52 protein-coding genes and 2 tRNA genes (1 of these 54 running past the window's edge) are annotated in these 56,474 nt (G+C 69.9%); 20 read left to right on the plus strand and 34 right to left on the minus strand.

Features of this window, described 5'->3' with window-relative positions; genetic code table 11:
• The 3 genes from C472_RS17780 to C472_RS07480 form a co-directional block, all read right to left on the minus strand.
• Positions 1-122 (minus strand): DUF444 family protein (locus tag C472_RS17780; protein WP_006629209.1); only part of this gene is annotated, 122 nt, incomplete at its 3' end.
• The gene (locus tag C472_RS07475; protein WP_006629210.1) at positions 113-2,554 is read right to left on the minus strand and encodes a serine protein kinase PrkA; all 2,442 of its coding nucleotides are present in this window, start codon (positions 2,552-2,554) and stop codon (positions 113-115) included. The genes C472_RS17780 and C472_RS07475, both read right to left, overlap by 10 nt.
• Position 2,555: 1 nt before the next feature.
• On the minus strand, positions 2,556-4,643 hold the full coding sequence (locus tag C472_RS07480; RefSeq protein ID WP_006629211.1) for a PrkA family serine protein kinase: 2,088 nt from the start codon (positions 4,641-4,643) through the stop codon (positions 2,556-2,558).
• 1,339 nt (positions 4,644-5,982) lie between these two features.
• On the opposite strand from C472_RS07480, the gene C472_RS07485 reads away from it, so the two are divergent.
• Positions 5,983-6,675 (plus strand): DUF1028 domain-containing protein, encoded by a 693-nt coding sequence (locus C472_RS07485; RefSeq protein WP_006629212.1) that lies wholly within the window; start codon positions 5,983-5,985, stop codon positions 6,673-6,675.
• Between the two features lie 47 nt (positions 6,676-6,722).
• Here the strand turns inward: C472_RS07485 and C472_RS07490 are convergent, their stop codons facing one another.
• Both C472_RS07490 and C472_RS07495 read right to left on the minus strand, forming a co-directional pair.
• The gene (locus C472_RS07490; RefSeq protein WP_006629213.1) at positions 6,723-7,577 is read right to left on the minus strand and encodes an endonuclease/exonuclease/phosphatase family protein; all 855 of its coding nucleotides are present in this window, start codon (positions 7,575-7,577) and stop codon (positions 6,723-6,725) included.
• A gap of 413 nt (positions 7,578-7,990) precedes the next feature.
• A complete protein-coding gene (locus tag C472_RS07495; RefSeq protein ID WP_006629214.1) occupies positions 7,991-8,473 on the minus strand; it encodes an RNA-binding protein in 483 nt (160 codons plus the stop codon).
• Between the two features lie 144 nt (positions 8,474-8,617).
• Between C472_RS07495 and C472_RS07500 the strand changes: the two genes are divergently transcribed.
• From C472_RS07500 to C472_RS07510, 3 genes are all read left to right on the plus strand, one after another.
• The gene (locus C472_RS07500) at positions 8,618-9,235 is read left to right on the plus strand and encodes a 2Fe-2S iron-sulfur cluster-binding protein (RefSeq protein WP_006629215.1); all 618 of its coding nucleotides are present in this window, start codon (positions 8,618-8,620) and stop codon (positions 9,233-9,235) included.
• A gap of 87 nt (positions 9,236-9,322) precedes the next feature.
• Positions 9,323-9,661, plus strand: a complete 339-nt coding sequence (locus C472_RS07505; protein ID WP_006629216.1) for a hypothetical protein — start codon at positions 9,323-9,325, stop codon at positions 9,659-9,661.
• Positions 9,662-9,826: 165 nt separating this feature from the next.
• Complete coding sequence (locus tag C472_RS07510; RefSeq protein WP_006629217.1) at positions 9,827-10,162, plus strand: NifU family protein; 336 nt, start codon at positions 9,827-9,829, stop codon at positions 10,160-10,162.
• A 56-nt stretch (positions 10,163-10,218) separates the two neighbouring features.
• Here the strand turns inward: C472_RS07510 and C472_RS07515 are convergent, their stop codons facing one another.
• From C472_RS07515 to C472_RS07525, 3 genes are all read right to left on the minus strand, one after another.
• Entirely contained in the window at positions 10,219-14,118 is a 3,900-nt protein-coding gene (locus C472_RS07515) for a glycoside hydrolase family 97 catalytic domain-containing protein (RefSeq protein WP_006629218.1), read from the minus strand.
• A gap of 161 nt (positions 14,119-14,279) precedes the next feature.
• On the minus strand, positions 14,280-15,800 hold the full coding sequence (locus C472_RS07520; RefSeq protein ID WP_049906426.1) for a DUF402 domain-containing protein: 1,521 nt from the start codon (positions 15,798-15,800) through the stop codon (positions 14,280-14,282).
• A gap of 2 nt (positions 15,801-15,802) precedes the next feature.
• A complete protein-coding gene (locus C472_RS07525; RefSeq protein WP_006629220.1) occupies positions 15,803-16,213 on the minus strand; it encodes a DUF7532 family protein in 411 nt (136 codons plus the stop codon).
• A gap of 596 nt (positions 16,214-16,809) precedes the next feature.
• Here C472_RS07525 and C472_RS07530 point away from each other — a divergent pair.
• Complete coding sequence (locus C472_RS07530) at positions 16,810-17,820, plus strand: PrsW family intramembrane metalloprotease (RefSeq protein ID WP_006629221.1); 1,011 nt, start codon at positions 16,810-16,812, stop codon at positions 17,818-17,820.
• 42 nt (positions 17,821-17,862) lie between these two features.
• Here the strand turns inward: C472_RS07530 and C472_RS07535 are convergent, their stop codons facing one another.
• The 4 genes from C472_RS07535 to C472_RS07550 all read right to left on the minus strand — a co-directional run bounded on the left by C472_RS07535 (position 17,863) and on the right by C472_RS07550 (position 21,294).
• Positions 17,863-18,840, minus strand: a complete 978-nt coding sequence (locus C472_RS07535; RefSeq protein ID WP_006629222.1) for an ROK family protein — start codon at positions 18,838-18,840, stop codon at positions 17,863-17,865.
• 91 nt (positions 18,841-18,931) lie between these two features.
• A complete protein-coding gene (locus C472_RS07540; protein WP_006629223.1) occupies positions 18,932-19,390 on the minus strand; it encodes a universal stress protein in 459 nt (152 codons plus the stop codon).
• 271 nt (positions 19,391-19,661) lie between these two features.
• Complete coding sequence (locus C472_RS07545; RefSeq protein ID WP_006629224.1) at positions 19,662-20,045, minus strand: DUF5611 family protein; 384 nt, start codon at positions 20,043-20,045, stop codon at positions 19,662-19,664.
• Between the two features lie 124 nt (positions 20,046-20,169).
• Complete coding sequence (locus C472_RS07550) at positions 20,170-21,294, minus strand: DUF7093 family protein (RefSeq protein ID WP_006629225.1); 1,125 nt, start codon at positions 21,292-21,294, stop codon at positions 20,170-20,172.
• A 197-nt stretch (positions 21,295-21,491) separates the two neighbouring features.
• Between C472_RS07550 and C472_RS07555 the strand changes: the two genes are divergently transcribed.
• Positions 21,492-21,806 (plus strand): 2Fe-2S iron-sulfur cluster-binding protein, encoded by a 315-nt coding sequence (locus tag C472_RS07555; RefSeq protein WP_006629226.1) that lies wholly within the window; start codon positions 21,492-21,494, stop codon positions 21,804-21,806.
• Positions 21,807-22,016: 210 nt separating this feature from the next.
• Here C472_RS07555 and C472_RS07560 read toward each other — a convergent pair whose 3' ends face one another.
• Positions 22,017-22,211 carry a cold-shock protein gene (locus C472_RS07560; protein WP_004599158.1) on the minus strand — a complete coding sequence of 65 codons (195 nt, stop codon included), beginning with the start codon at positions 22,209-22,211 and terminating at the stop codon, positions 22,017-22,019.
• 186 nt (positions 22,212-22,397) lie between these two features.
• Here C472_RS07560 and C472_RS07565 point away from each other — a divergent pair, with 186 nt between their 5' ends.
• Positions 22,398-22,988: a hypothetical protein gene (locus C472_RS07565; protein ID WP_006629227.1), complete on the plus strand. Its 591-nt coding sequence runs from the start codon at positions 22,398-22,400 to the stop codon at positions 22,986-22,988.
• Positions 22,989-23,034: 46 nt separating this feature from the next.
• Here the strand turns inward: C472_RS07565 and C472_RS07570 are convergent, their stop codons facing one another.
• Positions 23,035-24,021, minus strand: a complete 987-nt coding sequence (locus tag C472_RS07570) for a phosphotransferase family protein (protein WP_006629228.1) — start codon at positions 24,019-24,021, stop codon at positions 23,035-23,037.
• On the minus strand, positions 24,018-24,719 hold the full coding sequence (locus tag C472_RS07575; protein ID WP_006629229.1) for an HAD family hydrolase: 702 nt from the start codon (positions 24,717-24,719) through the stop codon (positions 24,018-24,020). Before C472_RS07575 ends, C472_RS07570 begins: the two co-directional genes overlap by 4 nt.
• A 60-nt stretch (positions 24,720-24,779) precedes the next feature.
• Here C472_RS07575 and C472_RS17495 point away from each other — a divergent pair, with 60 nt between their 5' ends.
• Both C472_RS17495 and C472_RS07580 read left to right on the plus strand, forming a co-directional pair.
• On the plus strand, positions 24,780-24,950 hold the full coding sequence (locus tag C472_RS17495; RefSeq protein WP_006629230.1) for a hypothetical protein: 171 nt from the start codon (positions 24,780-24,782) through the stop codon (positions 24,948-24,950).
• A gap of 80 nt (positions 24,951-25,030) precedes the next feature.
• Positions 25,031-25,324, plus strand: coding sequence for a zinc ribbon domain-containing protein (locus tag C472_RS07580; RefSeq protein ID WP_006629231.1), 294 nt, complete (start codon positions 25,031-25,033; stop codon positions 25,322-25,324).
• A 310-nt stretch (positions 25,325-25,634) separates the two neighbouring features.
• Here the strand turns inward: C472_RS07580 and C472_RS07585 are convergent.
• A tRNA-Phe gene (locus C472_RS07585) sits at positions 25,635-25,708 on the minus strand.
• A 205-nt stretch (positions 25,709-25,913) separates the two neighbouring features.
• Here C472_RS07585 and C472_RS07590 point away from each other — a divergent pair.
• The gene (locus C472_RS07590) at positions 25,914-26,540 is read left to right on the plus strand and encodes a beta-class carbonic anhydrase (protein WP_006629232.1); all 627 of its coding nucleotides are present in this window, start codon (positions 25,914-25,916) and stop codon (positions 26,538-26,540) included.
• A 158-nt stretch (positions 26,541-26,698) separates the two neighbouring features.
• Positions 26,699-27,877, plus strand: coding sequence for a DNA cytosine methyltransferase (locus C472_RS07595; RefSeq protein WP_006629233.1), 1,179 nt, complete (start codon positions 26,699-26,701; stop codon positions 27,875-27,877).
• A 55-nt stretch (positions 27,878-27,932) separates the two neighbouring features.
• On the opposite strand, the gene C472_RS16965 is transcribed toward C472_RS07595, so the two are convergent.
• From C472_RS16965 to C472_RS07630, 9 genes are all read right to left on the minus strand, one after another.
• Positions 27,933-29,084 carry a group I intron-associated PD-(D/E)XK endonuclease gene (locus C472_RS16965; RefSeq protein WP_152420617.1) on the minus strand — a complete coding sequence of 384 codons (1,152 nt, stop codon included), beginning with the start codon at positions 29,082-29,084 and terminating at the stop codon, positions 27,933-27,935.
• Positions 29,085-29,393: 309 nt separating this feature from the next.
• Positions 29,394-29,464 (minus strand) — tRNA-Pro (locus C472_RS07600).
• A gap of 47 nt (positions 29,465-29,511) precedes the next feature.
• The gene (locus tag C472_RS07605; RefSeq protein WP_006629234.1) at positions 29,512-31,566 is read right to left on the minus strand and encodes a DEAD/DEAH box helicase; all 2,055 of its coding nucleotides are present in this window, start codon (positions 31,564-31,566) and stop codon (positions 29,512-29,514) included.
• Positions 31,567-31,702: 136 nt separating this feature from the next.
• Complete coding sequence (locus C472_RS07610; RefSeq protein ID WP_006629235.1) at positions 31,703-32,233, minus strand: 50S ribosomal protein L16; 531 nt, start codon at positions 32,231-32,233, stop codon at positions 31,703-31,705.
• Positions 32,234-32,377: 144 nt separating this feature from the next.
• Positions 32,378-33,127: an endonuclease NucS gene (gene nucS, locus C472_RS07615; RefSeq protein WP_006629236.1), complete on the minus strand. Its 750-nt coding sequence runs from the start codon at positions 33,125-33,127 to the stop codon at positions 32,378-32,380.
• A 54-nt stretch (positions 33,128-33,181) separates the two neighbouring features.
• Complete coding sequence (locus tag C472_RS17505; RefSeq protein ID WP_006629237.1) at positions 33,182-33,331, minus strand: hypothetical protein; 150 nt, start codon at positions 33,329-33,331, stop codon at positions 33,182-33,184.
• Positions 33,332-33,421: 90 nt separating this feature from the next.
• Positions 33,422-34,711, minus strand: a complete 1,290-nt coding sequence (locus tag C472_RS07620; RefSeq protein ID WP_006629238.1) for an adenosylhomocysteinase — start codon at positions 34,709-34,711, stop codon at positions 33,422-33,424.
• Between the two features lie 109 nt (positions 34,712-34,820).
• A complete protein-coding gene (locus C472_RS07625) occupies positions 34,821-36,143 on the minus strand; it encodes a hypothetical protein (protein ID WP_006629239.1) in 1,323 nt (440 codons plus the stop codon).
• 667 nt (positions 36,144-36,810) lie between these two features.
• Positions 36,811-38,133, minus strand: coding sequence for an amidohydrolase (locus C472_RS07630; protein ID WP_006629240.1), 1,323 nt, complete (start codon positions 38,131-38,133; stop codon positions 36,811-36,813).
• 117 nt (positions 38,134-38,250) lie between these two features.
• On the opposite strand from C472_RS07630, the gene C472_RS07635 reads away from it, so the two are divergent.
• Both C472_RS07635 and C472_RS07640 read left to right on the plus strand, forming a co-directional pair.
• On the plus strand, positions 38,251-38,649 hold the full coding sequence (locus C472_RS07635) for a dihydroneopterin aldolase family protein (protein ID WP_006629241.1): 399 nt from the start codon (positions 38,251-38,253) through the stop codon (positions 38,647-38,649).
• Positions 38,650-38,718: 69 nt separating this feature from the next.
• Positions 38,719-39,216, plus strand: coding sequence for a hypothetical protein (locus C472_RS07640; protein ID WP_006629242.1), 498 nt, complete (start codon positions 38,719-38,721; stop codon positions 39,214-39,216).
• Between the two features lie 55 nt (positions 39,217-39,271).
• Here C472_RS07640 and C472_RS07645 read toward each other — a convergent pair whose 3' ends face one another.
• The 6 genes from C472_RS07645 to C472_RS07670 form a co-directional block, all read right to left on the minus strand.
• Positions 39,272-40,627 carry an ABC transporter ATP-binding protein gene (locus C472_RS07645; protein WP_006629243.1) on the minus strand — a complete coding sequence of 452 codons (1,356 nt, stop codon included), beginning with the start codon at positions 40,625-40,627 and terminating at the stop codon, positions 39,272-39,274.
• Positions 40,624-41,745 carry an ABC transporter ATP-binding protein gene (locus tag C472_RS07650; protein WP_006629244.1) on the minus strand — a complete coding sequence of 374 codons (1,122 nt, stop codon included), beginning with the start codon at positions 41,743-41,745 and terminating at the stop codon, positions 40,624-40,626. Before C472_RS07650 ends, C472_RS07645 begins: the two co-directional genes overlap by 4 nt.
• Before the next feature lies 1 nt (position 41,746).
• Positions 41,747-42,733, minus strand: coding sequence for an ABC transporter permease (locus C472_RS07655; RefSeq protein WP_006629245.1), 987 nt, complete (start codon positions 42,731-42,733; stop codon positions 41,747-41,749).
• The gene (locus C472_RS07660) at positions 42,733-43,728 is read right to left on the minus strand and encodes an ABC transporter permease (protein WP_275039742.1); all 996 of its coding nucleotides are present in this window, start codon (positions 43,726-43,728) and stop codon (positions 42,733-42,735) included. The genes C472_RS07655 and C472_RS07660 overlap by 1 nt, the downstream gene beginning before the upstream one ends.
• A gap of 221 nt (positions 43,729-43,949) precedes the next feature.
• Positions 43,950-45,563 (minus strand): ABC transporter substrate-binding protein, encoded by a 1,614-nt coding sequence (locus C472_RS07665; RefSeq protein ID WP_006629247.1) that lies wholly within the window; start codon positions 45,561-45,563, stop codon positions 43,950-43,952.
• 215 nt (positions 45,564-45,778) lie between these two features.
• Positions 45,779-47,431: a GTPBP1 family GTP-binding protein gene (locus C472_RS07670; protein WP_006629248.1), complete on the minus strand. Its 1,653-nt coding sequence runs from the start codon at positions 47,429-47,431 to the stop codon at positions 45,779-45,781.
• A gap of 177 nt (positions 47,432-47,608) precedes the next feature.
• On the opposite strand from C472_RS07670, the gene C472_RS07675 reads away from it, so the two are divergent.
• Positions 47,609-48,457: an HFX_2341 family transcriptional regulator domain-containing protein gene (locus C472_RS07675; RefSeq protein ID WP_006629249.1), complete on the plus strand. Its 849-nt coding sequence runs from the start codon at positions 47,609-47,611 to the stop codon at positions 48,455-48,457.
• Between the two features lie 439 nt (positions 48,458-48,896).
• On the opposite strand, the gene C472_RS07680 is transcribed toward C472_RS07675, so the two are convergent.
• On the minus strand, positions 48,897-49,898 hold the full coding sequence (locus C472_RS07680; protein WP_006629250.1) for a transcription initiation factor IIB: 1,002 nt from the start codon (positions 49,896-49,898) through the stop codon (positions 48,897-48,899).
• Positions 49,899-50,061: 163 nt separating this feature from the next.
• Here C472_RS07680 and C472_RS07685 point away from each other — a divergent pair, with 163 nt between their 5' ends.
• Positions 50,062-50,583 (plus strand): DUF7858 family protein, encoded by a 522-nt coding sequence (locus tag C472_RS07685; protein WP_006629251.1) that lies wholly within the window; start codon positions 50,062-50,064, stop codon positions 50,581-50,583.
• Between the two features lie 26 nt (positions 50,584-50,609).
• Here C472_RS07685 and C472_RS07690 read toward each other — a convergent pair whose 3' ends face one another.
• Together C472_RS07690 and C472_RS07695 are read right to left on the minus strand one after the other, a co-directional pair.
• Positions 50,610-51,455: a cell division inhibitor gene (locus C472_RS07690; RefSeq protein WP_006629252.1), complete on the minus strand. Its 846-nt coding sequence runs from the start codon at positions 51,453-51,455 to the stop codon at positions 50,610-50,612.
• Between the two features lie 84 nt (positions 51,456-51,539).
• Complete coding sequence (locus C472_RS07695) at positions 51,540-51,971, minus strand: HIT family protein (RefSeq protein WP_006629253.1); 432 nt, start codon at positions 51,969-51,971, stop codon at positions 51,540-51,542.
• Between the two features lie 151 nt (positions 51,972-52,122).
• Between C472_RS07695 and C472_RS07700 the strand changes: the two genes are divergently transcribed.
• The 5 genes from C472_RS07700 to C472_RS07720 all read left to right on the plus strand — a co-directional run.
• Positions 52,123-52,704 (plus strand): SHOCT domain-containing protein, encoded by a 582-nt coding sequence (locus tag C472_RS07700; RefSeq protein ID WP_006629254.1) that lies wholly within the window; start codon positions 52,123-52,125, stop codon positions 52,702-52,704.
• An 81-nt stretch (positions 52,705-52,785) separates the two neighbouring features.
• Positions 52,786-53,088, plus strand: a complete 303-nt coding sequence (locus tag C472_RS07705; RefSeq protein ID WP_006629255.1) for a DUF7091 family protein — start codon at positions 52,786-52,788, stop codon at positions 53,086-53,088.
• 118 nt (positions 53,089-53,206) lie between these two features.
• Positions 53,207-54,397, plus strand: coding sequence for a hypothetical protein (locus C472_RS07710; RefSeq protein WP_006629256.1), 1,191 nt, complete (start codon positions 53,207-53,209; stop codon positions 54,395-54,397).
• 90 nt (positions 54,398-54,487) lie between these two features.
• Positions 54,488-56,404, plus strand: coding sequence for an ABC transporter substrate-binding protein (locus C472_RS07715; protein WP_006629257.1), 1,917 nt, complete (start codon positions 54,488-54,490; stop codon positions 56,402-56,404).
• On the plus strand, positions 56,401-56,474 hold the 5' portion of the coding sequence (locus C472_RS07720; RefSeq protein ID WP_006629258.1) for a phosphatase PAP2 family protein. 790 nt of this gene lie beyond the right edge of the window; 74 of the gene's 864 nt are visible here — the first part of the coding sequence; it begins with the start codon at positions 56,401-56,403; its stop codon lies off the right edge, out of view. The genes C472_RS07715 and C472_RS07720 overlap by 4 nt, the downstream gene beginning before the upstream one ends.

Genomic DNA, 56,474 nt, shown 5'->3' on the forward strand with positions numbered 1-56,474 from the left:
GGGATCCGGATCCGGTCGGGGCCGGAGCCGCCGAGGTCGCCGTGACTGATGAACTCGGAGAGATCCTCGCGGCGCGTCTCACCGACCTCCCGGAACCGCTCGCGGTCCTCGGTCAGTCCCACGGACTCTCACCTCCGTTCGGACCGCCGTCGTCCTGCCTCTCGCCGCCGCCCGCCGCGTCGCCGACCTCGGCCCACTCCTCGCGCACGTCCTCCATCACGGCGCGGCTCGTCAGCTCCGCGGACGCGCGGCTGTAGCCGCGCTCGCACAGGCGGTCGATCGCTTCGGCCTTCACCCGCGCCGTCTCGGTGTCCTCGGGCGGGTCCGGCCACGCCGCCGGGTCGAGGTCGGGGAACCGGCGCTTCACGTCGGCGAGGTCGTTGGCGTCGATCACCGACTCCAGTTCGGGAACCTCCCCGAGATCGACCTCGTCGAGGTTGAACGCGTCGTCGCGGTTGCGCCACGCGTAGCGCGTGAGCCCGCGGATGACGCGCTCGCGCCGGAAGCGCTCGACGTCGCGGCCCGGCTCGGTCCCGCGGTAGTCGCCCTCGTCGAACCGTCCGAGCGCCTCCGTCTCGAACACCTTCATGACGAGCGGGTCCGGCGGCTCGTCGTCGCGGCCGCGCGCCGTCGGGTCCGCGTCGTCCCACGCGTACACGTGCTCGACGTACTCGGCGACCGTCTCGGCGGGGACGGTCTCCGCCGCGAGAATCGCGTCGATCACGTCCTCGCGCTGCCGCTCGCGAATCCGCGAGGCGACCGGCCCGCGCCGCCCCTCGAACTCCGCGGCCTCCGCCCGCGAGAAGACGGGGGCGTCGGCGAGGCCGTCGGCGAGCGCCGCGAGCACGTCCGTCGGCGTGACCACGCGCTCGACGGGGAGGTCGGGGTGGCTCCGGTCGGCGGTCGTCGCGAGCAGGTCGGCGATCGCGTCGCGGGCGTAGGTGACGGGGATCCCGTTGCGGCCGTCCCCCTCGGCGAGGTCGACGTCCGCGACGGTGACCGCGTCGTCGCCGCTCCGGACCTCGCCGGTCTCGTACAGCGTCGCGGTCTCGATCAGGTCGAGGTCGCCGGGCAGGTCGTCGGCGTCGAGCCGCGTGACGACCGCGTACAGCGCCGCCGCCCCGACCGCGTGGGGGGCGATCTCGCGCTCGACGACGCTCCCGTCGGACTCCCGGACCTCGACCGTCAGCGGGGCCGCGCCCGGGTCGTCGCCGTCGGCGTTCGGGCCGCTCGCGCCGGGATGGGCACCGCTCGCGCGCGACCCCGCGCCGCTCTCGACGCCGCCTCCGGCTCCGTTCCCCTCGACGCCGCCGACCGCCGTCGCGCCGGCGATCTCGCGGCGGAGCAGCCGCGCCTCCAGCCGGCGGTTCGTGAGGTACCGGAACTCGTGCTTCGAGAGCCGACGTTTCAGCGCCTTCAGCGGGTCGGCGTCGCCCCGCTCGGCGTGCCGGTCGAGCTCCGCGTCGAGGTCGGGGTTCGAGATGACGATCAGCTGGGTATCTAAGTCCATCCCGATCCCCTTGTCCAGTTTCACCCGGCGCTCGTCCGGGACGTTGAGCAGCCGCCGGAGCAGGTCCGGGTGCTGGCTCGCGTCCTCGACGACGGTGGCGACCCCGTTCCCCTGCGAGAGCACGCCGTCGTAGCTGAACGCCTGCGGGTTCTTCCGGCCGCGCGAGTCGAGCTCCCGCAGCATCCCGCCCATCCACGAGCCGACGAGCCGCTCTTTCGCCGTCCCGTCGTCCTCGGCGTGGAGGACGCCGATCCCGCGCCCAACGTCGACGACGTAGCTCGTCACGCGCAGGTGGTCGCGGTCGGTGATCGCCGAGAAGAGGTCGCGCCGCTCTCGCTCCCGGTAGGCGGACTCGAGGTGGTCGTACGCCTCGCGGCTGAACGGGTCGAGGTCCACGTCGGCGGCGATCGGGTAGGCGTCGGCGTCGACCGCGTCGGCGATCGACTCCCGGACGGACTCGGGGAACACCGACAGGGGATGCGTCTGGACCGGACTGCGGTACCACTCGCCCGCGTCGCCGCCGTCGCCGTACGACAGCGACGCCGAGCCGGTCCCGCCCCCGGCCCCACTCCCCGCGCCCCCGACGTTCCACTCGACGGTGTACCGCCGGCCGGCGTCGGTCTTCGAGAACGCGCGGAGCCCGTTGACCAGGCACCGCTTGAACTCCGACTTTCCGGTCGCCGTGGGGCCGTCGATCCAGACTATCGTCTCGTCGTTCCCCCGCCCGGCGGCGGCCGCGCGGAGGTCGTCGACGAACGCGTTGAGCGCGCGGGTGTTGCCCAACACGGCGTGTTCGCCGTCGTTCGCCGGGTCGTCGAAGAAGCGGTAGCGGTCGAGCGTCTCGCCGCGCTCGCGGACCTCCCGGGTGCCGTACGCCTCGACGGCCGCGAGGAGGTACCCCGCCCCGGAGGCGGCCGCGGTCGGGTGTTCCAACACGCGGTCGACGTACGATTCGAGGCTCATCGGCGGGTCGTACGCCCCGCGGAGCCGCTCGTCGGCCGCGGCGACGAACGACTCGCCGTCGGATCGGGTGCGGTCGCTCATCTCAGTCCCCGCCGTCCTCGATCTCCGAGCGCGCGACCGCCGCGCCCGCGTACTCCAGCACCTCGGCCGCGCCGTCCTCGGAGTAGCCGCGGTCGACCAAGGCGTCGACCCACGCGCTCCGGTCCTCGTCGTCGAGGTCGGTCGCGGACACCAGCGCGGAGAAGTTGATGTTGTGCTTCTTGTCCTCCCACAGCTTCCGTTCGAGGGCGCGCCGGAGCCGGTCGTTCTCCTGCGGGTCGAAGCCGCGCCCCTCACGGGCGCGCCGGGAGACCCAGTTCGACACCTCCTGTCTGAAGTCGTCCTTGCGGTCGGAGGGGACGTCGAGCTGCTCCTCGACCGCGCGCAGGAACGTCTCGTCCGGCTCGCTCTCTCTCCCGGTCAGCTCGTCGTCGACGGTGTCGTCGTCGATGTACGCCATCACGTGGTCCATGTACTTCTCGCCCTGTCGCCGGAGCTCGTCGACGTCGTACGCTAACGCGTGCCGCACGTCTTCGATTGCGCGCTCGCGGTACTCCTCGCGGACCCGGTCGAGCAGCCGCTCGTAGCGGTCGAGGTCGTCGGCCGCGATCGAGCCGTGCCCGCCGAGGTTCGCCTCGAAGTGGTCGAAGACGGACAGCGGCGAGAGGTGGCTGCGCTCGCGGTGCGTCGCGTCCATGATCGCCTCGGCGATCTCGTCGCCGACGAACCGCGCCGAGATCCCGTCCATCCCCTCGCCGATGTCGGCGGACTCGGCGGCGTCTTCGCGGAGCTTCCGCCCGTCGATCTCCTCGTCTTCGAGTTCGCCGTTGTACACCTTCGCCTTCTCGACGAGCGTCACCGTCTCGTCGGTCGGCTCTTCGAGGCGAGTGAGCACGCCGAAGAGGCCGGCCATCTCCAGCGCGTGCGGCTCGACGTGGACGTTGGGCACGTCGGCGTTGGCGAGCATCTTCTCGTAGATCCGCGCCTCCGACTCGTACTCCAGCACGTACGGGTAGTCGATCCGCTTGGTGCGGTCGTTGAACGCTTCCATCTTCTCGTCGCCCGTCTTCTCGCGGTACTCCGGCATGTTCGTCCGGCCGACGATCACCTGATCGATGTCGATCCGGGGGTTGTTCTTCGGCTTGATCGTCGACTCCTGAGAGGCGTGGAGGAAGTCGTAGAGGAACTCCCGCTGGAGTTTCAACAGCTCCTCGCCGGAGAACAGCCCACGATTAGCGTTGCAGAACGCGCCGGCGTAGTCGAACGCGCGCGGGTCGGACTCGCCGTAGACGGCGAGTTTCGCGTAGTTGACGTCGCCGGTCAGCTCCGTCTCGTCCTGGTTCTTCTTGTCCTTCGGCTCGAACGTCTCGATGCACTCGCGGCGGTTCTCGTCGGCGACCAGCCGGACGACCTCGACGTGCTCGTCGAGGACGCGTTCGAGGTCGTCGTCGTAGTGCGCGAGCAGTTCGTTCAGGTAGAACTCCGAGGCCGGGTCCGGGTGCTGGTCGTTCCGCAGCGTGTAGGGCGCGTCGAGCCGCTCGTTGAGGTCGTCGATGACGTCCTGTCGCTGCTCTTTCGGGAGCAGTACGAGCGGGTCTTGGCTCATCGGCGACCGGACCGTGTCGTCGTCGGGGTCCTGGTCGTCGATCACCGAACAGAGGTCGACCCAGCGGAAGGTGTACATCCGGCCCGCGTCCTCGCGGGTGTACGCCTCGAAGTAGCGGCGCACGAGGTAATCGAAGTGCGACTTCCCGGAGCCGACCGGCCCGAGCAGGAGCTTGATCCGCTTTTCGGGACCGAGCCCGCGAGCGCCGGACTTCACCTTGTTGACGAACTCGTGGATCGCCTCGTGGACCTCGCGGCCGTAGAAGACGTTCTCGCCGTCGTGAAGCGGGTCCTCGGCGGCGAGCGCGTACTCGACGACGCCGCGCTCGTCGTCGTAGTGGGTCCCGTAGTGGTCGAACATGTCCGCGACGCGCTGGTGGGCGTTCCGCGCGATCCGCGGGTCGTCGTACAGCGCGTCGAGGTACCAGTCGAACGATCGCGCCGCTCTGAGGTCGTCGGGGACCTCCGTCCGGTACTCCTCGCTGAGCCGTTCGAGCGTGTGTCGTTCCGCGGTGGTGTCTGCCATCGTATCACGTTCGCTCGGAGGTCCGGGCGGCGTCTCCGGCCGACGCGGCCGACAGAGCGGTCGCTCTCCGTGCGCGTGTCAACAACTCGTCGAGCCGCGAGCAGCGCGTCGTCGGCGTGTGCGTCGGTCCGGTGGTCGCCTCGCCCGTATCCGAGGCTATATATGTGGGAGGGATTGACACGGATAAGTATATCGCCAGTTGACATCCGACACGATTCGGTCGCTCCCGTCGCTGTCGTCGGATCCACCCCGATCGGTGACGGTCCGTTGACCGGATTTATGTAAGGTTCGTGAGATCGACGGCGGGGGTGGCCGGCCGTCCCCCCGGAACGGCCCGCGCGCGTCGCCCGGAGGATTTGTATCTGGGCGGATCGTCGTCATCGTCGTTAGTGTCGCCGCTCACAGCCGGCGCACACTTCCAACCTGCGTCACACCGAACATGGTGTACTTAAAATCGAACTGTAGGAGTTCTACAAATCCACATTTGTTGGTATAACTGTGATGAGAGAATTAACACCGAGGATCCGATAAACCCGAATTTGTACGTAAGAGCGGATTTACTGCGATATTCAAAATGTTTGAGACCTCGGAAATGGCAGCGACGGGGTGACTATCCCAAAAAAAGAAGTTTTGCGACTGGAATCTCGTCGATGATGATGGAGAGTTGGTTAACGAACACGCCGCGTTCGACGACAGCGCCGACGGCGCACTGACAGTCAAGCCGATTGAATACTCGGATCGAAAGTCTAAACGGAGTATATTGATCAATCCACTCGTGATTTGATCAAGATCGATCAATAAATTTGTTATCAAAACCTATAGAGAAAAACTCGGCAATTCGCAACTTACAAGCGTAGAGAGTCCATTTAAAAAAATGCGCTTCCTACTCGCGTGGCCAGTACAGGCCACGCTAGCTATACCACCAAGCAGCTGCTTTGTTACAGCTGCGTGACGAGCAGGTAGAGGAGCATAGCCGCTCCGCTACTCAGCTCGATCTTGACCTTCAGGCTGATAGTTCTCAGGGACCAGCAACGCGCTTCCTACCCGCGTGGCTTCGATCCCGTTTTATAATATGACGAGTCACTTGGATAAGTATATCGGCGGTTGACATCCGACACGACCCGATCGCCGCCGCCGCCGTCGCCGGATCCGCCCCGATCGCTGACGGTCCGTCGGCCGGGTTTATTCGAGGTTCGTGAGATCGACGGCGGGGGTGGCCGCCCGCCCCGCCGGAACGGCTCGCGCGCGCCGCCGTTCGCGGGACGAGGACCGTCTTGGTGAAACCGGAACCATCGGCCCCGGAACCCACCCTTTTGCGGGTCGCCGCCGCAGTACGGGTGTGACGTTCAGCATCTGCGTTCGCGAGCGGTACACCGACGAGGACGGCGACGACCAGATCCGGTTCGGCGTGGCGGTGACCACCCGACTGCCGGGCGTGGGCACGCTCTGCCCGTTCGCGTCGTCGGACGGGGCAGTGGCGACCCAGTCGCTCGTCAACGTCGAACTGGGGTGGAAGGGGATCGAGTACCTCGGCGACGGGCTCGCGGTCGACGACGCCCTACGGGCACTCTTAAACGCCGACGAGGGGAGCGCCGAGCGCCAGCTCCACGGCGTCGACGCCGACGGGACGTTCGCCTTCTCCGGCGACGAGTGTAACGACTGGTACGGGCACCTGGAGGGGGAAAACTACACCGTGGCGGGCAACCTCCTGACCGGCGAGGACGTGATCGAGGACACCGCCGCCGCCTACGAGTCGGACGCGCACGGCGACGCGCCGCTCGCCGAGCGCCTGATCGACGCCCTCGCCGCGGGCCACGCCGCGGGCGGCGACAAGCGCGAGGACCTCGAGGTCCAGTCCGCGGCGCTGATCGTCGAGAACACCGAGGCGGAGGCCGACGACCCGTACTACAACGACCTCCGCGTCGACGCGAGCGAGACGCCCGTTGCCGACCTCCGCGAGACGTACGAGACGGCCAAGCGCGGCTACGAGACTATCCTGGAGAAGTACGCCGAAGAAGGGGACGACGAGTGATCGGCGAAGGCGACGAGTAGTCGTCGGCGGAGGACGGGCGGAGCGGCCTACAGCGACAGCCGCGCGAGGATCGGCAGGTGGTCGGAGGGGTATCGCCCCCGGTCGTCTCGGTCCGCGAGCGTGGCAAACGCCTCGACCGATAGCTCCGGCGAGACGAGCGCGTGGTCGATCCGCCGGCCGTCGATCAGCCGAGCGAAGTCGGTGAGGCTCGTTTCCGGGCCGTGACGGAGGTCGGCGGCCGCCGCCGCGTCGCGGAGGGTGAGCGCGTCCTCGTCGGCCGGCTCCGCGGTGTCTTCGTTGTCGCCGTCGTCGCCCACGAGGATCCGATGCGGCTCGGAGCCCGGCGTACAGTTGAGGTCGCCGACGAGGACGACCGGGACCGCTTCGTCGGATTCCGTTTCGCTCGCGGTCGCTCTCTCCGGGAGCCGGTCGCGGAGCAGTCGCGCGGACTCGCGCCGCGCGCGGGCGCTCACGTGGTCGAAGTGCGTGTTGACGACGAGGAGCGCGTCGCCGCCGTCGGGATCCGTCGCCGCGCGCTCGACCCGCGCCCACGTCGCGATCCGCGGGTAGGACGCGTCCCAGCCGGTCGAGGGCTCGGCGGGCGTCTCGGAGAGCCAGAACGTGTCGCTCTCGGTGACCTCCCAGCGGTCGCTCCGGACCGCGACGGGACAGCCCTCCCCCTCGCCGTCCGCCTCCCGGCCGCGTCCGACGAACTCGTACCCCGGGAGCCGCTCGCGGAGGTCCCGGCGCTGGCCCGGGAGCGGCTCTTGGAAGGCGGCGATGTCGGGCCGGTGGAAGCGGACCAGTCGCCCGACCGCGTCGCGGCGGTCGTGCCAAGCGTCGTGGTGGTCGCCGCGGTTGGCGTAGCGGACGTTGTAGCTCAGCACCCGAATCGCGGTCATTACGTCGTGCGTCGCGGGCGAGGCGATTAAAAGACGCGGAGCGTGTACGGAACCGTGGTCAACGTCTCGGTCGATCGACTGTGCGTGCTCGCTTATAAACTGCTGATCGACACGGACACCGCCTCGCGACTGCCCCTTCGAGTCCCGCCCGCAGCAGCACCGCACCTCACGCCTCCCCAGCCTCGTCGGCCGCGTCCGTCGGGCTCCCTTCGGTCGCCCCCGTCGCGGCCGACTCCAGCGGGGGACCGGAAGGTCCCTCTGGCAGCCGGCGCGTAGCGCCGGCGACCTCGCGCGGCGCTACTCGCGGCCGCCTTCGGCGGCCGCTCGCAGGCGCGCGCCACCGCACAGTGTGTTCAGTTATAAGTAATCGTCGCCGTCGCTCGCGGCGGTTAAAAACGGAGTAGCCCGCCCGCTCAGACGGAGAACTCGTAGAGGTCGTCGCCGACGTGGTGGATCGACTCGACGACCTTGCCGCTGTCGCCGACCATCTCGTCGCCGTCGACCAGCGCGCGGCCGACGGCCAGCACCTTCCCGTGGGTCTCCTCGGCGACGACGACGAGGTCGCTCTCGCGGATCTCCGGGTCGGCCTCGACGATGCCCGGCCGCATCACGTCCGCGCCGTCGGAGACGAACGAGATAGCGCCGGCGTCGACGGTGACGACCCCCGTCTCCGGGTCGAAGTCGTTCGCGCCGCGGACGGTGAGGAACGGCTCGTCGTCGTCGACGTAGAACACCGCCGGATCGCCGTCGACCAAGACGAGTTCGTAGCCGGCGTCGACGAACTCGACGAACTCGAACGTGTCGCCGTCGATGTCGACCCCGAGGTGGTCGGCGACCGCCTCGCGGATCGCCGTGATCTCGTCGCTCCGGAGGTGGTGCCGGGATTTCACTTCCATGAGCGCCTCGTCGGCCGCTCGGCCGATAAATGGACCGCTCCGCGGCCCCCCGCCGGGGCGACCGCCCGCTTCGCCCCGCGAAACCGGTCTCGCACCGTTGGACCGATCAAAACGGCCTTAAACCACCTCTCCTTATCGGCTCGTATGCTTGGCCCACTGGCGATCGTGGCGATCACGAGGATCGTGAGCCTGCCCGCGATCGCGCTCGCGACGGTCGCGACGCTGCTCATCGTCCTCATCACCTCGGTGAAGGGGACGGGGTGGGAACCCACGACCGACATCTCCGAGGAAGTGCTCGAACACCGCGCGTCCGCGGTCCCGGAGACGGAGTTCCCGGAACCCGGCAACCGCGCGGTCGGCGGCGGCGGTGGCGGCGCGGGCGCGATCCCCGCCGGCGGCGACGGCGAGGAGGGCGAACTCGAAGAGGGCGGCACCGTCAGCTCCGGCCCCGGCGACATCCCCGAAGACGAGGTCGAGTACTTCGAGGTCGAGTTCGTCAAGCAGGGCGAGACGGTCGAACTGTCGAACGACCAGCCCATCCTCGAACAGGGCGAAGACGAGGGGTGGGACCTCCCGTACGCCTGCCGGCAGGGACAGTGCGTCTCCTGTGCCGGGCAGATCGCGGACGGTCCCTCCGAGGACTTCGTCGAACACGACAACCAGCAGATGCTCGAGGAGGCCGAGATCGACGACGGCTACACGCTCACCTGCGTCGCGTACCCCCGCGACTCCTTCAGCATCGAGACCGGCGAAGCGCCGTAGCTCCTCAGCGCTCCGCACTCCCGTACTCGTTTCCCGGCCCGCGCCCGCTCGCGACACCCTTTTTCGCGTCTCGCACCAACCGATCGCATGACCCTCACTACGGCGCTCGTCGCCGGCGGCGGCGGCGTCGCCGTCGCCCTGATCGCCGCGGCCGTCTATCGCGACGCCGTCCGCGTCGGCGTCGACCTCGGGACGCCGGCGCTGTGGGCCGCGCTCGTCGTCCTCACCGGCGGCGCGAGCGTCGTCACGGCGATCCTCGTCCCCGACGCGCCCCTGCCCGGCGTCCTCGTGTTGACCGCGTTCGGCCCGCTCCTGTACCTGCTCGAACGCGACGACTCGATGCGCGGCGGCGACGCCGCCGACCCGACGCGGCTCCCGAGCCAGTCGGAGGAATCGCCAGAGAGAGGCGACGATCGCGACCGATAGCGGCCTCGTGCCCGTTGCGACGGTCGCGACCGCCGCGGCCGCCGCGACCGCTCGCGGCCCGTCCGGGCGCGTTCCCGTCTCATCGACGATGACACAGTTCCTTTCCTTCTCGATCGCGGCTCCTAAACCGCAACTTTCCATACCGTCGGGGGCGAAGGAGTGACAATGAGCGACGAGAGCGACGAGAGCCTCGCGGACCGGGTCGAGCGGTGGATGGTCGGACAGATGCCGATCATCCAGATGCACGGCGGCACGAGCGTCGTGCGCGAGGCGGACCCCGACACCGGCGAGGTCGTCGTCGAACTCGGCGGCACCTGCTCCGGCTGCGGCATCTCGAACATCACCGCCGACAACATCCGCCGCGACCTGATCATGGACTTCGATGAGGTCGACGACGTGACGGTGCGGACCGCCTCCTCCGGCGACAACGGCGCGTCCACCGTCGAGGGCGGCCGCGGCGGCGAACTCAAACACGAGACCGAGTCCGCGAACCACTTCTGAGCGCCGCGGGCCGACCCCGCACCCACTCGTCCGCTCCCGGACCTCCTCTTTATTCCCTACAGCGGCGTGAACGGCAGCGACGCCAGCGAGTCGGGGCCGTAGTCGAGCGCGTCCGCCTGCGAGACGCCGTCGGGCGTGATCAGGTCGATGACGCGTGGCGCGTTGTCCGCCGCGCCCTCGCGGGCACCGCCGAAGACGAAGTCCCCGGCGTCGACCGCCACCGCCCGCAGACCGCCGCGGTCCTCCGAGCCGACGACCGGTAGCACCTCCCACTCGGAGAGGTCGCCCCCGACCGCCGACTTCGGTATCGAGACGACCGCCGTGTCCGCGTCGAAACTGGCGAACACCTCCGGCGTGCCGAGATTCGCTCCGTCGGCGTCGGTGATCCCCCTCCCGAAGCCGCTCGCGTCGACCCGGTACTGCCACGGATCGTCGAACTCGGCTGCCAGTCCGAGGTCGTCGAGCGGTTCCGCCCGCCCGCCGTCCGCCTCGGGATCGCGCAGGTACGCGAGGAAGTAGTGCGGCGAGAAGTCGCCGCCGAACGTGTCGTACAGGTTCTCGACCTCGAACGCGAACCGGTACTCCTCGTCCGTCTCAAGCACGCGGAACGAGCGCAGGTCGAAGGCACCTTCCCGAAACGCGCCGTTCGTCGGGTAGACGTACTCGCCGGGCCCGTCGTCGTCGCCTCGCGGGTCGGTGAACTCGCTGACCACGTCGCCGGGGGCGACCGTCACGCTCCCGGACGCCAGTTCCGTCCCGCCGTCGGCCTCGCGGACCGTCACGTCGAACGTCCCGATCCGCGAGATGCTGAAGCCGAGGTCGACCGTTTCCCCGTCGGCGTTCGGCGGGAGCCGGACGTTATCGAGCGCGGCGACCTCGCCGTCGACGAGAATCTCGACGGTGGTCCCGCCGACGAAGGCGGCGTCGTTGGAGCCGGTCCCCGTGACGAACGACTCACCGAGGTCGGCCTCGTCGGCGATCGACACGGCGATCGACTGCTCCGGCCGCTCGTACTCGGGGAGCCGGTTGATCCCGCGCCCCCGAGCCGGGCGCAGCCTGACCGCGGTGCCCCCGCTCGGAGCCAGCGACGCCAGTAGGGTCGACCCCGGCGCGACGACCGCCTCGTCGATGCGGACCCCGGTCGGGTCGGCGTCGACGCCAGCGCCGAGCGCGTCGGAGTAGATCTCGGCGACGTACTTCGGACCGTTTCGACCGTTGCCGTTGCCGTTTCCACGGCCGTTGCCGTTCTCGTTTCCGCGTCCGTTGCCGTTGCCGTTTCCACGGCCGTTGCCGTTCCCGCCGCTCTTGGACTTCCCGTTCCCTCGCCCCGGCGTGTCGCCCGAACTGCCGGGCGTGTCGCCCGAACTGCCGGGCGCGAGGAAGTCGAGGGGCACGTCGACCGCGCGGCCGTTTCCGTCGGTCATGACGCCGAGGAACCACTCGTCGCCGTGGCGGCGGGCGATCGCGAGGTACTCGCCGATCGCGGAGCCGACGACGCGGGTCTCGTCCCAGCCCGCGGCCGGGACCGACTCGATGAACCCGAACTCCGCTTCGGCGTCGAAGTTCTCGTTTTCGGGCTCGTACCCCTCGTACTCGGCCGGAATCGGCGACGGTTCGCCGACCTCGGTGACCGCGACCGCGTTGAGGTTGAACCCGCCCACGTCGCCGACGAACCCGTCGTCGCCGTCGTCGTACGCCAGTTCGATCGCGACCTCGTTGTCGCCGGCCGCCAGTTCGACCTCGGTCGTGAACACCCGCCAGTCGTCCCAGTAGTCGGTGAACGGCGGCTCGATCGTCCGCGTCTCATCGTTGACGCGCAGCGTGGCCCGCGGCCCGCCGGCGTCGATCACGCGGCCGGCGTTCTCCTCGCCGTCGCTCGCGTACCGGAGGTGGAGGTCGTAGCTCCCGGCCGCGGGAACGTCGCGGACCTCATAGGCGACCGACGACCCGCTCGGCGCGCGGTTGGGGTCGACGGCGACGAAGTTGGTGCCGAAGGCGTCGCGCCACGAGTCGTCGGTGACCAGCCCGTCGCGGTCGCCGGCGGCGGCGTGGAGCCCCTCGCCCACCTCGAACGTCTCGTCGACGTACCCCTCGATCCGGTCGGCCGCCATCTGGAGGCCGCTGAGGTACGTCGGGTACATCGCGAGCTGTTTCGCCCGCGTCGTCTGGACTTGGTCGCCTCTGTCGTCGCCGAAGGTGAGGTCGAAGATGCCCGGCTGGAAGCTCACGGGGCCGGCGAGGTTCCGCGTGAACGGGAGCGTGACGTGGTGGTCGCGGCCGACGTTCGAGCCGAGCTGGCCGAACCCGTCGTACTCCTGCGCCTTCACGACCTCGCGGTTCGCCACGTTCGGGTAGGTGCGGATCTCGCCGGTCGGCTTGATCCCCTCGTGGATCTCCAGCAGCTGGCGGTTCGCGGCCGCCTCGCGGATCACCAGCCGGTGGTGGTTCACCGCGAGCTGGTTGTGCTGGTTGTGGGTCGGCTCTGCGCCGTCGCCGTCGATGCCGAGGCCCGGGTCCGAGACGTAGCCGTTCTTGATCGAGTTGATCCCCGTCTCGTCGTAGCCCGCGAAGACGTCCTCGTCGAGGATCGCGGACTCGTACCCCGGGAGGTTCCCCGCGGTCTCGTTGTGGATCGTCATCTCCACCGGGTCGGTGAGCCCGGCACCGAAGTCGGTCACCTCGCGCACGTCGAAGTCCGGGGAGGAGTCGTCGACGCCGAAGCCGAAGCCGCTCCCGTCCCCCGGGTAGGTGTCCCAGCCCTCGTTCCACCCCTCGACGAGGACGCCGTCGATCCCGTTTTCGCTCGCGAAGCGCATGTACCGCTTCATCCGCTCGGTGCGAGCGCCGTGGACGTAGGCCGCGGGGTTCCCGCCCCCGCCCGCGACCTCGTCGTCGGTCTTGTACTCCCAGTTCGCCTGCCCCGCGATCATCGTCCACCAGATTCCGACGTACTTGCGGGGCTCGATCCAGTCGGTGTCCGGCTCACCGCCCGCTCCCGCCGGGAGCGCCTCCTCGTCGAGCGGGTCGGAGAGCAGCGGGACCAACTGCGACTCGATCAACTCGCCCGGGCGGTCGGCGACCTGGATCGTTCGCCACGGCGTCGCCGCCGGCGGCTCCAGCGACGCCTTGCTCCCCTCCGGCAGCGGCGTGAGTTCGGTCGCGAACGCGGTCCCGCCGCCGTCGTCGCGCGGCGCGAGCGTCGCGGCCGCGTAGTCGTCGAGGTTCGCCTCGTGGACGCTGAGGTACGCGTCGCCGGCGTCGACCGTGAGCGGCGTGTGCGCGCCGCGCCGCATCGGCGTGCCCGTCGGCCGCCGGTCCTCGCTCCCGCCGGGAATCTCCGAGAGCGGCGTCTCCGCGTACTCCTGTTCGAACCGCGGGTTCGTCACCCTGTTTTCGATCCACCACGCGGTGTAGTCGTCCGCGAAGTCGACGCCGGTGTTCTCAGAAACGACCACCGCCCGCCCCTGATTGCTCGCGAACCCCTCGCCGAGGACGACTCGGAGGCCGACCCCGTCGTCGAAGACGCGGACCTGAAGCGTCGCCGTCCGGCCGCCGTCTCCGTCGTCGTCGGCCGCCGCGTCCGTGAGGCCGACGCTGAGGGCGTTGTACTCGGCGGCGACCTCGTCGGTCGCGCCCCACACCGGCTCCCACGCCTCGGTCGAGACCGCTCGGATCGTTCCCGTCACCGCCACGGGGCCGGCCTCGCCGGCGGCGCTCGCTCCGAACGCCGCCTGATTGCCGAAGTCGAACCCGAGCGTCGACGGCTCCACGTAGGTCGTCCCGTCGCGCGCGACCTCGTAGGTCGGGACCCCGTCGCCGACGTCGACCGTGACCGCGATCGACCCGTCCGGCGACGCGATCGTCTGAACCGGGTCGTCCGCGTCGTTGGCTACCCGCGCGGCGTCGTCGGCCGCCACGGTCCCGGAGTACCCGGCCGCGGCCACCAGCGCCCCCACGCTCCCCAGGAACCCCCGTCGCGTCGTCCCATCGAACGTTTGCTGTGATCGTTTCTCACGCATTCCGTCCGCACCGTGTATACGATGAACAATAATGCTATTGTAACGGAACGAAGTGATTGAATTGCGAAACGACCGAGTCGATCGGTCGCCGCCCCCGCCTACAAGGCGTTCCCCAGCGCCGACGCGACGCTCCGCGCCTTCTCGGCCAGCGGCTCGGGGACCGCCCCGGCCGCGACCGCCTCGTCGAGTTCGTCGTCGTCGACGCGCTCGACGGTCCCGTCGGGGCGTTTCACCACGTCGACGTGGAGGTCCACGTAGCGGGCCGCGCCCGGGAACACCTCCACCGGCGTGCAGACGTTGACGTAGGTCCCGCGGACGGTCCCGTCGCGGCCGCGATAGGTCGTCGGGTACCACCAGCGGCCCTCCTTCAGGCTCGTCTCGGCCACGTCGCCCGCCTCGCGGTCGACGCCGAGGCCGTCGTAGGTCCCGCCGCCGGTCATCTCCCGTTCGACGGTCACGCCCCCGTCGGCGTCGACGTCGGTGACCGTCCCCTCGCCGAGGGTGATCAGCCGGCCGTCCGGCTTCCCGTGGTCGATCCGGAGCGCGTCGCCCTCGCGCGGACCGAAGGCGTCGCTCACGACCGCGAACGGGAACGCGGCGTCGGGGTCGGGGTCACAGAGCGCCTCCGCGAGGTCGACGCCGGCCGAGGCGTCCGACGACCCCGCCTTCACGCGGTGGTGTCCCGGCATCGTCGCGGTCGCGGTCCGGCGCGCGTCGTCGAGCCCGAACCGGCTCTCGCGGCCGAACCAGACCCAGACGCCGGCGTTCGGCGCGGCGGTCGGCGCGTCGCGGAGCCGGGACCGGCCGTCGAGCACCCCGAGGGCGGACCCGCCCGCGGGACCGTCCGCGTCGCCGTCGTCGATCACTCCGCTCCCCTCGCCGTCGCCGCTCGCCGCGCGCAGCGCTTCCGCGGCCTCGACCGCGTCGTCGAGCCCGGCGGTCAGCGCCTCCGTGTCGGCGTCGACGGCCGGCGGCCGCCACACCGCCCGCCAGCCCGCCGGCGGTTCGAGGCCGAGCAGGTCGAGCATCCCCGACAGCTCCCGGGCGGCCTCCTCGTTCCGCACGTCGACCCGCGTTCCCGACCCCGGTTCGAGCGCGACGAGGCCGCCGCCGACCCGCAGCTCCCCAGACAGCTCGGGGCGGCGGTCGGTCCACGGCGCGGCCGACTCCCGCACCTGAACGCGCACGGGGTCGCCCGTCTCCACGCGGGCGTCGACGTCGCCGTACGGCAGGTACCCCTCGGGGGTTCCCGCGGGCGAGCCGGCTCCCTCACCCTCGTCGCCGACGCGGAGCCGGACCACCGCGCCGCCGCCGAGCGTCTCCGTCACCTCGCCGTCGAGGACGGTCCCGGGCGGGGTCGGGTCCGGCCACGCGAGCGCGTCGCGGCCGACGTCCGTCAGCAGGTCCCGGACCGCCTCGACCGCGTCCCGGTCGCCGCTCGCGCCGACGCCCTGTCGGTCCGCGCTCGTCTCGATCCGGACGTCCGGCGGCTCGGTCCCGAACGCGGCGTCGAACCGCCGGCGGATCGGCGGCGAGGCGTCGACCACCTCGTGTCCGGCGTCGAGCAGGCGCGCCGTGAGCGCCGTGGCGTAGATGCCGCGGACCCGGACCCGCGACATCGTCACAGCGCCCCGCGCTCGCGCGCGAAGCGGACTCGGTCGTTCACCGTGTCGCCGAGCGTCAGTTCCACGACGACGGGCTCGGCGTCGGCCGACTCCTCGCCCGTTCCGGCCTCTCGGAGGATCCGACCGCCCTCGACCGGGACGCCCCAGCCGTCGAGCGAGAGGTAGCCGCGGAGGTCGCTCCCGTGGGTGAACAGGTCGACCTCGGCGGTCGGGTGTTCCTGGACCGTCGCCGCGCCGTGGGCCATCTCCATGTCCGAGTAGTAGGGGCCGTCGGGCGCGAAGAAGTCGGTCAGCGCCTCGGCGTCCGCCGCGACCAACTCCGCGACGCGGTCCGAGGCGTCGGCGATCGCGTCCGCGTCCAGCCCGGCCTCGCGGAGGGCCCGCTGGGTCCGCTGGTCGAAGTGCATACCCCGGCGTTCGGGTGCCGCGGTTTCAACTCTGTCGGCTCCGTTGGAATCCCCTTCCGGGAAATAACAGGCTGTGAAACGACCGATCGATGGCAACTGCTTATAACCCGGAGCTTTCGTGTTTGGTGTTGGTGGGATAAATGGGATCGGCGCTGGCGCGGTGAACACGTCCGAAGCCCCAGCCGCGAGGCGGTCAGACGCTCGCTGCGCGCCTCACTCGGTCGCTGTCGCTCCCTCGTTCGGTGCTTACGTCGCCTCTGACCGCCTCGCGGCTGCCCCTTCGATTCCCGCCCCGCACCGCAACCGCACCTCACGCCTCCCCAGCCTCGTCGCTCACTCCGTTCGCGACTCCCTCGCGCGGCGCTCCTCACGCCCTTAAAAGGGCGCTCGGAGGCGCGCGCCACCGCACCGCAGATCGGTTGTCCGTCTCTCTGTATTGACCGACAGCAAGTCCCCCATATCACGTGTTGAAGAGTTCAACGGAGCCACTCTGTCGTCTCACTCGGGATCTACAGATCCGTCCGGCAGCCTCGTGTCTCCGGCGTTCGGCCGGCCCGCGCCCACCGGTTAAGTCACCGGGGGACAAACCGGCACGCATGCCAGCAGACGAGGACCCGATCGCGTCCCGGGCCGACGACGACCGCGACCTCTACGACGTCGCGACCTGGGAAGAGCGGACGTCCCTCGACGGGCTGTCGGTCGCGCTGTACTGGCTGCTCACCCGCTCGGCCAAGGCCGGCCTCCTCCTCGTCGCGCTCCTGATCCTCCTCGCGATCCTCGGCTCGTTCGGGCTGGGACTGCTCTTCGACCCCGCGATCGCGGTCCTCCTCGGCCTCTCCGTGGTCCCCGCGCTCGGCCTGGCGGCGTACGTGTACGTCTCCGACGTCACGACCGCCGAGCCGCTGTCGCTGCTCGTCGCCACGTTCCTGTTGTCGATCCTCACCGCGACGTTCGCGGCGGTGCTGAACGACGTCCTCCAGCCGTACTTCCGGCCGTTCGGCTTCCTCGGACTCGTGCTCTTCTTCTTCGTCGTCGTCGGGCCGGTCGAGGAGTCGGTGAAGCTGCTCGCCGTGCGGCTGTACGCGTACACCGACGCCCGGTTCGACGCCGTCATCGACGGGGCCGTCTACGGTGCCATCGCCGGTCTCGGCTTCGTCGTCATCGAGAACCTCGTGTACATCGCCCAGAACGTCGAGATATCGGAGCTGACGGTCGGCGTCGCGGCGCTCGGAGCCGGCGACGGCATCGCGGCGCTCCGGGCGCTCGCGGGGCCGGGCCACGTGATCTACTCGGGGTTCGCGGGCTACTACCTCGGATTGGCGAAGTTCAACCCCGGGAACCGCGGCCCCATCGTCGTCAAGGGGCTCGTGCTTGCGGCGGCGATCCACGGCCTGTACAACACCCTCGTCGGGCCGGTGACGGCCGTCGCCTCGGGGCTGTTCGGCGTCCCGCAGGTGCTCGCGCTGTTCGGGTTCGTCCTCGTCTTTCAGGGCGCGTTCGGCTACGTCCTCCTCCGGAAGATCCGCCGGTACCGCGACACCTTCCTCGAGACGCGCGACGCGGTCGACCCCGACGTCGAGCCGGAGCTGGACGAGTTCGAACAGTAGCGCCGGCGGCCGTCGGCCGCAGCCGGTCCCGCTTTCCCGCCGTCAGGGCGGACTCTCGACCCGCGAGCGGTCGCCCGTCCCGTCCGTCAGCGCGCTCGCGAGGGCCCCCTTCACGACCACCTCGTCGCCGAGACCGGTGAGCCGCACCTCCGGCACGTTGATGAACACCATCTCCGGGAGCTTCTCGCGGATCGGATCGAGGACGCGGTCGGGATTGTTGAGCGCCACCGCGCCGCCGACGCTCACGACCAGCGGCGCGTACGCGTGGATGACGTTGGCGATGCCCATGGCGTTCCAGTGGGCGACCTGATCGATCACGTGGTCTGCGAAGGTGTCCTCGCCCGCCGCCTCGAACACGTCGACCGCGGAGAAGTCGGGGTCCTCGACCGGGAGGCTCGTCTCGATCGGGTCCTCTTCGTACAGTTCGCGGGCGTACTCCGGGATGTTGTTGCCCGAGCAGTACCCCTCCCAGTGGCCGTCGAGCCCGCACCCGCAGGTCATGAACCCGTGCGGGTCGACGGTCATGTGCCCGACCTCGCCGGCGTTGCCGTCCCACCCCGAGAGCACGTTGCCGTCGACGGCGACCCCCGCGCCGATCCCCGAGGAGATGGTGAGATACACCATGTCGTCGGGGTTGCGCTCGGAGTGGAACCGCTCGCCGATGACGCCCGCGATGGTGTCGTTGTGGAGGTACACCTCGTCGGTGTCGAGCAGCCGGCCGACCGGGCCGACGAGCGGGATCCGCTCGACGGTGTCCGGGAGGTTCGCCGGTCCCTGGACGACCCCCTCCGCCAGGTCGAGCGGGCCGATCGAGCCGACGCCGGCCGCGACGGCCTCGCTCGGCGCGATCCCCGCCTCCGTACAGGCCTGCCGGATCACCTCCAGAACGGCCTCCGTGACGGCGATGCCGTTCGGCCCCCGCGGGGTGCCCCGCGACGCGGAACCGAGGATCGCCGCGGTCTCGTCGCCGACGACCGCCCGGACGTTCGTCGCCCCGAGATCGACGCCCACGTAGTACATCGGGTGTAAGCGCGGACCCGTCTCACTTAAGCGGGGCGCTTCGGGCGGTCGACCGGGCGCGAAAAAACCGACCCGTCACCGCGGAATCGCCTTACGACGCGGTCTCGTGAACGAACGTTACCGGGCACGGGGCCGACAGCATGACCTCCTGCGCGACGCTGCCGAAGACGGCCTTCCCGGTCGGGGAGCGCCGTCGTCCGCCGACGACGACGCGGTCGGCGTCGAGGCTGTCGGCGGTCTCGACGACCTCGTCCGCGAGGTCCCCGACCGCGCCCCGGACCGAGTGCCGGACGCCCGCCTCCGAGAGCGCCTTCGAGAGCGCGCGGGTGGTCGAGTGTCGCTCCGCGACGGCGTCGGGCGTCGAGCCCTCGGTCCCCCGTTCGACGCCGAGCTTCTCCCGGATCCCGTCGAACTCCGACCCGTCGAACACGTGGGTCAACACGACCTCGGCGTCCGCCGGCTCCGCGACCGCGATTATCTCGTTCGCGAGCCGTTTCGCGCGCTCCTCGTCCTCGGTACCGACCGCCAGTACGACCGTCTCAATGCTCATACACGCCCTTCGCTCCCGTGTAACTTAACCGTAGCGGGTTTTAACTCAAATCTGAATGAATATTTAGTCGATCGACCCTGACAGTCCGGGCGTCGCCGACCCCCTCGTCTCCGACCGGCTCCGGTCGGGCGGACGCGTCGCTGTCGGAGCGAAGTTCCGCCTCGGCGGTCGGCCGTCGGCACGACCCCCGAAACCGATCGGTAGTCGGGAGCGTCAGAAACCGGGCGGTAGCGAGGCGTGAGAAGGCGTCCGGTAGACCTGCGCGAGCCGTTCAGTAGTCGGGGGCGTCGTCCTCGACCTCGCGCTTCAGCGAGTCGCGGCGGGACTTCGCGTCGCGACCGGTCGCTTCCAGCAGGAACTCGTTTTTCGCGTCGACGGCGTCCGCGGCGGCGTCGGCGTTCCCCTCGGCGATGACCTCCTCCGCGGGCCGCTCCTCGAAGTGGACCGCCAGCTTGTCCTTCTTGCTCCCGTACTCGGCGGCTCCAGCGACGATCCGCTCGAACACCGGGTTGTCGGGGTCCTCGACGACGTACAGTTCGTGGCCGTCGTACTCCTCGGTGCCGGTGACCTCGCCGAAGTACTCCTCGATGGACCCCTTCAGGTCCGGCATTCGGTCGTCCAGATGCTCGCCGCGGCGCATCTTGTACTGCTTCATGCCGCGACCGTTCGACAGGCCGGCGTAAACCAGTTTCGTCACGGCCGCTCGCCGGGCTCGGCCGCCGACGCGCCCTTTGTATTCCGACCGCGGCGTCGGGTGTCGCCGCTCGACCGCCGCCCCGCTACCGCGGGCGCTCGTCGACGTACCCGCGCTTACACTCGGGGCAGATGTCGCCCGCGCGCATGGAGCTCCCGTCCGCGGCCCGGACCATGCCGCACTCCGGGCAGTAGTACTCCGTCGGTTCGTCCTCGCCGGCGGTCTCCAGATTCGGGCTCTCGCCGCGGGTGATCCCGGTTCCGCCCTCGCCGTCGGCGTCGAACGAGACCCCCTCCGCGTCGTCGGGGGCCTCGACGTACTCCGTCTCCGCGGACTCGGCGTCCCGCTCCGCCGTTGCCTCCGGCGTGAGTCCGCCGCCGAACTCCACGTCGGCCTCGCCACCCTCGCCGACCTCCGCGCTGAACCCCTCGTCTTCGCCCCCGTGGTCCGGCCAGGCGGTCCGGTCGTCGCCCTCGGCGTCCCCCTCGTCGACCGACGGCCACGCGCCCCGCTCTCGGTCGTCGGGCGACTCCTCCTCCCCGTCGAGGATCACGCCGTCGTCGGTCTCCGCGTCCGCGTCGCCGCCCGACGCGGCCTCCGGATCGGCGTCGACCGCCGCCGAGCCGCCGGCTGCCGGGCTGTCGCCCGCGTCTAGAAGCTCCGCCTCCTCGTCCGCCGGGTCCGGTCCCCGCGACGGCCTCGGATCGTCGGCGGCGTCCGACCGGCCGGGCGCGCCCGCGTCGACGGCTCCCGGTTCCGCACCGGTCTCGGCCGACTCGGTCTCCCCGTCGCCGGACGGTTCCTCGTCGAGGATCACCGCGTCGTCGCTCCCGGCCCCCGGCTCCTCGTCGAGCGTGATCCCGTCGCCGCCGCTCGCGCCGCCCGCGCCGACGCCGTCTGCGTCGGCCTCCGGGGCGTCGCTCCCGCCCGGCGTCGCCGACGGTCCGCCCGCGGTCCCGCGGTCGGTTCCGCCCGATGGGCCGGCCCCGCTCGTCGGGTCGGTACCGCCGGCCGCGTTCGCGGCTGCCTCGTCGGCCAACTGCTCCATCGTCGTCACCTCGGTATTCTCGCTGACGATCTGCGTCTCGCCGCAGCGAGCGCAGGTCTTCACCTCCTTGACGGTCGTGACGACCTCGTCGCCGTCCTCCTCGCGTTCCCGCCGGAGTTCGGGTTCGCCGAAGTCGTGTCCGAGCAGACACCTGAGTCCCATTGTGCCACCCTGCGGTGCCGAGGGTAAAAAACGCCCCGTCGGCGTCCGACGCTCGGCACACGACCGTTTCGGGGGGTTGCGGACCGTTCCGAGGCGACGCGGCCGGCCCCCGACGGTTCGATCGCCGCACCCCGGGACACGGTTTGCGTCCCCGGGACACAGGCTCTTTTGTGGATCGCCGCTGTACCGTGACCCACATGCCTACCGTATCCTACCAGGGCGAGGAGATCGAATGCGAAAAGGGCGCGAACCTACGCGACGTGCTCAAGGAGGCCGGGCTCTCGGTGTACAACGGGAAGATGGAGCAGCTCAACTGCCGCGGTGCGGGGTCGTGCGGCTCCTGTGCGGTTCAGGTCGAGGGCGAGGTCAGCGAGCCGAGCAAGAAGGAGCGCGCCCGTCTCTGGCTCCCGCCGCACCACCCGAACCACGACGTTCGCCTCGCCTGTCAGACCACGGTCGAGGGCGACGTCGAGGTGACGAAGGGGCGCGGCCTCTTCGGCCAGCACATCTGAACGCGCGGAGCGGCCGCTCGACGGACTCTCGATCCGTCTGTGAGGACTCTCACTTGTCACGAACGACGCACGCGCGACGAGCGGCGCGCTGGTCGGGAATAAAATACGGCCGCGGCGGACGCGAGCCCGCGACGCGGACGAAAACGCTTGGTACCGTGTGTCAGAGTCGCGTTCGGCGTCAGCCGGACCGACCCACCTTCTCGGATCGGCTTACTGCCGAACGACGTTGGTCGCGCGGGGGCCCTTCTCGGAGGACTCGATGTCGAACTCGAGCTCCTGGCCCTCTTCGAGGTCCGGGCCGCCGACGTCTTCCATGTGGAAGAACACGTCGTCGTCCGCGTCGTCAGTCTCAATAAATCCGTAGCCGCCAGTGTCGTTGAAGAAATCAACCTTTCCGGTCGCCATTGCGAATGGAGAAAGGCCCCCTTCGGGGATAAGGATTGCGAGTGTACAGTTACCACGCGTCTCTGTGAACGTTCGTATTGCCGAAACCCGAATAGATCGGAGTACAACTGACCGTATGACGGATTATGCGGACTCTCCCGGCCGATGTCTCGCCGTCTCCGCCGGAACCCTTCGACGCCGAGGTTTATGAGTCCGGCCGTGAAAGGGTCGCGCGTGTCACACGCACGCAGCGCCGACGGCCCCGCGCTCGCCCTCCGCGAGAACGGTCCCGCCCTGCTGGTCCCCGCGGCGTGGGGCGTCGCCGCGGGGGCGCTCCTCGGCGTCGTCTCCGGGCACGCCCTGTTCGTCGCGCACGTCGTCATGAGCGTCCTGCTCGTCGGTTTCGTCGCCGCCTCGTGGCGCGACATGGCGACCGGCGTCCTCCGCGCGTGGAAGCTGGTGATCCTCGCCGGAGCGCCGGTCACGCTCGCGGGCGTCGCCGGCTTCCTCGCGCTCGACGGGACCGTCCCGGCGCTCGCGGCCCTCGTTCCGGCGGACGCGGCGCTCGCCGTCGCCTTCTACGGCTGGATGCTGCTGCCCGCCCCCGCGTTCGTCTACACGGGCCTCCGCGACTCGGCGAGCCCGCGAGCGCTCATCCACCACGCCGCGGCCGCGTGCTCCGTCGCCGGGGCCGGCGTCGCCGCGCTCGCGGCCTCCGCGACCGGCACCGTCGCCGGGATCGCGCTCGTCGGCGTCGGCCAGACCGCGGGGATCCTCACGGCGACCGCGCTGTACTGACGGGAATATTCCGGCCGTTCCGTACCCGCCCTTCCGGACCGACTCCTCACGCTCCCGTTCCGTCCAGCGCTCGCCGGAGCGCGCGACGGTGGAACGCCACCGCCTCGCCGCGGTCGACCGGTGGATACCGCGGGTTCGTCACCACGCCACCGCTGTCGACGGCGGCGCTCGCGACGGCGGCCGCGCGGTGCGCGCGCCCGACCGGCGGCAGCGGGGCGACCGACTCGTAGCCGTCCCGAAACGCCCGACGGAGCGGGTCGGTCTCGGCCGCCGGCACGTACCAGTCGACCACGAGGTGTTCCGCCTTGGCGACGGAGACGCCTGGCGGCGCGGCGAGCGGTGCCTCCCAGTCGAGGACGGCCGTCACCGCCCCGTCCGCGACGAGCGCGTTCCCGGGCCGGTAGTCCCACGGGAACAGTCGCGGCGCGGCGTCGGTCTCGGTCGCCTCCCGGAGCGCGTCGTCGAGCGCGCCGCGGAGGTCGTCGAACTCGGCCGGGAGCCGAGCCGCGTGTCGCTCGCCGAACCGCCGGAGCCACTCCGCGGCGTCGGTCGGATCCCGGACGGACAGCCGGGAGTCGCGTCCGCGCCCCGCTTCCGTCTCCGCCTCACCGCGCTCCGCAGCCGCGAGCCGGCCGCACTCGGAGAACCGGAACGCCTCGTGGACCTCGGCGAGGTACCGGCCGAACGCCCGCGCTATCGATCGCTGGTCCCCCCGATCGAGGTCCACGAACGCCTCGTGGAGGTCCCGCCCCTCGACGAGCGGCGTGACCATCCATCCCGTCCCGTCGACGACGCCGTCGCCGAGGGGTCGGGGGACGGGAACGCCCGTCCGCTCGCCGACCGCCGCCAGCAGCGCCGCCTCGGTCCGGATCGCCTCCGGCGTCGCGGAGCGCTGAACGACGACCGGGTCGGTCGCGTCGAACCGGACCACCTCCGTCCGCTTCCGGTTCCCCCGCCCCAGCGGCTCGACGCTCGTCGGCGTCGCTCCCGGTCGGGTCTCGGCGAGGGCGCGCTCGCGGACCGCGTCGCTCACGCGTCGGCCCCCGACTCGGCCCCGGAGTCGCACGTCAGCAACGCCGCCAGTTCGTCCAGCGAGTCGAGGACGTAGTCCGGTCCGTACGGGGTCGCCGCCTCGTCGGGGTCCGCCCGCAGCCACGCCGACCGGAGGCCGGCGTTGTGCGCGCCGGCCACGTCGTACGACAGCGAGTTCCCGACGTACAGCGTCTCCCCCGGATCGACCGACAGGGCGGCGGTCAGGCGGTCGAACGGCTCGACGTGGGGCTTCCGGCGCGGCAGGTCGCCCGCGTACACGATCGCGTCGACTCGGTCGGCGAGCCCGAGCGCCTCGACCTTCGACCGCTGCCGCCGCTCGGGACCGTTCGTGAGGATCCCGACGGGCCCCGCCGCCGCCGCGGCCGACAGCGCGTCGACCGCGCCCGGGAGGTACGCGACGCGCGAGTCGTCCGCGACCGTCTCGAACGCCTCGGCGAGCGCGACCGGGTCGACGTCGCGGTCGTACCGGGCCGCCAGCCGCGCGAACCCCGCGCCGAGGTAGCCGACGCGGTCGTCCGGGTCCGGCGCGCCGTCGAGCAGCGGCCACAGTTCGTCCGGCTCCCCGAACGGCTCGACGCCGGCCGCCTCGAACGCCCGCCGGTACAGGTCGTTCACGTCGTGGTCGTGGCGGCACAGCGTGTCGTCGAGGTCGAACGCGACCGCCGCGAACCGGCTCATACGGGATCGAACGCCCCGCGCGGCGAAGTCCGTTTCGGCGACGCGCCCGTACCCCCGACGATGGCCGACCCCGAGAACACCCACGACTGCGAGACCTGCGGCGCGACGGTCGCCGTCGCGGACGCCCGCCGCTCCGAGCCGTTCGGCGATCTCGACCCCGAAACGTGGCAGACGCTGAACTGTCCGCACTGCGGCGACCGGCTCGCGACCGTCCTCGTCGGCGACGAGTGAGTCGCGGCCGTCCGCCCGGCGACGCCCGCGGTCCGTGGTGACACCCCACAGTATCTATGCGTCCGGCACGTAGCACCATCATGGTCGATTTCGGCACCGTCTACCTGGTCGCGACCGGCGCGGCGCTGCTCCTCGCGCTCGGCGTCGGCCTCCGGGTCCTCGTCGGGATCTTCCGGGACGGCCGCGAGCGCAGCCGCAAGCGCCGCGAGGGGGAGATCGACCGGTACACCGAGGACCCCGTCTACGACCGCGACCCGCCGGATCCGGGAGCGGACGGCGGGACGCGGTCGACCTGTCCGCAGTGCGGCGCGGAGAACGAGTCGGAGTTCACCTACTGTCAGGAGTGCGCCGCGCCGCTCGGTCCGAATCGGTGAACGGCGTCGTTTCTGCGACCGCTCGCTACGCTCGCGGGCTCAGAATATGCCGCCTCCCCGATTTGAACGCCGGAAGACGTCGCTGCGCTCGTCTTCTGAGCCCCCGCTCGCTGCGCTCGCGGGGACGGGGGACAGCTCGATCTTCAGTCGGAACTCTCGAATCTAAACCGTGCCAAAAAGCCATGCCGCCTCCCCGATTTGAACTCGCCGAGACGGTCGGCCTCGCTCCGCTCGGCCGCTGCGACCCGTCTGCTCAAATCGGGTCGGCGTCGTTTCTGCGACCGCTCGCTACGCTCACGGTCTTAGAATATGCCGCCTCCCCGATTTGAACGGGGGACAGCTCGATCTTCAGTCGAGTGCTCTCCCAGTCTGAGCTAAGGCGGCTCGCACTCGCACCAACGCCGATTCGAGACAAAAGGATTTCGAAAGGCCGCGGGCGGATCCCCCCGTCCCGCTCGCGTCGCTCGAATCCGGCTCGCGCGCCCCGGACCGCTCCCCGGAATCGGACGATATCGCCGCCGATCCGGGGCGACGGCGCGGATCGTGGTTTCCGCAACGATCCCGTCTCTCGCGCCCCTCCGATCCGTCGATGGCGTCTCACGACCACAACCACGACAATCACGACCACGATCACGACACGCATCACGAGCACCTCGAGGCCGCCGTCGACGACCGCGACGACTGGGCGCGCCGCCGCCGGAAGGGGATCCCCACGGACGAGAACCTCCTCGTCGTCGCCTGTATGGACGAGCGCATCCCGATCGAGGAGGCGCTCGACATCGACCTCGGCGACGCGCAGGTGTTCCGGAACGCCGGCGGCAAGGTGACCGACGACGTGATCCGCTCGGCCGCGCTCACGACGAACTTCTTCGACACCGACGAGATCGTCGTGATCAACCACACCGACTGCGGCATGATGAGCGCCCCCGACGAGGCGATCCGCGACGGGCTCGCGGCGCAGGCCGGCGACCTCGACGACGCCGACCTGGATCCCTCGCTGCCCGAACTCACCATCGGCGACGCCGACCTGCTCGACTGGGTGAAGATGACCGACGACATCGACGCGGCCTGCGCCGCACAGGTCGAGTACCTCCGCGAGTCCGCGTTCATCCCGGACGACACCACCGTCTCCGGCTACGTCTACGAGGTCGAGTCCGGCGAACTCCGCCGCCCCGACGAGCGGATCGCCGAGGCGATCAGCGAGCGACGGGCCTGATCGCCCGACTCGGACGCCCCGATCCCCCGGCCCGGCGCGCCGGTCGGCCGACGAGACGACCCCGACGCCGCACCGCCCGAGGTGTGACGTTTTTATGCGCCCGCGGCGAACCGAGTCACAGATGGACCGAGTACGCGCGCCCGCGTTCGAGCGGGGTGATGTCGGTGGGCGCTGACGGCGATTCTCCCGCCGGATCCGACGCCGCGAGCGACGACGCCGCGCCCGTCGTCGCCGGCTTCTTCTCCGGCTGTGGCGGGCTCGATCTGGGCTTCGAACGGGCCGGCTTCGACGTCGCCCTCGGGAGCGACCAGTGGGAGCCGGCCGCCGAGACCTACCGCCGGAACTTCTCCGACGTGGGGTTCGTCGAGGAGGACGTCCGCGAGCTCGACGCCGCGGCGATCCGCGAGTCCGTCGAGCGCGCCGGCTACGACCCCGGCGGCGTTGACGTGGTGATCGGCGGTCCGCCGTGTCAGGGGTTCAGCCGGCTCAACAACGAGCAGATCGAGCTCGACGAGATGGAGAAGGACCGCCGGAACACGCTGTTCGAGGAGTTCCTCCGCGTCGTCTCCGTTCTCGAACCGCAGCTCGTCTTGATGGAGAACGTCCGCGACCTGATCAACCGCCAGACCAGCGACGACCGGTACGTGAAAGACCTCATCGTCGACGAGTTCGCGGCCCACGGCTACAAGTGCGAGTACCGGGTGCTTGAGGCCGAACAGTACGGCGTCCCCCAGAAGCGCCGCCGGATCTTCTTCATGGGCACCGACCGCGACGTGCCGATCCGGTTCCCCGAGCCGACGACGCCGGAGGGGAGCTGGCGCACCGCCGGCGAGGCGCTCGCGGACGCGAGCGACGACCTCCCGAACATGACGTACGCGAACACCGGCGAGAAGACGCTCGAACGCATCCGCCACGTCCCGCCGGGCGGCTACTACCGCGATCTGCCGGACCGGCTGAAGACGAAGAAGTACCGCTGCGACTGCGAGGACACCGACACCTGTCCCCACGAGCCGGAGATCGTCAAGCGCTACGGCACGTACCTCCGCCGGCTCCACCCCGAGGAGCCGTCGCTGACCGTGAGCACCAACGTCTTCATCCACCCGCACGAGGACCGCTATCTCACCCCCCGCGAGATGGCGCGGCTCCAGACGTTCCCCGACGAGTTCGCCTTCGAGGGGACGAAGACCGACGTGCTGAAACAGATCGGCAACGCGGTCCCGGTCCGACTGGGCGAGGAACTGGCCACCCAGATCCGGGAGTACTTCCCCGAGGTCCGCGACGCGCCCCCCGCCGACCCGGACGTCTACGAGCAGCAGTCGCTGACTGACTTGGCCTGAGATCGTATTTCACTATACGTGTGGGCGACCAGCGATGTGTAGCTCGTTTATCTAGTTACTGTGGTGGCCATCTCTTTTCAAATAAGAAATCATCTGCGTAATTTATTCGAGGACTGTTCTTTTTCGGAGGCTCTACCCTCAATGATATTGATTCGTTGAACGCATCGTCTGGTATGAGATACGTATCTATCTCCTCTGGATGCCCGATTACGTAGAAGTCAGCCGTCTCCGTGACGGTAAATCGTAATAAACCCCCTTCGAGCCAAGCGGACTCAACTCGGAGACAGAATTCGTTGTTTTCTCCCTCAACGATAATTGTTCGTCCATCGTCACAGTCTGCTTGTACCGATGGTGTGTATCTATCCGACTCTACCATCTTGACCGCCTTCGATGCTAGCGGGATTGAATCGGGCGTCTCTGAGGGATTCACGACCGGCGGCCAATTGTTCTCGAACGCATAATCGTCTGCTAGCTTTGCTCTTGACGGGTCCTCGCAACTCTCTTTTCTCCGAAGTGAGACCGATTCGTCAAACTCCGCTCCGTGGACCGAAAAGACCTCATCGAGTGATTCGCAGTGAAGCAAATAGTAGTCCGCTGTAGACTCTAAGCTACTTCTGATCCGGTTATCAACTTGCCAAGCCCTCTCGATACCGATCTTGGTAACATCTCCAGTTCTGTCTTCTACAAAGACTGCTCTTCGTCCTTCGTCCTCTGAATTGACGTATACTGGTACGTCCTCTTGGCGAAGCATCTCAATGACCTTCGACTCAATCGTATCTGAGCCGTTTCCAGCCACTACCGGCCATTGCTCTTCTAGTTGGTACTCTTCAGCCCAGTTGACCTGTCTCGTCTCCTTGTCGGCTGGCTCCACTCGCAGATACATTGATGTCCCTACCTCAGAACTGGGCACCAAATACGTCTGATCTGTATCGTAGCAATAGACGACAAAACAATCGATATCCTCTCCGTATTCCTTATAGGTGTGGCCCGAACCGTTTGTGTGCTGGCTCAGCCCGTTGAATCGGATCGTCCCGTTTTTTAACCGACCAGTTTTGATTTGCGCTCTTAACAGGTCTCCCTCGGGTTGTTCGATAATGACATCGTATCGCTCGTTGTCTCCAACAGGCGTGGAGACGCTAATTTCTCGCCTCTTTAATTCCGTAATGACAATCTGCTCGGTTAAATCACCGCGTCGGTGCGATTCCATAACTACTGTCTTTTGCTATATCTTGTATTAATAACATTTGTATATTCGCAAACTACGTGACGATTACAGTATATAAATACTCGTTCGCTTCTTGTGGAACGTATGGCCCGTACTCGCGCCCCGCTCACCAAGACTGAGAGGAATCACCTTCGCTCAGAAGACGCCAATTCACAACGATATCAGGCGATTTCGGGGATTCGAAGCCGTATCAATGACGAACTGACTACCGATATCGACACTCTTCGAGAACACCATCCGGAGCTATCCGAGGAACTGCGCGAAACTGTCTGTGACGATGTGAAATGAATATGGGGCCGCTGAGAGTCGAACTCAGGTCCACTGCACCCAAGGCAGCGAGGATACCACTACCCCACGGCCCCGCACCCCTACCTACCCCGAAGAGGCGCTAAAGGGTTTCGTTGCGATGTCACTCCTCGTCGTCGCGCCGTTCGAGGTCGGCGACGATGTCGTACGGGTCCGTCCCCTTCCTGACCGAGTCGAGGATGAAGAACGCCTCGTCGGGCGCGAGGAAGTGCCTGGTGACCCCCCGACCCAGCGGCGTCGGCTCGAAGCCGTCGATGAAGTTCCACTCCAGCAGCTTCCCGAGCGCGTGTTTCGTCGGGATCTCGCCGATCATCCGGTCGTTGAGTCGCTTGGCCTTCTTGCCGGCCACGACGACGTTCGCGAGCGTCTCCTCGGCGGCCGCGGTCTCGTCGTAGTGGGTCGCCACGTCCTCCATCTCGCCTTTCAGCAGGGTGAACGCGACCTCGTCCTCCGTCCGGTCCATCGAGCCGTGGTAGACGCCGTCGGGCTCGACGAGGAGGTAGACGCGGCCGCGGTCGTGGTAGTCCGGCCGCCCGGCGCGCCCGAGCATCTGGGAGAACTCCTGGACGGAGAGCCACTCGATCCCCATCGCCAGCGAGTCGAAGATCACCTGCGAGGCGGGGAAGTCGACCCCGGCCGCCAGCGCCGCGGTGGTGACGACCGCCGAGAGGTCCTGGTTCCCGAACTGGCGCTCGACCTTCTTCCGGCGGCCGTAGTCGAGCCCGGCGTGGTACGGCGCGGAGTCGTACCGGAGCTTGCGGCTGATCTCGTGACAGCGCCGCCGCGAGTTCGTGAAGATGATCGTCTGCCCGCGGTACCCCTTCGACGACTTCGTGTCGAACTCGCGTTTCACCAGCTTGTCGGCGATCTGCGCCTTCTCGCGGCTGTCGGCGAAGGTGACGTGTCGCTCGATGGGAACGGGGCGCTCCTCGTACTCGATGAGCGTCGCCCGGAGCTGCTTCGCGAGCCACTCGGGGTTCCCGACGGTCGCCGAGAGGTAGACGAACTGGGTCCCGTCGTAGCCCGAGTGCGTCTCCATCCGGTTCTCGCTGTAGTACTTCAGCCGGGAGATGAGCCCGTCGAGCCGGTGGCCGCGCTCGCCCTCCTTCAGTGTGTGGACCTCGTCGATGACGACCGTCCCCACGTCGCCGAGGTCCTTCCCGGTCCGGAGCGCGTGGTCGATCCCCTCGTAGGTGCCGACGATCACGTCGGCGTGCGGGTCGAACCGGTTGCCGTCGTCGTTCACCCGCGAGGAGCCGACCCGGATGGAGACGTCGAGCAGGTCGCCGTAGCGGTCCTCGAAGTCCTCGTGCTTCTGGTTGGCGAGCGCGACGAGCGGGACCAGAAAGAGGAGCTTCCCGTCCCCCTTCAGCGCGCGGTCGATCCCGGTCAGCTCCCCGACGAGCGTCTTCCCCGTCGCGGTCGCCGACACGACCAACTGGTCGCCGCCGTCGAGCAGGCCGTTCCGCACGGAGAGGCTCTGGACGGGGAGCAGCTCCTCGAACCGCCCCTGAAGCTTCGCGGACAGGTCCGGGTGGAGGTCAAGGTCCTCGGTCCGCACGGGACTCACGTCGTCGACGTTCGCGGAGACCTCGTCGTACTTCGTGAGGTCGGGGTCGAGTCCGCCCTGAAGCAGGCTCACGATCCGGTCTAAGTCGCCGGACTCGTACAGCAGCTCCTCGAGGCGCTCCTCGGCCGCGCCCGTGAACTCGCCCTTGTAGGACAGCTCCCGCTCCAACTCCCGCCGGGCGCAGTCCCGGCAGATCAGCTCGCCGTTGTGTTCGACCGCGTCCTCGCTCGTGATCGGGCCGTACCGCCCGTCGCTCGCGCACCGCCGGCAGGTCCGCACGGTGAGCGAGTCCAGCTGGTAGCCGTCGAGCATCGCCTCCAGCCGCTTCCGGTTCTCGGGGGCGGTCTGCTCGGAGATCCGGATGCGGTCGGCCGCCCGCGCGAGGTCGACGAACTCGTCCGGCTGGCGGGGATGGTCCTCGCCGTCGCGGATCACCCGGAACTTCCCCGGGCGCGGGCCGGCGGACGTATCCTTGAGTTCGAGCCGCCCGCGGAGGACCCGACTCCCGTCGCGGTTCGCGACGACGGTGTAGTCGCTCCGCGACTCGTGGAGGAACAGCGTCTCGACCTCGGCCAACTGCTGTGACACTGCCGTTCGGTACGCGAGCGAGGTATTTCAGGAGTTCGGCTCGGGGGTCGCGGTCGCGGCGCGCCCGCGAGGACAGCAGCTACGCGGAACGGTCGCACGGAGAAGAACCCGCCTCACGGACGGGGGCGTCGCGTCGTTACGAGACGAGCAGCTTCTCGCCGCGGTCGACCGTGATCCGGCACGGCGGCGAGAGCTTGTTGTACGCGCGGCGGAACGCCTCCTTCACGACGGCGGCCTGCTCGACGTCGCAGTACGCCGTGAAGACCACGTCGTCCTTGTTGAGCCGGGCCGCGGTGCCGACCGGCTTGCCGAACGCCTGCCGCATCCCGTCGGAGACGCGGTCCGCGCCGGCACCGGTCGCCTGCTTGTTCTCCCGGATGACCTGGTGGGGGAACTTCCGGAGGGTCATCTTGTAGTTGCCCTCGCCGAGCTCCTTGATCAGGTGGCGGTTCGCCGAGAGGCGCGCGCTCTCAAGCGAGCCGTGTCGCACCTGAAGCTCCTCTTCGACGCGGAGGCTGATCTGGACGGGGTAGTCGTCCGGCTCCGCGGTGAGGTCGCCCATGTTGTGCTGCGCGATCTTCGAGCCGGGGATACCCGTGATGTACTCGCGGCGGGTGTACGACGGCTTGTCGATCGTCCGATACATAGAGGCGGGTTTGTCAGACATGGCTACTTGTCCGATGTAGCCGCCGCTGCGGCGATAAAGCCTTCGATAGCGAGGCGTTCCCGTCGGCCCGTTCGGCGTCGACGAGGGCGCTCGGCCCGGTCGCGGTGCGTGTTGACACGCGGGTCGGCTCGCTCCGCGGTCGGCTCACTCCGCCGGCGTCGGTTCGAGCGCGACGTGGTCGAAGCCGCGGTCCGCGAGGCGCTCCGCGGCCCGGTCGGTGACCGACGGTGCGACGAGAATTCCGCGGACCGTCGGGGGGCCGCCGGGATCGGTATCGGCCTCGACACCCAGTTCCTCCTCCAGCGCCCGGACGTACCGCGCGAGCTGTCCCACGGCGTCCGGGCCGACCCGGCGGCGCTTCAATTCGACGACGACCGGCGTCCCGCCGGCGTCGACCCCGAAAATGTCCATCGGGCCGGCGCTGGAGGGTCGTTCCGTCTCCCGCGGCTCGAACCCCTCCTCGACGAGGGCGGGGCGCTCCAAGATCCGAGTTCGGAGGTCCTCCTCGCTGCCGTGGAGGTCGAGGTCCCGGCCCCCCGTCACGGCCATCGCGGAGAGCTGGTGGACGTCGGAGAAACGGACCGTCAGCGTCTCGTCGGGGCTCGACCGCGTCGAGACCACGCGCAGTCGGCCGTCGCGGACCGCGGCCCGGTGCTGTGACCCCGGCGGCTGCCAGTTCACCGGTTGGCGGCCCTCGTCGGTGTGAACGAGGGCGGCCCCGTCCGGCTTCAAGACGAGCAGGCGGTCACCGGGGCCCAGATCCGAGGCCGCCCGCCCCTCGTACGAGACCGTACAGCGACCGAACACGCTGATCAGGTCGCCGCGCTCGAAGGCGTCCTCGAGCTCCCAGAGGGTCTCGCGGTGGCTCGGGTCGTGGACGCTCGTGACTGTCACTGGACCCCGTATGCGGTCGCGGCTGAAAAAGGGCGCGCGCCGCGCCGTCGCGTCTCAGTCGCCCCGCCGCGACACCGCGACGCCGGCGACGAAGAGGACCGCGCCGAGCGCGAACGCGGCGATGCGGAGCGTCGTGTCCGAGACGAGGAATCCGGCCAGGACCGAGACGCCGAATCCGGCGTGAAGCACTGCCGTGATGTTCATGCGATCGGTACGGCCCCGTCGCACAAAAGCCGGTCGAACCGGTTCGGGCGGGCGGGTCGCTCCCGCCGAACCGGCCCCGGTCGGGCCGCGTCAGGTCCCGTGTTCCCAGCTGCCCATGTACTCGCGCTGCTCGTCGGACAGATCGTCGTACTCGACGCCCTCGGCGGCGAGTTTTATGTCCGCGACCTCGCGGTCGAGCTCGTCGGGCACGTCGTGGACGCCGGCCTCGTACGCCTCGCCGTTTTCGGCCAGTTCGCGGACGACGACGGCCTGAACGCCGAAGCTCTGGTCCATCACCTCGACCGGGTGGCCCAGGGCGATGGGCGCGGCGAGGTTGACGAGCCGCCCCTCCGCGATGACGTTCAGGACGCGGCCGTCTTCCATCTCGAACCCCTCGACGCCGTCGCGGACCTCGTAGCGGTCGACCGCGAGGTCGTCGAGGTGATCGAGGTTGACCTCCACGTCGAAGTGCCCGGCGTTCGCGAGCAGGACGCCGTCGTTCATCGCCTCGAAGTGCTCGCGGGTGATCACGTCGCGGTTGCCGGTCGTCGTGACGAACACGTCGCCCTTCGCCGCGGCCTCGGCCATCGGCAGCACCTCGTACCCCTCCATGTGGGCTTCCAGCGCCTTGCGGGGGTCGACCTCGCAGACGATGACGTTCGCGTTCTGGCCCGACGCCTTCTTCGCGACGCCCTTCCCGCACTGGCCGTAGCCGCCGACGACGACGTTCTTCCCGGCCCACGAGAGGTTCGTCGTCATCGCGATGGTCGCGAGCGACGACTCGCCCGTGCCGTGGACGTTGTCGAACAGCTGTTTCATCGGCGTGTCGTTCACGGCGAAGACGGGGTAGTGGAGCTCGCCGTCGGCGTCCATCGCGCGCAGGCGGTCGACGCCGGTCGTCGTCTCCTCGGCCCCGCCGACGATGGAGTCGATCAGGTCGGGGTACTCCTCGTGGACCAGCTTCACCATGTCCATCCCGTCGTCGACGGTGATGGTCGGCCCGTGGGCGACGCAGGCGTGCATCGCGTCGTAGTACTCGTCGTCGTCGACGCCGCGGACCGCGTAGGAGGTGATCGACTCGTGGGCGTCGAGCGCGGCCGACACGTCGTCGTGCGTCGAGAGGGGGTTACAGCCGGTGATCGCGACCTCGGCTCCGCCCTCGGCGAGCAGTTCGACGAGGTTCGCGGTCTTCGCCTCGACGTGCATCGCCATCGCGATCGTCTCGCCCGCGAGCGGCTGCTCGTCGACGAACTCCTCGCGGAGCGCGTTCAGGATCGGCATGTGCTGGAGCGCCCAGTCCATCTTCCGGCGTCCCTCCTCTCGGGCCGCTTCGACGTCCGAGAGGTGTTGTGACACCGGCGGATACGCGGTCTCGCTCATACCTCGTGGTTCGCTCACGGCGCACTAAACCCTGCCGACACCGGACTACGCGCAAAAAAGACCGCCGTCAGCCGCCGTCGCCCGCGCAATCGCGCGGGCGGTCGCGTCGTCAGTTACCGCCCGGGCCGCCGGCGTGGTCCGGCGGGCCGCGCTCGCCGTCCTCGTCGTCCTCGTCGTCATCGTCGTCCTCCTCCGCGTCGTCGTCATCGTCGTCCTCCGCGTCGTCTTCCTCCGCGTCGTCCTCCGCTCCGTCCGCTTCTTCCGTGTCGTCCGCTTCGGCCTCGTCGTCCTCGGCGTCGTCACCGTTCGGCCCGGCGTGGTCCGGCGGGCCGCGCTCGCCGTCGTCGCTGCCGTTGCCGACGCCCTCGGGCGCGTTGCCGGGCGCGTCGCTGGCGTTGCCGTCGTCGTCGCTGCCGTTGCCGGCGTGGTCCGGGGCGTTACCCGGGTTGTTCTCCGTCGCGAAGTCCGAGACGGCCCCGCCGATGCCGCCGTCGCGGTCGCTGATGTTCTCGATGAAGTCGCGCATCAGCTGGCCGAACGGCGTCCCTTCGAGGGCGTCGCCCTCGCCGGTCGTCAGCTCGACGGTCGTCGAGACCGTCCGCTCGTCGTCGCTCGCGGTCACGTCGACGGTGACGTTCCCCTCGGCGGCCGGGAGCGCCACCGTGCCGTTCGAGTCGGTCTCGTACTCGCCCGTCCCCGCGTACGAGGCGTTCTCGCCGGCGTCGTCCGCGAGGTCGACGACGACCGTCGCGTTCTCGACGGGGCCGTCGCCGTCGCTCACGGTGACGACCGGCTCACCGCCGGTGTCCGCCACGTCGAGTTCGAGCCCGTCGGGCGCTTCGATGTCGACCGTCGCCGAGACGTTTCGATCGTCGAACTCGGCGGTCACGTCGACCGTGACGTCCTCCTCGGCGGCCGGAAGCGTCACCGTGCCGTTCGCGTCGGTCCCGTACTCGTCCGCTCCCGCGTACGACTCGTTCTCCGCGTCGACGACGCTCACGTTCACCGTGGCGTTCTCGACGGCCGCGTCGTCGTCGGTGACCGTGACGACGGGCTCGCCGCCGGTGTCCTCGACGTCGAGTTCGAGTCCGTCGGGCGCTTCGAGGTCGACCGTCGTCGAGGCCGACTCGTTACCCGAGGCGACGGTCACGTCGACCGTCACGTCCTCCTCGGGCGCTTCGAGGCCGACGGTGCCGTTCGCGTCCGTCTGATACTCGCCTGCTCCCGCGTACGACTCGTTCTCCGCGTCGACGACGCTCACGACGACCGTGGCGTTCTCGACCGCGGTGTCGTTCTGTGTCACCGTGACGGTCGGCTCGCCGTCCGCGTCCTCGACGGCCACTTCGAGATGGCCGTCGGCGGCCGCGACGCCCGTCATCGCGCCGAGCGCGACGACCGCGATCAGCAGTACACTGGTGATGCGTTCGTTCATGTCCACTCGGGTCCAATCCCTGTTACCGTATAAAAAGAGAAGTCGCTTAACGCGGTTTAATTCGGTTTGTATCCGGGTTAACGGCTTTGTACCGTCTGTTTTGTGAGTGATGGTGATCTCGGCGGAGATCCGGCTGATCCCCGACCCGTTAGACGCGAATCTGCGCTCGCGCGCGCCACCGAAACCCGTGTGCGTTGATAGGTCACACGCCTCATGATACGCGACACCGCCGAAGCCCCAGTCGCTCGGCTGTGCGTTTGTGTTGATAAACTGCCGATCGACACGAACACCGCCGAAGCCCCAGTCGCGAGGCGGGCGCACGCTCGTTGCGGTCCTCAGTCGCTCGCGTTGCTCGCTCCTTGCGGTCCTTACGTCACCTGCGCCCGCCTCGCGACTGCCCCTTCGAGTCCCGCCCCGTACAGCACCGCAACCGCGCCTCACGCCTCCCCAGCCTCGTCGGGCGCGTCTCTCGGGCTCCCTTCGGTCGCCCTCGTCGCGCCCGACTCCCTCGCGCGATGCTGCTTCGCGGCCGCCGATGGCGGCCGCTCGCAGGCACGCGCCACCGCCGGTTCGTTTATAAGCCACACGCGGACCCGCCTTCGAATTTACTATCAGTCGCCGCGGCTCGGCTCTGTGGCTCCCGCTTCGGTCGTGCCCGCGCTCCCCGCTACTCTGCCGCGTCCACGCGGTCGACGAGGTCGGCGGCGGCGTCGGCGGCGCGCTCTTGGATCGCCGCTGCGTCGAGCGTCAGGACCTCGCGGTCGCGCATGAGGATTTCGCCGTCGCACACCGTGTGGCGCACGTCGTTCCCGCGGGCCGCGTACGCGAGGTGCGAGACCGGGTCGTGAACGGGCGTCAGGTGCGGCGCGTCGAGGCCGACGACCGCGAGGTCCGCGGCCGCGCCCGCCTCGACCCGGCCGCCGGGGAGGTTCAGCGCGTCCGCGCCGCCCGCCGTCGCCATCTCCACGACCGCCGCCGCCGGGACCGCGCTCGCGTCGTCCGCGGCGAGCTTCCCGAGCATCGCGGCGTCGCGCATCTCGTCGAACACGTCGAGGTCGTTGTTCGAGGCCGCGCCGTCGGTGCCGAGCGCGACCGTCACGCCCGCCTCGCGGAGCCGCTGGACCGGAGCCATCCCGCTCGCGAGCTTCATGTTCGAGGCCGGGCAGTGGACCACCGCGGTCCCCGCCTCGGCGAGCCGGTCGACCTCGCCCTCGTCGAGGTGGACCCCGTGCGCGAAGAAGTCGTCCGGGCCGAGCGCGTCGAGCGACTCCGCGTACGCGATCGGTCGCTCGCCGCGCTCGTCGACGATCGGGTCGACCTCGTCGGTCGTCTCGTTCGCGTGGAGGTGGACCGGAACGCCCGCCTCGCGCGCCGCCGCGACGCCCTCGCGGAGGTACTCCTCGCCGACCGTCGTCAGCGAGTGCGGCATGAACGCGGTGCGGACCCGGCCGTCCGCGCCCCCGTCGAGCTCGCGGGCGACCGCGAGGCTCTCTTCGACGTCCGCGCGGGCGTCCGCGTCGCCCTTGCCGACGGTGACGACGCCGTGGCCGAGGCGCGCGCGCAGCCCCGCGCGGTCGACGACGTCCGCGACCCGGTCCATCGCGAAGTACATGTCCGCGAACGCGGTGGTCCCCGACCGGATCATCTCGACCGCGCCCAGTTCCGCGCCCGCCTCCACGTCGTCGGGCGTCAGTTCGGCCTCGGCCGGCCAGATGTCCTCGCGGAGCCACGGGTCGAGCGGCTTGTCGTCGGCGTACCCGCGCAGCAGCGTCATCGCGACGTGCGTGTGCGCGTTGACGAGCCCGGGGATAACGAGCGAGTCCGAGGCGTCGAGCGTCTCGTCGGCAGTCGCGCCGACGGCGTCGTCGACCTCGTCCGGCGGCCCGACGGCCCGGATCGTTCCCTCGTCGCGGTCGACCGCGACGTCAGCCCGCTCGGCGCGTCCGTCGGGTCGAAGCACCCGTCCGCCGGCGACGCGGAGGTAGTCCATGTCCGCCCGTTCCGCCCGCCGAACCAAACGCCTTCGGTTCCTGCCCCCGGCCGCTCGGCGACGGCGAGCGGCCGCCGCCGTCCGAACCTTCTTGCCCGCCCGCGGCCGCGTTCCGACATGGCAAGCGACGCCCAGCAGGCGTGTTTCGAGGCCGGGATCAAGTTCGGCTCGCTGTACCACCAGTTCGCCGGCACGCCCGTCAGCCCGTCGAGCACGCGGAGTCTGGAGGCCGCGATGGCGGAGTCGATCGAGAACCAGCCGCACTGCGAGTCGGTCGACGTGACGATCCGCGACGACCGCGTCGCCGACGCCATCGACCACGAGAACGGCTACACCGAACTCACCGGCTCCCTGATGGACGTCGAGATGCGGATCGAGTACGAGGGCGTCACCGCCCGGACGCGGATGGAGATGGAGGACGGCTACCCGCTGATGAAACTGGTCGAGGTGATCGACGACGGCGAGTCGCGGTCCGGCGACCCGCCCCGGTCGGGCGACGCCGACCCGAACGCTTAGTACCGCGACCCGCCTACGGCGACCCGAACGGCGGCCGATACCTCCGATTTCCCGCTTTCAGAGACGCACATGGTCGACAGACGTCACGACGGTTCGACGGACCGCACCGGTTTCGACGAGACGAAGGACTACCTCTCGAACGCGCTCGGACGCGTCGTGCCGCGCGCCGTGGCGCGCCGGGCGGTCGAGGTGACCGTCAGCACCGACGCCGCCGAGTACGCGCCCGACGAGCCGGTCGCGATCACCGTCGCCATCCGGAACCGCCTCCCGGTCCCGATCGAGGTCCCCACGGCCACCCGCCGCTCGTGGGGCTGGGCGGTCGACGGCGTCACGGAGGCCACCGACGAGCGGCTGTACGTGCGCGACGAGGAGTCCGCGCTGTCGCTCCGGGCCGGCGAGACGAAGCGCGCGACGGCCACGTGGAACGGTCGCTTCCGCCGCACCGACGGCGACGGCCTCGACCGCTCGGTCCGGGCCGAGCGCGGTGACCACACGATAACCGCGTTCGTCCCGGTCCCCGACGCCGACGAGCGTCACGAGGCCACCACGGAAATTCGGATCCGGTAGCTAAAAATCCGATCCGCCGCCGCCTCCTCGACGTATTAGAGAAAACCGACCGCCGTCAGTCGTCCGCTTCCGGTCTGCTCCGCGCCGCGTCGTCGAACGCGGTCCCGTCCACGGCCGCGGCGACCGCTTCGTCGCGCCGCAGGTGACACGCCGCGTAGTGGCGGTCGTCGCCGAGCTCCGACCCCACCTCGTAGGCGGGGTTCGCGGTTGCGCAGACGCTCTGGTCGGCGAACCGTTCGACGAGAAGCTGTTCGGCGGCGTCCCACTCGTCGCGCTCGATGTGCCCGAACGCCTCGTCGAGCAGCGTGCCCGCGTCGCCGCCCGGCGTCGCATCGTCGAAGTACCGATCGCGGAGCGCGTCTGGGTCGGTCTCCTCGAACGCCCGGCGCTCGACCGCGCGCTGGAACTCCACGACGTTCCGCCACGCCTCGTCGGTCATGTCGTACTCGTCCGGCTGGATCACGCTGGGGCACCGCGTCCGGAATCGGCAGCCGGAGGGCGGGTCGATCGGCGACGGCACGTCGCCGGACAGCAGCGCCTTGCGGCCGCCGCTCCGCGGGTCCGGAACCGGGATCGCGTCGAGCAGCGCCCGCGTGTACGGGTGTTTCGGGTTCTCGAACAGCTCCTCTTTGTCGGCCAGTTCGACGATCTCGCCGAGGTACATCACCGCGACGCGGTCCGAGATGTGCCGGATGACGCTCAGGTCGTGCGCGATGAACAGGTACGTCAGGTCGAACTCGTCTTGGAGCTCCTCCATCGTGTTGAGCACCTGCGCCTGGATGGAGACGTCGAGCGCCGACACCGGCTCGTCGCAGACGATGAAGTCGGGGTTCACCGACAGCGCGCGGGCGAGGTTCACGCGCTGTCGCTGCCCGCCGGAGAACGCGTGCGGGTACCGGTTGTAGTGTTGCGGGTCGAGCCCAACCTTCTCCAGTAGCTCCTTCGCGCGCGCCTCGCGACCCTCCTCGTCGAGCATGCCGTGCGCCTTCATCGGCTCCTCGACGATCGGTCCGACCTTCATCCGGGGGTCGAGCGAGGACTGCGGGTCCTGGAAGATCATCTGCATGTCCTTCCGCATCCGCCGCAGCGGCTCGCCGGACATCGACGCGAGGTCCTGCCCCTGGAAGTAGACGCTCCCGCTCGTCGGTTCGAGCAGCCGGAGGACGGTGCGCGCCAGCGTCGACTTCCCGCAGCCGGACTCGCCGACCAGCCCCAGCGTCTCCCCCTGCTTGATGTCGAAGCTCACGCCGTCGACCGCGCGGACGTCCGAGGTCGACCGGCTGACGTACGGGAACTCGTCGTCGAGCTCGACGCCGGCGAGGAGTCCGCTCTCGTTGTCGAAGTGCTTGCACAGGTCGCGGACCTGAAGGAGGGCCTCGGGGTCCGACTCGGGCGGCCCGACCTCGCTCATTCCGCCTCACCTCCGGTCTCGGTGAGGCCGGCGGAGAAGCCGCCCCCGGCCCGCGTGTCGATCGGCGGGCTCTCGTCGTAGCCCACGTCGAACGCGTCGTGTTTCACGCACGCGGCCGCGTGGCGCGGCTCGCCCTCCTCGCTCAGGTCCCGCGGCTCCGGATGGACCTCGCGGCACACCTCCCGGGCCTCGGGACACCGCGAGTGGAACCGACAGCCGGCGGGCGGGTCGATCGCCTCCGGCATCACCCCCTCGATCGGTCTGAGCTCGTCGACCGTCCGGTCGGGGCGCGGCATCGAGTCGAGCAGCGCCGACGTGTACGGGTGTTTCGTGTCGTAGAACAGGTCGTCGACCTCCGCCTGCTCGATGATCTCGCCGAGGTACATCACGTTGACCCGGTCGCAGATCTCCGCGACGACGCTCATGTCGTGGGTGACCCAGATGAAGGACGTGTCGTACTTCTCTTGCAGCTCCGTCACCATCTCCAGGATCTCGCCCTCGACGGTCACGTCGAGCGCGGTCGTCGGCTCGTCGGCGATGATGAGGTCCGGCTGGCAGGCGAGCGCCATCGCGATCAGCACGCGCTGGCGCATCCCGCCGGAGAACTGGTGCGGGTACTCGTCGTACCGCGACTCGGGCGCGGGGATCCCGACCTCCCGGAGCATGTCGATCGCCTCCTCCTTCGCCTCGTCGGGGTCGAGGTCGCGGTTGATCTCGATGAACTCCCGGAGCTGTCCCCCGACCGTGAAGACGGGGTTCAGAGACTCCATCGGGTCCTGGAAGATAATCGCGATCTCGCGGCCCCGGATACGCTTCCGCATCTCGTTTTCCGTGAGCATCTCGTCGCGCGGGCGTAACTCCCCGTCGTCGTCCGCTTCGAGTCCGAAGATCGTCTCGCCTTTGAACTCGATCTCGCCGCCGACGATCTCGCCGGGGCTGTCGACGAGCCGGAGGATACTGGAGGTCGCGACGGACTTGCCGGCACCCGACTCGCCGACGAGTCCGACGATCTCTCCCTCGTGAACGTCGAAGGAGATGCCGTCGACGGCGCGGACCGTTCCGTCCTCGGTGAAGAACTGTGTCTTGAGATCGCGTACGCTGAGTAGTGGTTCGCTCATGTCAGTTGTTTATCCGCGGATCGAGGGCGTCCTGGAGGCCGTCGCCGAGAATGTTGAAGCCGATGACGGTGATCAGAATGGCGATGCCGGGGAAGATGCTGAACGTCGGCGCGGGGAGCATGTAGCCCCGCGAGGCCGACAGCATCTGTCCCCACGACGGCGTCGGCGGCTGCGCGCCGAAGCCGAGGAACGAGAGCCCGGCCACGATGAGGATGCTCACGCCGACCTGAAGCGTCGCCTGGACCAACACCGGGGCGAAGCTGTTCGGGATGATGTGCCGGAAGATGATGTTGCGGTCCTTCACCCCGGCGGCCCGAGCGGCCTCGACGTAGTCCTCCTCGCGGATGGAGACGACCCGCGACCGGATGAGGCGGTTGAACACGGGGATCGCCGTGATCCCGACGCCGATCATCGCGAACGTGAGGTCCCGCCCGAACGCGGTCATGAACGCGATGACCAAGACGAGGAACGGGATCGCGTAGATGGTCTCCGTGACGCGCTGGAGCACGTCGTCGATCCAGCCGCCGTAGTAGCCGGAGACCGCGCCGATGACGGTGCCGCCGCCGAGCCCGATGGCGGTCGCGAGGAAGCCGACCGTCATCGCGATCCGCGTCCCGTAGATGGTCCGGGAGAGCAGGTCGCGGCCGCGGTGGTCGGTGCCGAGCGGGTGTTCGAGCACGCCCTGCCCGAACTGGTTCTCCATGCCGACCGGCGGGAGCAGCCGTCGGACGTTCTGCGGGTCGGTCTCGGGGTTGTACAACACCGCCTCCGCGATCGCGTAGTCGAGGACGTAGTAGTCGAACGCGGCGAACACCGCGACGAAGGTCATGAACCCGACGATGTAGGTCCCGATCCGCGCCGTCGTGTCCTGTCTGACCTGTTTTAACGTGTAGCGGAGGCCGACCCGGGCCTCCACCTCGTCCGGTCCGCCGCTCTCGTCGCCCCCGTCCGGCGTGTCGTCGTCCGAAGTTGCGCTGTTTATCGACATCAGTCTTCACCGTAGGTGACCCGCGGGTCGAGGTAGCTGTACGTGATGTCCGTGACGATCACGCCGACCACGTACACGATACCGAACACCAGCGTCGTCCCCATGATCAGCTCGTAATCCTGGTTGTTTATCGCCGTGATGATCAGCCGTCCCATCCCCTGTATCTCGAAGACGGTCTCCGTGAGGACGGCACCGCCGAGCGCGGTCGACAGCCCGAGACCGATGATGGTGATAACCGGGAGCTGCGCGACTTGGAACGCGTGTTTGCGCACGATCGTCGACTCGGGAACCCCGTACGCCCGGGCGAGCTTGACGTACTCGCCCTGGAGGGAGTCGACCATCGACGAGCGCTCGATCCGGGTGATCTGCGCCATCTGGAGCGTCCCGAGCGCGATCATCGGCAAGAAGAGGTGGTGTGCCGACTGGCGGAGCACCTCGAACTGCGTCGCCGCCCCCCGCACGTCGGCCGGGTCGGTCCACGGGAGGACGAGTCCGCGTGCGGGGAACCACCCGAGGTAGAACGCGAAGACGATGATCAACACCAGTCCGATCCAGAACGACGGCGTGGAGACGCCGATCAGCGAGACGACCCGGGAGACGTGGTCCGCCGGCTCGTTCCGCCGCTTGGCCGAGATCACGCCGAGCGGGATCGCCGTGGCGACCGCGAACGCGAACGCGGACAGCATGAGCAGCAGCGTCACCGGCAGCCGGAGCATGATCATCTCCAAGACCGGCCGGTCGTAGTAGATGCTGAACCCGAGGTTTCCGGTCGCGACGCCGGAGAGGTACGTGAAGTACCGGACGTGTATCGGCCGGTCGAGACCGTACCGGGCGCGGATCGCCTCGACCTGCTCCTGTGCCGGCGTCGGTCCCAGCATGATCTCCACCGGGTCGCCGGGGATCTGGTTTGCCAGGAAGAAGGTTATCGTCACGATACCTATCAGTACGGGTATCGCCTGTGCGAACCGCCGGAGTGTGTACCGAAGTAAACTCACTGTCGTGGATCTCTCGTTGCTTCGATTCGGTCTTTGCTGTCGCTTATCCGTTTCGCTCCCGCCGACGCATCAACCCTCGGCCGCTGACGGCCGCCGGACGCGTCGACGACCTCCCGGAGAGCTCGCGTCCGGCCGCGGACGGCCGCGCCCGCGCCGCGATCCGTCGGGGGTCGCGGCGCGGTCTCGTCGCGTTTCCGACGCGGTTCGTTCTCTCGACCGGCTTACCGAGTCACGGTCGAGCCGTCCACCTGGATCTCCGACGAGATCGGGTGCGAGCTGAAGCCTTCCACGGCGCTACGGACGCCGTAGGAGTTGTTCAGGTTGTACGCCGGGATGTGGACGCGGCCTTCGAGCAGCGTCGTCGTCGCCTCGATGTAGAGCCGCCGCCGCTCCTCGCGGTCGGCGGACTCGCGGGCCTGCGTCAGCTTCTCGGAGGCCTCGTCGTAGCCGTGGAACGTCCCGTTGGTCACGCCGTCGACCTCCTGACTCAGCAGGTTGTACGCGAACGTGTCCGGGTCGGGGGCACCGGACCAGCCGAGCGTGTACATGTTGTACTCGTCGGCGCTGTTCGGGCCGTCGTCGCTCTGGTACGCCTCGGTGAACGTCCCCCAGTCGAGCCGCTGGACCTCGACGTTGTCGAAGCCGGCGTTCTGGAGCCCGTCGCCGATGGTGACGCCGATCTGCTCGCGCATGTCGTCCGGCGGGACGATGATCCGCCAGTCGTAGTCCATCGAGACGCCGGCCTCGTCGAACAGCGCCTGCGCCTCCTCGACGTCCTGGTCGTGCTGGATGTCCGCCCACTCGTCGACCGGGAAGTCCCACTCCTCGGAGATCGACGACGGGTAGGGGGCGTGCTGCCGCACGCCCGACGGTTCGACGAAGTTCTCGATCGCCTGGTCCATCGAGAAGCAGTAGTCGACCGCCTCGCGGACGAGGGGGTCGCTCGTCGGGCCGTTGGCGCAGTTGAACGCGAGGTAGAAGTAGCCGACGCCCGGCGACTCCGTGATGCTCGCGTTCTCGTTGCCCTCGACCGTCTCGTACAGCTGCGGCGGGATCGTCTCGATGACGTCGACGTTGCCCGTCTCAAGCTCGGTGACGCGGGTCGTCTGCTCCTCGATGGGGTCGAACTCGATGCGGGCGATCTCCGGGAGGTTGTCGCCGTCCCAGTAGTCGTCCCAGCGCTCGACGGTCGCGTAGTCCTCCGGCTCCCACTCGACGAGCTGGAACGGGCCGGAACCGACCGGCTCCTGGTTGTACGTCTCGGTGTCCTCCTGCCGGACGGAGGCGTTGACGACGTTGCGCACCATGGCGATCGTGAACGCCCCGTAGGGGTACGAGAGGTCGAACTGCGCGGTGTGCTCGTCGATCGCCTCCGCGCTGTCGACCATGTCGACCTCCGAGGCGTTCTCGGTCTGCTCCTCGACCGGGGCCCGGATCGTGTGAATGACGTCCTCGGCGGTGACCGGGTCGCCGTTCTGGAACTCCGCGTCCTCGCGGATCGGCACGATGTACCGCGTCCCCTCGCGCTCGACCGTGGGCATCTCCGCGGCGATCTTCGGTTCGAGACCGACGCCGTCGCCGTACTCGTAGAGGCCGTCGAAGATCTGTCCCGCGATCTGCGCGGACGGCACGTCGTTGATGACGACCGGGTCCATGTCGAGCGGACCCTTCACCTGCGAGAAGTACAGGGTCGGACCGCCGCTGCCGCCGCCGCCGTCGCCGCCGTCGCCGCCGTCGCCGCCGCCGGTACACCCGGCGAGCAGGAGGGAGGCACCGGCTGCCCCGCCGGCGAGGACCTTCCGTCGCGAAATGCGTTGTGTGTGTTCTCGGCGCATACAGCCGAACTCTTGTTTCTATCTAATAAGTATTTTGGGACGCCCTGTCCGAACGGTCATCTCTCCCCGCAGTGGTGTCTTTTTGTACGTCCCGACGCCCTCGAATACCGTTCGAATCGGCAGAAAGCCTGACAGGATCGTCGGTCGACCGCCGCTTGCGGACGAAACGGGATGCCGCCTTCGGTCCGAGACGCGAGTTCGCGTCCAGTTCGGAGTCAGCGACCGTCTGCCGGTTCCTCTCCGCTTCTCCCGATGCCCGTCACGGTCCCGACCCCCTTGCTCGACCCCTCTCGGAAGACGAACCGCTGGCCCTCCTCGATCAGGTACGGGCGGAACTTGAACCGAACGCGCGTCCGGCCCGTGTCGCCGGGAAGCAGTCGCCCCTCCTCCGGGAAGAACGCGGCCGCCTCCGACAGGGTCTCGAGGTGGACCACCGGCTCGTACCCCTCTTGGATCCGCGTCGGGTGGTTCAACACCATCACCTCGGCGTCGAACTCCCGGACCGGTTCCGGCTCGCTCTCCCGGGGAACGAGCGCCATGCCGCGCTCGATCTCCGCCTCGTCGACGCCCTTCAGCGCGATGCCGACGATCCGGCCGGCGGTCGCCTTGTCGACCCGGTGGTAGTGCATCTCGATCGACCGCACCTCCACCTCGCGGAAGGACCCGTCGGGCATGGGACCGAGCAGGAGTTCGTCGCCGGTCTCGACGGTGCCGGAGTTCACCGTGCCGGACGCGACCGCGCCCACGCCCGTCACCTTGTAGCTGCGGTCGACGTACATCCGGAACGCCTCGCGGTCGGGCGTCGCGCGCTTCGGCAGCCGCTCGAACAGGCGGTCGAGCGTCTCGATCCCGTCCTTCGTCACCGCGCTGGTCCGCAGCAGGGGGACGACCCCGTCGCCGACCTCCGCGACCGCGGTGTCGACCCCGTGGCGGTCGACGAGCAGGGGCGTCTGTCCCGCGTCGCGGAGCATCGACTCGACCTCCCGTTCGACCTCGGCCAGCCGGCCGTCGCTCACGGCGTCCGCCTTCGTGACCGCGACGATGGTCGGCAGCTCGGTCGCGAGCAGGATTCCGAGGTGTTCGCGGGTCGTCTTCGTCGGCCCGTCGTCGGCGGCCACGACGAGGAGCCCGTAGTCGAGCTTCTGCCCCACCAGCCCGCGGATCGTCGTCCGCAGCCACGGCTCGTGCCCGACCGTGTCGACGAACGAGACGAGGCGGTCCGCCGCCTCGACGACGCCCGCGCGGTCCGCCTTCCGGTGGGGGTTGTTCATCCGGACCGGCTCGTCGGCCTCGTCGTCGAACCCGTACACCGCGTACGAGAGGTCCGCCGAGAGGCCGCGCTCGACCTCGTGGGGCTGGACGTCGAGGAAGCCGCGCGTGCCGCCCTGCCCGTCGTCGGCGCGTCCGGTGACGAGCGTCCCCACGAGCGTCGACTTCCCGTGGTCGACGTGGCCGGCCGTGCCGACCACGAGGTGGTCCTCGTCGGCCTCGAACACGCCGCCGTCGCGGAGGGTGGCGAGCCCGACCAGCCCCGCCTCGTCGGCGTCGCCCCCGTCGCCGGCGCTCCACGTCTCGACGTCGGCGATGTGGGCGTCCGCCTCGTCGGCCAGGAGCGAGAGCACGTCCATCGTCTCCGAGAAGGCGTCGGGCGAGACCCCCGCCAGTCCGCCGTCGTCGGTGACGCCGAGGACGTAGGTCGCCTCGCCGTCGCCGGAGAGCACGCGGTGGCGGAGCTGGGCCACGAGCGACTCCATGCGGCCGTCGGCCAGGTGGACCTCCCGGGTCAGCCGCTCCTTGAACTCGATAGCCCCGCCGTCTCGCTCGCCCCGCTCGATGGCCCGCCGGAGGGCGGACCGGTCAGCGCTCATACCCGTTCGTAGGCGACAGCCGGGCTTAACGGTTTTCGTGGTACGTGACCTCACGGCTCGTGATCGCTACCGAGCGCTCCGGAGCCGCGCCGGAGCCGCGCCGCAGTCGCACCGGTCCGCGCTCGCGGCCGCCCGGTTCGGCGGGTTATTTAACCGACCGCCGCGGCGAACGTCGGTATGGACACCTCGGTCCCCAGCGTCGCCGAACGCCGCGTCCACGTCGTCCCGCTCGGCTACGAGCGCGACCGGATCGTCGAACCCCTCCGCCGCCACGGTGCCGACGTCGCGTACCTGTTCGTCGACGCCCCCGACCGCGACGGGGCCCGCGGCGACGTCGACTTCGACGCGGCGACCGCCGCCGACCCGGCGGACGCCCGCGTCCACCCGGACGGACTCACCGACTACCAGCGCGACGCGTGGACGGCGGTCGCCGAGTTCGCCGAGGTGCGACCGGTCCCGGTCGCGCTCGCGGACGTGTACGACGTGCTGGGCGTGACGACGACGGTCGCCGCCCGCCACGACGCCGGCGCGGGGGACGGCGACCGCCTCTTCGGGAACGTCTCGACCGGCCCGCGGGTCGCCGCGGTCGGCGTCGCTTTGGCCTGTATGATCGTCGGCGCGCGCCCGTACAGCGTCGAGCCCGAGCGCCACAGCCACGACCCCCGCGAGGAGCCGCTCACCGAGGGCGTCGAGCGCACCGTCGACCTCCCGATCTACCCGATGGACGCGCCCACGACCGATCAGGTCGCCGTCCTCGGTCGGCTCCACGACCGCGCCGAGGGGAGTCTGAGCACGGACAAGTGGAACCTGATAGAGTGGGCGCGCGAGCGCGGGCTGTCGTTCCTCCGCGAGGCGGGCGAGAGCCGGACGGCGAAGTACCGCGCCCTGGAGACGCACGTGCTCTCGCCGCTGCGCGAGCGCGGCTACGTCGAACTGGAGGACGTCGGCCGCTCCGACACGGTCCGGCTCACTGAGACCGGCCGTCGCGTCTTCTTCGCGTTCAAGCACAAGCTCGACGAGCGATAGCGCGGCCGGCAGTCTGGATCGGGAGTGGCGGACGGGACCGGCCCGCCGAACGAACCGAAGCCGACGAACCGTGCCCGGTCGACACGCACGGCGCGACCCGTCCGATCCGACACGATTGTTCGGTCCGTCCGTACTATCGACGGCTAACGTAGAATTATCCCCCACACGTGGATCGAAATGCGTGACGCCCGCCGGGCGGGCGGGGCACCCTCCCTGCCCTCCATTCCCCCTCCCGCCCGCTGTCGCGGTCCCCGCTGACGCCGCCGCGCCCGCCCGCCGGTCCGTCACGAATCGACGGCTCCCTCCGTCGTCCCTTTTCCCTTCTCGACGGGAATCCACACCCTTAGCACCTCGCGGTCGAGGAGCAGTGGTCGGGTTCGGTCAAAAGCTCGTAGCGGACGCTTCGCGCCGTGCCGCTCGGTTCACCTCCCGCGCCGACTCACTCTTCGGTGAGATCGACGTACGTCCGCCGGACTGTGACGGGCGTCACGTCGGCGACGGCGGCGGCCTCCTGCTGGGTACACTCGGCGTCCAGTTCGCGCGCGGCGGTGTAGAGGCAGGCGGCCGCGACGCCGACCGGGTTGCGGCCGTTCGCGATCCCCTCCTCGACGGCGCGGTCGGCGAGTTCGCCGGCGCGGCGCTCGACGGCCGGGTCGCAGCCGAGGTCGCTGGCGAACCGGGGGAGGTACTCGCTCGGTCCGGCCGGCGCGATCGGGAGGCCAAGTTCGCGGTTCATCGCGTCGAAGGCGGCCTGATGCTCGTCCTCGCTCGCCTTCGCCTCGTCGCAGACCTCCCCGACGGTCCGGGCCACGTCGGCGGTGCGGCAGGCGACGTAGACGCAGGCGGCCGCGAACCCCTCCAGCGAGCGCCCTCGGAGCAGGCTCTCCTCCTGCGCCGAGTCGAACAGCGAGCAGGCCGTGTCGCGGACGCTGTCGGGCAGCTCCAAGACCCCGGTGAGCCGGCGGATCTCGGTGTACGCGTACACCTTGTTGCGGTCGCGCTTCGTCGAGATCTGCGCGCGGTTGTGCTGGGTCCGCATCCGGGCGAGCCGCCGCCGCTTGCGACCCTTCACCTTCGTCGACCGACCGATCTCCGTCGAGAGCCCGCGGTCGTGCCGCGAGCGCGTCAAGGGGGCTCCGGTCCGTTTCGGGTTCGTGTCGTCGTCGTCGAACGACCGCCACTCCGGCCCGTGGTCGATGCGGTCGGCCTCGACGACGAGTCCGCAGTCGCCGCAGACCCGCTCCGCTCCCTCGACGCGCGTGCGGCCGCCGCACTCCGGACACGTCTCGCGGTCGCTCTCCCCCGTGGTCTCGGAGCTTTTCGCGGTCGCGGAGCGGTCGGCAGCAGCTGCGCGATCCGCGGTCGCGGCGCGGTCGGCGGTCGCGACGTCGTCGGCTTCGGCGCGGGGCGTCCGGGTTCGGGTCGAGCGTGCCTCACTCATCACACGTGGAACTCCGGCCCGATCCCTTACTTAAACCCGGGCGAATCGGCGGTCGATCGGCCCGATCGCGGCGCTCGAACCGACCGGTTATCGGTCGGTGGTTCGCCGACACACCTCGCCGCAGTACGGTGGTTTTAACCGTTCGTGTCGAGCAGCGATTCGCATGACGCTGTCGGAGATCGCGGACGGGGTCGAAGTGACCTCGCGCCAGCGCGACCGCGGGGTCGCCGTCGCCGACGACACGGAGACGCCGCTCGCCGAGCGCCTGTCGGACCACGCCGAGTCGCTCCCGTGTACGCCCGAAGCGACCGCGACGCTCGTCGACGCCTACACCGCCGGCCGGAGCGTCGGCGACGCGGCCCGCGAGGCGGGGGTCTCCCCGATGACGGCCGCGAAGGCCCTCCACCGGTGCGGCGTCGCGGGCGTCTGCCCCCTCTCCCCGACCGGGCGCGACGTCGTCCGCGACTGGCTCGCGGGCCGGACCGCGCGCAGCGAGGCCGTCGAACTCACCGGCGGCGACGAGGCGGACTTCGCGCTGGCGACGTACGTCGAGACGCACGACCCCGTCGACGCCGTCGCGGAGGCGGTCGACGCGCAGGTCGCCGGCTCAGCGCCGCTCGGAGACGGACTCGGCGACGGCGGTCCCCTCGGCGACGCGCTCGGCTCCACGGACGGACTCCGCTGACGCCCACCTCCGTCTCGATACCCTTCTCAGGACCTGATCCGGTCTATCAGTCCCTTCTCCGGGAACTCCACGCCGAGCGACGCGTCGAACGCGGTCTCGTAGGCGGTCGCGATCGAACGCGCGTACGCGTCGTCCCCCGCTGCCGCGGTCGGCGCGGCCCCCACCTCGGGGTCGGTCGCCGGCACGCGGACGACGCCCGAACCGGTCCGCTCCCCGTCGCCGGTGCCGCCGTCGCCGTCGATGCCGCCCGCGCCGGGCCGCTCGACCGCCAGCGTCGCGTCGAGGCTCCCGCCGACGTCCGCGATCCGGCCGCGGAGCCGCTGCGTCGCGTCGCTGCCGTGCGCCGTCGCCGGTCTGACCGCCGCCGCGCGGTCGGCGCTCGTCGCGGCCGCGACCGCCTCGTTCGACCCCGCGGGCGCGGCGTCGACGATCACCGCGTCGTACGTCGTCGCCGCCTCGTCGATCCGCTGTTCCAGCTTCCGGGCGGCCTCGGCGGTCTTCGCCCGCGCGACGCGCTCGAACGGTGCCCGCGCCGGCACCGCGTCGACGCGTCCGGGGAGGGTCGCCGGGTCGCTTCCGTCCCCGATTCCGCCGCGCTCGACGCCGGACCCCGACCGCGCGCCGTCGCGCGTCCCGGCGACCGGGTACGCCGCCGCCGACAGCGGCGCGTCCGTGTCGTCGGTGAGGAGCGCGGTGAGGTCCGGGTCGATCCGCCCGGACACGTACTCTGAGAGCCCCTGCGTCGTGAACGCGGCGTCGACGACCGCGATGTCGTCGCCGTCGCGAGCGCCCATCGCCGCCAGCTCGACCGCGGTCCGCGTCGTCCCCGCGCCGCCGGTCGCCCCGACTAACGCGAGCGTCGTCGCCTGCATGTTCCGGCGTCGCCGGAGCCGGTTGTTAAAAATCTCGAAGCGGGTCGACGGTCTCGCGAGATACCGACCGCCGATCCCCCGGCGCTACCCGTCGACCGCGGCCGCGACATCTTCGGCGACCGCGTCGAGTTCGTCGTCCGAGAGGGCCGGTCGGTCGCCGGCGACCGCGTGGATCGGCGCGCCGCCGTCGCCCTCGAACCGCGGGACGACGTGGACGTGGACGTGCGGGACCTCCTGGCCCGCCGCCTCGCCGTCGTTGACGCCGACGTTCGCGCCGTCGGCGTCGACCGCCGCCTGAATCCGCGGCGTGAGCGACGCGACCGCGTCGAACAGGTCGCTCGCGAGGGCGGCGTCGAGGTCGCCGACGTGCTGCGCGTGCGACTTCGGTATCACCAGCGTGTGCCCGCGCGCGAGCGGGTTGGCGTCCAAGAACGCCAGCACCGAGTCGGTCTCGTACACGGTCCGCGCCGGGATGTCGCCGGCGACGATCGAACAGAAGATGCAGTCGTCGGACATACGCGGGGGATCGGCGGGGACTCGCATCAAGCTTTCCCGGCGGGGCGCTCCGACCGGACGCGACGCCGCAGAACGATGGGACGCGACGCCGCGGAGCGACGCGGTGCGCATTGTGAAAGTATTTTGTTACGACCGTCCGTTCGGTGACGACATGCCCTCCACCGACGACGGTCTCGCCCGTCGGATCCGTCGGCTCGTCGAGACGTACACCCCGGACGGAACGGTCGGACGGATCGCGCTCGCGCTCGCGGCCGGGTCGGTCGCCGGCGTCTCGGCGTTCCTGTCGACGGTCCTCTTTCTCAATCCGGTTCCCCTGTCACTGCTCGTCGTCCCGCTGGGGGCGGCGGTCGGGGTCGGCGCGGCCACGCTGGCTCTGCTGCTGCTCTGGCCGGTGTACCTGTCGCTGATCGGCCGCGTCGACTCCCCCGCCGACTACGGCCGAACGGTCCGGTCCCGATCGGCCGAACAGGGGACCGGTCGGTCCCGCTCGGCCACGCCGGATCCGGACGTTCCGGACGGTGAGACCGCCGAGGCGCTCGCGACGCTCCGGGACCGCTACGCCCGCGGCGACCTCTCCGAACCCGAGTTCGAACGGCGGCTCGAACGCCTCCTCGAAACGGAGTCCGTCGACGAGGCGCGGGCTCACGTCGACCGTAACGAGGCGGAAACGGACTCCCGCCGCGACGACGCGTCGGCTCCGGGGGCCGCGTCGCGGGAGCGCGAGACCGAGTGAGCCCTCGCACGCCGCGCGTTTCGTCCCTCGCCGGGGGCTCCCGCCAACGGACCTATATCCGCCGCGCCGAAACGGCGGGGCATGGACGACCGGCTCGAACGCGTCATCCGCCAGCAGCTCCGGAAGGCGGGCAAGCAGTTCGAGGAGGCCAAACGCGCCTACGCCGAGGGGCGCGACGACCCCGAGGGCGACGCCGCCGGCGCGGCGCGCTTCGACCTCCCGACCGACGAGTCCGGGCGCGCCCGCATCGTCTGCCGCCGCCACGCCGAGCGCCGGACCGTGTCGGTCGACGCCGAGGGGCGGCCCGCCTGCTTCGAGTCCGGGCACCCCGACTGCGAGGGCTGCGCCGAGGACGTCCGCGACGGCGTCGTCGAGACGTGGTGACTCCCGGCCCGGCCCGTCCCGGAGCCGGCTGTCCCGGTGTCGACCGTCCCGAACACGCCCGTCGTAGCGCGCCGAGGCCACCCGAACTAGTTTGTGTTCCGCGGCTCTCGTGGCCCGCATGAAACGGGTCTACGTCGTCGTCGCCCTCCTCGCAGTCGTCGGAGTCGCTCTCGCGCTCTCCGGGGTCTTCGCCGGGGCGGACGAGGAGCCGGCCGTCGGCGACGTCGCGGACGACCGCCTCATCGCCGTCGACGGCGACTACCGGCTCTGGCCGTACACGAGCCGGAGCCGGAGCGTCACGGGGCGGACGCTCGCGATCAACGTGGTGTTCCACGCGGACGCGGCGACGACCCGAGCCGCCATCGAGGGGCGCTCGGACGCGGACTGGGAGGAGACGGAGCCCGGCGAGGCGGCGACGCGGACGGAGTCGGAGGACGTCGAGGAGTTCGTCGCCCGCGACTGGCGGGACGCCCGCAGCTCGCTCCGCTACTCGTACGTCGAGGGACCGGACGGCGGCGCGTGGCTCACCGAGACGTTCGAACTCCACGACGGGGCGTACCTCGGGGTCCGCGACCACCTCCGCGCCTACGAGTCGCCCGACGGCAGCTACACCGCGATACAGGCCCACGAGGAGTACTACGACTGGTTCCGGCTCCGCCACACCGTTCCCGACATCGACGCGCCCGCGCTGCGGCTCGAATCCGAGTTCGTCGGGTCGGACCGCGCGACCGACGTCCGCCGCGAGTACCGCGGCATCGACGGCGGGCGCAGCGACGGCTGGCTCTCCGTGATCGAACTGGCGGCCGCGGCGGCGCTCGCCGGGGCGCTGCTCGGGCGGCGGACCCGCGAGACGGCCGTCGACCTCGCTCGGCGGCTCCGGACCGACGTCGGCCGGCACGCGACGGCGGCGACGCTGGGGCTGGCGCTCGGCGCGGTCCTCGTCGGCGTCCGCGTCGCCGGCGTGACGCTGGAGGCGGCGCTGCCGGGCGCGTCGCCGAAGGCCATCGCCGCGCCGCTGTACCTCGTCCTCGCGGTCGGGCTGCCCGCGCTGGTCGTCTGGCGCGCCCCGGGCACCGACCCGGAGGCCGCCGCGCTGGCCGTCGTCGTCGGTCTCGGCGGCGGCTTCCTCGCCGACTTCGCCGCGCTCGGGGTGGCGGTCCCGCCCGACCTCATCGTCCACCGCGTGGCGCTCCTCGCCGCGCTCGGCGTCGTCGCCATCGGCCGGGCGGCAGCCGACCGCCTCGTCGCCGCCGGGGGGGTGGCGGCGTGGGCCGTCGGGCTGGCGCTCCCCCTGCTGGACGTCATCTGACCCGCTCGCCCGCGCCGACGCCCCGCTCGGATCGCGGAGTCAGCACAGAAGAGATATACCGGACGCCTGAAAATAAGCGGAAACGAACGGATGACCCGACCGATCAGTCGACGCGCGGCGCTCGCCGGACTCGGCCTTGCGGCCGCCAGCGCCGGCTGTCTCGGTCGCACGGAGAACATCGCGGGACGCAATCCTCCCTCGCAGTTGACCCTCGAGATCAACACCACGCCGGCGGACGACGACCCCAACGGGATCCGCATCGCGAGGCAGCTCGAGGAGCACCTGACCGCGGTCGGCGTCGACGTCAGACTCAACACCGTCGGCCAGACGGACCTCTGGCGGAAGGTGCTGATCAACCAGAACTTCGACCTCTACGTCGGGCAGTTCGTCGAGACGGAGCCGTTCGACGCGGACGCGCTGTACGGGCTGACGCACTCGAAGTTCGTCGCGGAGTCCGGCTGGCAGAACCCGTACGGGCTCACGGAGATCGCGGTCGACGACGCCCTGGAGCGACAGCGCCGCGTCTCCGGCGACGAGCGGACCGACGCGATCGGGTCGCTTCAGGAGACGCTGTGCGAGCTCCAGCCCTTCTCGGTCGTCGCCTTCCCCGACGCGCTCACCGCCGTCCGGGAGCACCGGTTCGAGGGGTGGACGGAGGACCGCCAGCCGCTCTCGGCCACCGGCCTCCTCGAACTCGACGCCGTCGCCGACGGCTCGGACGACGGCGGCTCCGGGACCGACGGCTCCGGGACCAACGACACCGGCACCGGCGGCTCGACGGACGGCAACGCGTCGACCGAGGACGCGGCCGGCGGGGACGACGGCACCCTCCGGCTCGTGACGACCGACGACCGAATCACCGAGAACTGGAACCCGATCGCGGCTGAGTACCGCAAGTACGGCACCTTCACCGGCCTGTTGTACGACCCGCTCGTCCGCGCGGACGGCGACGCCGTCGTCCCGTGGCTGGCGGCCGACTGGGAGCGCGTCGACGACGACGTCCTTGAGGTGTCGCTCCGCGACGCGCGGTGGCACGACGGCGAGCCGGTGACGGCGACCGACGTCGCGTTCACCTACCGGTTCCTCCGCGACACGTCGCTGGGGAGCGTCGAGACGTCCGTCCCGACCCCGCGGTTCCGCGGACGGAGCTCCCTCGTCGACGACGAGCGCGTCCTCGACGAGTCGACGGTCCGGCTCACCGTGCCCGACGTCAACGAGACGGTCGCCGCCCGGGCGCTTCAGGTGCCGATCCTCCCGAAACACGTCTGGTCGGAGCGGACCGGCGCGGCGACGATAGCCGGCTTCGAACTCGACTTCGAGACGACGGAGGCGATCGTCTCGAACAACCCCGACCCCGTCGGTAGCGGGCCGCTGCGCTTCGTCGAGGCGGAGGCCGGGGAGTCGGTCGTCTTCGAACGCAACCCCGACCACTTCCTCGTCCGCCCGGCGGCGGACGGCGAGTCGGCGGACTCGGATGAGACGACGGACCCGCGGGCGGGGGTCCCGTCCCGCTACCGGGGCAAACCCGCCTTCGACCGGCTCCGCATCGAGGTGCTGCCGTCGGACATCTCGGCCGTGGAGTCGGTCTCCGACGGGCTCGCGGACGCGACCGTCTCCAACCTCGGACCCGCGTCGGTCCCCCTGATCGGCCGCTCGGCAGACGCCCGCCTCGTGAGCGGTCGGTCGGCGGCGTTCTACCACGTCGGCTACAACGTGCGGCGGAGCCCGCTGTCGAACCCCCGGTTCCGGTCGGTCGTCGCGCGCCTGATAGACAAGTCCGCGCTCGTCGACGACGCCTTCGACGGGTACGCGCGGGCGGCGGCGTCCCCGCTCGCGGCGTCGCCGAACGCGGTCCCGGACTCGGTGGCGTGGGACGGCGACACCGACCCGACCCACCCGTTCTTCGCCGACGAGGGGTCGTTGGACGTCGAGGCCGCCAGAGCGGCGCTCCGCGACATCGGGTACCGCTTCGACGACGAGGGACGACTGCTCTCGCGGGGGCAATGACGCCGTTCCTGTCGGTCCTCACGTCGGTCGTCGCGTGGGTCGCGGCGATGCTGACGGTCGCGAGCCTCGC

Origin of the sequence: Halorubrum tebenquichense DSM 14210, assembly GCF_000337415.1 — an archaeon.
GTDB classification, from domain to species: domain Archaea; phylum Halobacteriota; class Halobacteria; order Halobacteriales; family Haloferacaceae; genus Halorubrum; species Halorubrum tebenquichense.

Bases quoted from the DNA above. Each gene is read 5' to 3' on its own strand.
- C472_RS07475 (WP_006629210.1), bottom strand. From the start codon at position 2,554: ATGAGCGACCGCACCCGATCCGACGGCGAGTCGTTCGTCGCCGCGGCC.
- C472_RS07480 (WP_006629211.1), bottom strand. From the start codon at position 4,643: ATGGCAGACACCACCGCGGAACGACACACGCTCGAACGGCTCAGCGAG.
- C472_RS07490 (WP_006629213.1), bottom strand. From the start codon at position 7,577: ATGACCGCGATTCGGGTGCTGAGCTACAACGTCCGCTACGCCAACCGC.
- C472_RS07495 (WP_006629214.1), bottom strand. From the start codon at position 8,473: ATGGAAGTGAAATCCCGGCACCACCTCCGGAGCGACGAGATCACGGCG.
- C472_RS07500 (WP_006629215.1), top strand. From the start codon at position 8,618: ATGCTTGGCCCACTGGCGATCGTGGCGATCACGAGGATCGTGAGCCTG.
- C472_RS07505 (WP_006629216.1), top strand. From the start codon at position 9,323: ATGACCCTCACTACGGCGCTCGTCGCCGGCGGCGGCGGCGTCGCCGTC.
- C472_RS07510 (WP_006629217.1), top strand. From the start codon at position 9,827: ATGAGCGACGAGAGCGACGAGAGCCTCGCGGACCGGGTCGAGCGGTGG.
- C472_RS07520 (WP_049906426.1), bottom strand. From the start codon at position 15,800: ATGTCGCGGGTCCGGGTCCGCGGCATCTACGCCACGGCGCTCACGGCG.
- C472_RS07525 (WP_006629220.1), bottom strand. From the start codon at position 16,213: ATGCACTTCGACCAGCGGACCCAGCGGGCCCTCCGCGAGGCCGGGCTG.
- C472_RS07530 (WP_006629221.1), top strand. From the start codon at position 16,810: ATGCCAGCAGACGAGGACCCGATCGCGTCCCGGGCCGACGACGACCGC.
- C472_RS07535 (WP_006629222.1), bottom strand. From the start codon at position 18,840: ATGTACTACGTGGGCGTCGATCTCGGGGCGACGAACGTCCGGGCGGTC.
- C472_RS07540 (WP_006629223.1), bottom strand. From the start codon at position 19,390: ATGAGCATTGAGACGGTCGTACTGGCGGTCGGTACCGAGGACGAGGAG.
- C472_RS07545 (WP_006629224.1), bottom strand. From the start codon at position 20,045: ATGAAGCAGTACAAGATGCGCCGCGGCGAGCATCTGGACGACCGAATG.
- C472_RS07550 (WP_006629225.1), bottom strand. From the start codon at position 21,294: ATGGGACTCAGGTGTCTGCTCGGACACGACTTCGGCGAACCCGAACTC.
- C472_RS07555 (WP_006629226.1), top strand. From the start codon at position 21,492: ATGCCTACCGTATCCTACCAGGGCGAGGAGATCGAATGCGAAAAGGGC.
- C472_RS07560 (WP_004599158.1), bottom strand. From the start codon at position 22,211: ATGGCGACCGGAAAGGTTGATTTCTTCAACGACACTGGCGGCTACGGA.
- C472_RS07565 (WP_006629227.1), top strand. From the start codon at position 22,398: ATGAGTCCGGCCGTGAAAGGGTCGCGCGTGTCACACGCACGCAGCGCC.
- C472_RS07575 (WP_006629229.1), bottom strand. From the start codon at position 24,719: ATGAGCCGGTTCGCGGCGGTCGCGTTCGACCTCGACGACACGCTGTGC.
- C472_RS17495 (WP_006629230.1), top strand. From the start codon at position 24,780: ATGGCCGACCCCGAGAACACCCACGACTGCGAGACCTGCGGCGCGACG.
- C472_RS07580 (WP_006629231.1), top strand. From the start codon at position 25,031: ATGGTCGATTTCGGCACCGTCTACCTGGTCGCGACCGGCGCGGCGCTG.
- C472_RS07590 (WP_006629232.1), top strand. From the start codon at position 25,914: ATGGCGTCTCACGACCACAACCACGACAATCACGACCACGATCACGAC.
- C472_RS07595 (WP_006629233.1), top strand. From the start codon at position 26,699: ATGTCGGTGGGCGCTGACGGCGATTCTCCCGCCGGATCCGACGCCGCG.
- C472_RS16965 (WP_152420617.1), bottom strand. From the start codon at position 29,084: ATGGAATCGCACCGACGCGGTGATTTAACCGAGCAGATTGTCATTACG.
- C472_RS07610 (WP_006629235.1), bottom strand. From the start codon at position 32,233: ATGTCTGACAAACCCGCCTCTATGTATCGGACGATCGACAAGCCGTCG.
- C472_RS17505 (WP_006629237.1), bottom strand. From the start codon at position 33,331: ATGAACATCACGGCAGTGCTTCACGCCGGATTCGGCGTCTCGGTCCTG.
- C472_RS07620 (WP_006629238.1), bottom strand. From the start codon at position 34,711: ATGAGCGAGACCGCGTATCCGCCGGTGTCACAACACCTCTCGGACGTC.
- C472_RS07625 (WP_006629239.1), bottom strand. From the start codon at position 36,143: ATGAACGAACGCATCACCAGTGTACTGCTGATCGCGGTCGTCGCGCTC.
- C472_RS07630 (WP_006629240.1), bottom strand. From the start codon at position 38,133: ATGGACTACCTCCGCGTCGCCGGCGGACGGGTGCTTCGACCCGACGGA.
- C472_RS07635 (WP_006629241.1), top strand. From the start codon at position 38,251: ATGGCAAGCGACGCCCAGCAGGCGTGTTTCGAGGCCGGGATCAAGTTC.
- C472_RS07640 (WP_006629242.1), top strand. From the start codon at position 38,719: ATGGTCGACAGACGTCACGACGGTTCGACGGACCGCACCGGTTTCGAC.
- C472_RS07645 (WP_006629243.1), bottom strand. From the start codon at position 40,627: ATGAGCGAGGTCGGGCCGCCCGAGTCGGACCCCGAGGCCCTCCTTCAG.
- C472_RS07650 (WP_006629244.1), bottom strand. From the start codon at position 41,745: ATGAGCGAACCACTACTCAGCGTACGCGATCTCAAGACACAGTTCTTC.
- C472_RS07655 (WP_006629245.1), bottom strand. From the start codon at position 42,733: ATGTCGATAAACAGCGCAACTTCGGACGACGACACGCCGGACGGGGGC.
- C472_RS07665 (WP_006629247.1), bottom strand. From the start codon at position 45,563: ATGCGCCGAGAACACACACAACGCATTTCGCGACGGAAGGTCCTCGCC.
- C472_RS07670 (WP_006629248.1), bottom strand. From the start codon at position 47,431: ATGAGCGCTGACCGGTCCGCCCTCCGGCGGGCCATCGAGCGGGGCGAG.
- C472_RS07675 (WP_006629249.1), top strand. From the start codon at position 47,609: ATGGACACCTCGGTCCCCAGCGTCGCCGAACGCCGCGTCCACGTCGTC.
- C472_RS07680 (WP_006629250.1), bottom strand. From the start codon at position 49,898: ATGAGTGAGGCACGCTCGACCCGAACCCGGACGCCCCGCGCCGAAGCC.
- C472_RS07685 (WP_006629251.1), top strand. From the start codon at position 50,062: ATGACGCTGTCGGAGATCGCGGACGGGGTCGAAGTGACCTCGCGCCAG.
- C472_RS07690 (WP_006629252.1), bottom strand. From the start codon at position 51,455: ATGCAGGCGACGACGCTCGCGTTAGTCGGGGCGACCGGCGGCGCGGGG.
- C472_RS07695 (WP_006629253.1), bottom strand. From the start codon at position 51,971: ATGTCCGACGACTGCATCTTCTGTTCGATCGTCGCCGGCGACATCCCG.
- C472_RS07700 (WP_006629254.1), top strand. From the start codon at position 52,123: ATGCCCTCCACCGACGACGGTCTCGCCCGTCGGATCCGTCGGCTCGTC.
- C472_RS07705 (WP_006629255.1), top strand. From the start codon at position 52,786: ATGGACGACCGGCTCGAACGCGTCATCCGCCAGCAGCTCCGGAAGGCG.
- C472_RS07710 (WP_006629256.1), top strand. From the start codon at position 53,207: ATGAAACGGGTCTACGTCGTCGTCGCCCTCCTCGCAGTCGTCGGAGTC.
- C472_RS07715 (WP_006629257.1), top strand. From the start codon at position 54,488: ATGACCCGACCGATCAGTCGACGCGCGGCGCTCGCCGGACTCGGCCTT.